General features: G+C 35.5%; 51 protein-coding genes, 1 pseudogene, 2 riboswitches and 1 other annotated feature (2 of these 55 running past the window's edge). Of the genes and pseudogenes, 11 read left to right on the top strand and 41 right to left on the bottom strand.

Features of this window, described 5'->3' with window-relative positions; translation table 11 throughout:
- Nucleotides 1-284, top strand: the 3' end of a protein-coding gene (gene trhO / locus MWJ95_RS19515; RefSeq protein WP_249107016.1) for an oxygen-dependent tRNA uridine(34) hydroxylase TrhO. It extends 673 nt beyond the left edge of the window; only the last 284 of its 957 coding nucleotides appear in the window; its start codon lies beyond the left edge, outside the window; the stop codon is at nucleotides 282-284.
- 561 nt (nucleotides 285-845) lie between these two features.
- Here the strand turns inward: trhO and MWJ95_RS19510 are convergent.
- The gene (locus tag MWJ95_RS19510) at nucleotides 846-1,862 is read right to left on the bottom strand and encodes an alpha/beta fold hydrolase (protein WP_249107015.1); all 1,017 of its coding nucleotides are present in this window, start codon (nucleotides 1,860-1,862) and stop codon (nucleotides 846-848) included.
- A gap of 842 nt (nucleotides 1,863-2,704) precedes the next feature.
- Nucleotides 2,705-2,983, bottom strand: a pseudogene (locus MWJ95_RS24745) (glutamine amidotransferase-related protein); the annotation flags it as partial.
- Nucleotides 2,984-3,395: 412 nt separating this feature from the next.
- On the opposite strand from MWJ95_RS24745, the gene MWJ95_RS19505 reads away from it, so the two are divergent.
- The gene (locus MWJ95_RS19505) at nucleotides 3,396-3,671 is read left to right on the top strand and encodes a YqhV family protein (RefSeq protein WP_249075975.1); all 276 of its coding nucleotides are present in this window, start codon (nucleotides 3,396-3,398) and stop codon (nucleotides 3,669-3,671) included.
- Between the two features lie 407 nt (nucleotides 3,672-4,078).
- On the opposite strand, the gene MWJ95_RS19500 is transcribed toward MWJ95_RS19505, so the two are convergent.
- Nucleotides 4,079-4,420, bottom strand: a complete 342-nt coding sequence (locus tag MWJ95_RS19500) for a hypothetical protein (protein ID WP_249075974.1) — start codon at nucleotides 4,418-4,420, stop codon at nucleotides 4,079-4,081.
- Nucleotides 4,421-5,319: 899 nt separating this feature from the next.
- On the opposite strand from MWJ95_RS19500, the gene MWJ95_RS19495 reads away from it, so the two are divergent.
- Together MWJ95_RS19495 and MWJ95_RS19490 are read left to right on the top strand one after the other, a co-directional pair.
- On the top strand, nucleotides 5,320-6,546 hold the full coding sequence (locus MWJ95_RS19495; RefSeq protein WP_249107014.1) for an MFS transporter: 1,227 nt from the start codon (nucleotides 5,320-5,322) through the stop codon (nucleotides 6,544-6,546).
- 362 nt (nucleotides 6,547-6,908) lie between these two features.
- Nucleotides 6,909-7,817, top strand: coding sequence for a DUF2268 domain-containing putative Zn-dependent protease (locus MWJ95_RS19490; protein ID WP_249107013.1), 909 nt, complete (start codon nucleotides 6,909-6,911; stop codon nucleotides 7,815-7,817).
- Between the two features lie 247 nt (nucleotides 7,818-8,064).
- Here MWJ95_RS19490 and add read toward each other — a convergent pair whose 3' ends face one another.
- The 6 genes from add to MWJ95_RS19460 all read right to left on the bottom strand — a co-directional run bounded on the left by add (nucleotide 8,065) and on the right by MWJ95_RS19460 (nucleotide 15,160).
- Entirely contained in the window at nucleotides 8,065-9,057 is a 993-nt protein-coding gene (add, locus tag MWJ95_RS19485) for an adenosine deaminase (RefSeq protein WP_249107012.1), read from the bottom strand.
- Between the two features lie 65 nt (nucleotides 9,058-9,122).
- Nucleotides 9,123-9,221, bottom strand: a riboswitch (purine riboswitch).
- Nucleotides 9,222-9,654: 433 nt separating this feature from the next.
- Complete coding sequence (locus MWJ95_RS19480; RefSeq protein ID WP_249107011.1) at nucleotides 9,655-10,494, bottom strand: MBL fold metallo-hydrolase; 840 nt, start codon at nucleotides 10,492-10,494, stop codon at nucleotides 9,655-9,657.
- Between the two features lie 145 nt (nucleotides 10,495-10,639).
- Nucleotides 10,640-11,566, bottom strand: a complete 927-nt coding sequence (locus MWJ95_RS19475) for an ABC transporter ATP-binding protein (RefSeq protein WP_249107010.1) — start codon at nucleotides 11,564-11,566, stop codon at nucleotides 10,640-10,642.
- Between the two features lie 11 nt (nucleotides 11,567-11,577).
- Nucleotides 11,578-12,792 (bottom strand): ABC transporter permease, encoded by a 1,215-nt coding sequence (locus MWJ95_RS19470; RefSeq protein ID WP_249107009.1) that lies wholly within the window; start codon nucleotides 12,790-12,792, stop codon nucleotides 11,578-11,580.
- Nucleotides 12,793-12,808: 16 nt separating this feature from the next.
- Complete coding sequence (locus MWJ95_RS19465) at nucleotides 12,809-13,933, bottom strand: ABC transporter (protein ID WP_249107008.1); 1,125 nt, start codon at nucleotides 13,931-13,933, stop codon at nucleotides 12,809-12,811.
- Between the two features lie 321 nt (nucleotides 13,934-14,254).
- A complete protein-coding gene (locus tag MWJ95_RS19460) occupies nucleotides 14,255-15,160 on the bottom strand; it encodes a cation diffusion facilitator family transporter (protein WP_249075967.1) in 906 nt (301 codons plus the stop codon).
- A gap of 556 nt (nucleotides 15,161-15,716) precedes the next feature.
- Between MWJ95_RS19460 and MWJ95_RS19455 the strand changes: the two genes are divergently transcribed.
- Complete coding sequence (locus tag MWJ95_RS19455) at nucleotides 15,717-16,481, top strand: hypothetical protein (RefSeq protein ID WP_249107007.1); 765 nt, start codon at nucleotides 15,717-15,719, stop codon at nucleotides 16,479-16,481.
- A gap of 100 nt (nucleotides 16,482-16,581) precedes the next feature.
- On the opposite strand, the gene MWJ95_RS19450 is transcribed toward MWJ95_RS19455, so the two are convergent.
- From MWJ95_RS19450 to MWJ95_RS19435, 4 genes are all read right to left on the bottom strand, one after another.
- Nucleotides 16,582-18,243: a hypothetical protein gene (locus MWJ95_RS19450; RefSeq protein WP_249107006.1), complete on the bottom strand. Its 1,662-nt coding sequence runs from the start codon at nucleotides 18,241-18,243 to the stop codon at nucleotides 16,582-16,584.
- Between the two features lie 567 nt (nucleotides 18,244-18,810).
- Nucleotides 18,811-19,092 (bottom strand): hypothetical protein, encoded by a 282-nt coding sequence (locus MWJ95_RS19445; RefSeq protein ID WP_249075965.1) that lies wholly within the window; start codon nucleotides 19,090-19,092, stop codon nucleotides 18,811-18,813.
- A 10-nt stretch (nucleotides 19,093-19,102) separates the two neighbouring features.
- On the bottom strand, nucleotides 19,103-19,492 hold the full coding sequence (locus MWJ95_RS19440) for an SHOCT-like domain-containing protein (RefSeq protein ID WP_249075964.1): 390 nt from the start codon (nucleotides 19,490-19,492) through the stop codon (nucleotides 19,103-19,105).
- Nucleotides 19,493-19,505: 13 nt separating this feature from the next.
- Nucleotides 19,506-19,871, bottom strand: a complete 366-nt coding sequence (locus MWJ95_RS19435) for a DUF2089 domain-containing protein (protein WP_249075963.1) — start codon at nucleotides 19,869-19,871, stop codon at nucleotides 19,506-19,508.
- Between the two features lie 387 nt (nucleotides 19,872-20,258).
- Between MWJ95_RS19435 and MWJ95_RS19430 the strand changes: the two genes are divergently transcribed.
- Nucleotides 20,259-21,170 carry a C40 family peptidase gene (locus tag MWJ95_RS19430; protein WP_249107005.1) on the top strand — a complete coding sequence of 304 codons (912 nt, stop codon included), beginning with the start codon at nucleotides 20,259-20,261 and terminating at the stop codon, nucleotides 21,168-21,170.
- A gap of 89 nt (nucleotides 21,171-21,259) precedes the next feature.
- On the opposite strand, the gene MWJ95_RS19425 is transcribed toward MWJ95_RS19430, so the two are convergent.
- The 9 genes from MWJ95_RS19425 to MWJ95_RS19385 form a co-directional block, all read right to left on the bottom strand.
- The gene (locus MWJ95_RS19425) at nucleotides 21,260-22,081 is read right to left on the bottom strand and encodes an ABC transporter ATP-binding protein (RefSeq protein ID WP_249107004.1); all 822 of its coding nucleotides are present in this window, start codon (nucleotides 22,079-22,081) and stop codon (nucleotides 21,260-21,262) included.
- Between the two features lie 12 nt (nucleotides 22,082-22,093).
- Nucleotides 22,094-22,867: an ABC transporter ATP-binding protein gene (locus tag MWJ95_RS19420; protein WP_249107003.1), complete on the bottom strand. Its 774-nt coding sequence runs from the start codon at nucleotides 22,865-22,867 to the stop codon at nucleotides 22,094-22,096.
- Between the two features lie 10 nt (nucleotides 22,868-22,877).
- Nucleotides 22,878-23,690 carry an ABC transporter permease subunit gene (locus tag MWJ95_RS19415; protein WP_249107002.1) on the bottom strand — a complete coding sequence of 271 codons (813 nt, stop codon included), beginning with the start codon at nucleotides 23,688-23,690 and terminating at the stop codon, nucleotides 22,878-22,880.
- Between the two features lies 1 nt (nucleotide 23,691).
- Nucleotides 23,692-24,645 (bottom strand): nickel ABC transporter permease, encoded by a 954-nt coding sequence (gene nikB, locus MWJ95_RS19410; protein ID WP_249075958.1) that lies wholly within the window; start codon nucleotides 24,643-24,645, stop codon nucleotides 23,692-23,694.
- A gap of 71 nt (nucleotides 24,646-24,716) precedes the next feature.
- Nucleotides 24,717-26,336, bottom strand: coding sequence for a nickel ABC transporter substrate-binding protein (gene nikA / locus MWJ95_RS19405; RefSeq protein ID WP_249107001.1), 1,620 nt, complete (start codon nucleotides 26,334-26,336; stop codon nucleotides 24,717-24,719).
- Between the two features lie 140 nt (nucleotides 26,337-26,476).
- Nucleotides 26,477-26,668: riboswitch (cobalamin riboswitch) on the bottom strand.
- Between the two features lie 108 nt (nucleotides 26,669-26,776).
- On the bottom strand, nucleotides 26,777-27,766 hold the full coding sequence (locus MWJ95_RS19400; RefSeq protein ID WP_249107000.1) for a hypothetical protein: 990 nt from the start codon (nucleotides 27,764-27,766) through the stop codon (nucleotides 26,777-26,779).
- 149 nt (nucleotides 27,767-27,915) lie between these two features.
- Nucleotides 27,916-28,128 carry a hypothetical protein gene (locus MWJ95_RS19395; RefSeq protein ID WP_249075955.1) on the bottom strand — a complete coding sequence of 71 codons (213 nt, stop codon included), beginning with the start codon at nucleotides 28,126-28,128 and terminating at the stop codon, nucleotides 27,916-27,918.
- A 229-nt stretch (nucleotides 28,129-28,357) separates the two neighbouring features.
- Nucleotides 28,358-28,939: a histidine phosphatase family protein gene (locus MWJ95_RS19390; protein ID WP_249106999.1), complete on the bottom strand. Its 582-nt coding sequence runs from the start codon at nucleotides 28,937-28,939 to the stop codon at nucleotides 28,358-28,360.
- Nucleotides 28,940-29,035: 96 nt separating this feature from the next.
- Nucleotides 29,036-29,191, bottom strand: coding sequence for a VOC family protein (locus tag MWJ95_RS19385; RefSeq protein WP_249106998.1), 156 nt, complete (start codon nucleotides 29,189-29,191; stop codon nucleotides 29,036-29,038).
- A 374-nt stretch (nucleotides 29,192-29,565) separates the two neighbouring features.
- Between MWJ95_RS19385 and MWJ95_RS19380 the strand changes: the two genes are divergently transcribed.
- A complete protein-coding gene (locus MWJ95_RS19380) occupies nucleotides 29,566-30,159 on the top strand; it encodes a hypothetical protein (protein ID WP_249075952.1) in 594 nt (197 codons plus the stop codon).
- A gap of 404 nt (nucleotides 30,160-30,563) precedes the next feature.
- Nucleotides 30,564-30,677: a YjcZ family sporulation protein gene (locus tag MWJ95_RS19375; RefSeq protein WP_249075951.1), complete on the top strand. Its 114-nt coding sequence runs from the start codon at nucleotides 30,564-30,566 to the stop codon at nucleotides 30,675-30,677.
- Nucleotides 30,678-30,995: 318 nt separating this feature from the next.
- Here the strand turns inward: MWJ95_RS19375 and MWJ95_RS19370 are convergent, their stop codons facing one another.
- From MWJ95_RS19370 to MWJ95_RS19355, 4 genes are all read right to left on the bottom strand, one after another.
- Nucleotides 30,996-31,685: a Dph6-related ATP pyrophosphatase gene (locus MWJ95_RS19370; protein ID WP_249075950.1), complete on the bottom strand. Its 690-nt coding sequence runs from the start codon at nucleotides 31,683-31,685 to the stop codon at nucleotides 30,996-30,998.
- A gap of 370 nt (nucleotides 31,686-32,055) precedes the next feature.
- Complete coding sequence (locus MWJ95_RS19365) at nucleotides 32,056-35,226, bottom strand: ATP-binding cassette domain-containing protein (protein ID WP_249106997.1); 3,171 nt, start codon at nucleotides 35,224-35,226, stop codon at nucleotides 32,056-32,058.
- A gap of 191 nt (nucleotides 35,227-35,417) precedes the next feature.
- Nucleotides 35,418-35,834 carry an SRPBCC family protein gene (locus MWJ95_RS19360; RefSeq protein WP_249075948.1) on the bottom strand — a complete coding sequence of 139 codons (417 nt, stop codon included), beginning with the start codon at nucleotides 35,832-35,834 and terminating at the stop codon, nucleotides 35,418-35,420.
- The gene (locus MWJ95_RS19355) at nucleotides 35,831-36,157 is read right to left on the bottom strand and encodes an ArsR/SmtB family transcription factor (RefSeq protein ID WP_249075947.1); all 327 of its coding nucleotides are present in this window, start codon (nucleotides 36,155-36,157) and stop codon (nucleotides 35,831-35,833) included. Before MWJ95_RS19355 ends, MWJ95_RS19360 begins: the two co-directional genes overlap by 4 nt.
- Before the next feature lie 335 nt (nucleotides 36,158-36,492).
- On the opposite strand from MWJ95_RS19355, the gene MWJ95_RS19350 reads away from it, so the two are divergent.
- Nucleotides 36,493-37,065 (top strand): hypothetical protein, encoded by a 573-nt coding sequence (locus MWJ95_RS19350; protein ID WP_249106996.1) that lies wholly within the window; start codon nucleotides 36,493-36,495, stop codon nucleotides 37,063-37,065.
- A gap of 742 nt (nucleotides 37,066-37,807) precedes the next feature.
- Here MWJ95_RS19350 and MWJ95_RS24740 read toward each other — a convergent pair.
- The 15 genes from MWJ95_RS24740 to MWJ95_RS19275 form a co-directional block, all read right to left on the bottom strand.
- Nucleotides 37,808-38,512, bottom strand: a complete 705-nt coding sequence (locus MWJ95_RS24740; RefSeq protein ID WP_283175782.1) for a WGR domain-containing protein — start codon at nucleotides 38,510-38,512, stop codon at nucleotides 37,808-37,810.
- Between the two features lie 774 nt (nucleotides 38,513-39,286).
- A complete protein-coding gene (locus MWJ95_RS19340) occupies nucleotides 39,287-39,697 on the bottom strand; it encodes a hypothetical protein (protein ID WP_249106995.1) in 411 nt (136 codons plus the stop codon).
- Nucleotides 39,698-39,846: 149 nt separating this feature from the next.
- Nucleotides 39,847-41,511 carry an Imm51 family immunity protein gene (locus MWJ95_RS19335; protein WP_249106994.1) on the bottom strand — a complete coding sequence of 555 codons (1,665 nt, stop codon included), beginning with the start codon at nucleotides 41,509-41,511 and terminating at the stop codon, nucleotides 39,847-39,849.
- A gap of 462 nt (nucleotides 41,512-41,973) precedes the next feature.
- Nucleotides 41,974-43,278 carry a WD40 repeat domain-containing protein gene (locus MWJ95_RS19330; protein WP_249106993.1) on the bottom strand — a complete coding sequence of 435 codons (1,305 nt, stop codon included), beginning with the start codon at nucleotides 43,276-43,278 and terminating at the stop codon, nucleotides 41,974-41,976.
- Between the two features lie 546 nt (nucleotides 43,279-43,824).
- Nucleotides 43,825-45,261, bottom strand: coding sequence for a proline--tRNA ligase (proS, locus tag MWJ95_RS19325; RefSeq protein ID WP_249106992.1), 1,437 nt, complete (start codon nucleotides 45,259-45,261; stop codon nucleotides 43,825-43,827).
- Between the two features lie 57 nt (nucleotides 45,262-45,318).
- Nucleotides 45,319-45,540: a binding site (T-box leader), on the bottom strand.
- Between the two features lie 159 nt (nucleotides 45,541-45,699).
- Nucleotides 45,700-46,545 (bottom strand): GIY-YIG nuclease family protein, encoded by an 846-nt coding sequence (locus tag MWJ95_RS19320; protein WP_249075941.1) that lies wholly within the window; start codon nucleotides 46,543-46,545, stop codon nucleotides 45,700-45,702.
- 244 nt (nucleotides 46,546-46,789) lie between these two features.
- A complete protein-coding gene (locus tag MWJ95_RS19315; RefSeq protein WP_249106991.1) occupies nucleotides 46,790-48,493 on the bottom strand; it encodes a putative bifunctional diguanylate cyclase/phosphodiesterase in 1,704 nt (567 codons plus the stop codon).
- 374 nt (nucleotides 48,494-48,867) lie between these two features.
- Complete coding sequence (locus MWJ95_RS19310) at nucleotides 48,868-49,038, bottom strand: transcriptional regulator (protein WP_249075939.1); 171 nt, start codon at nucleotides 49,036-49,038, stop codon at nucleotides 48,868-48,870.
- Between the two features lie 206 nt (nucleotides 49,039-49,244).
- Complete coding sequence (locus MWJ95_RS19305; RefSeq protein WP_249075938.1) at nucleotides 49,245-49,394, bottom strand: transcriptional regulator; 150 nt, start codon at nucleotides 49,392-49,394, stop codon at nucleotides 49,245-49,247.
- A gap of 211 nt (nucleotides 49,395-49,605) precedes the next feature.
- Nucleotides 49,606-51,033 carry a DUF4367 domain-containing protein gene (locus tag MWJ95_RS19300; RefSeq protein WP_249106990.1) on the bottom strand — a complete coding sequence of 476 codons (1,428 nt, stop codon included), beginning with the start codon at nucleotides 51,031-51,033 and terminating at the stop codon, nucleotides 49,606-49,608.
- The gene (locus MWJ95_RS19295) at nucleotides 50,999-51,556 is read right to left on the bottom strand and encodes an RNA polymerase sigma factor (protein ID WP_249106989.1); all 558 of its coding nucleotides are present in this window, start codon (nucleotides 51,554-51,556) and stop codon (nucleotides 50,999-51,001) included. Before MWJ95_RS19295 ends, MWJ95_RS19300 begins: the two co-directional genes overlap by 35 nt.
- Before the next feature lie 216 nt (nucleotides 51,557-51,772).
- Nucleotides 51,773-52,258: a hypothetical protein gene (locus MWJ95_RS19290; protein WP_249106988.1), complete on the bottom strand. Its 486-nt coding sequence runs from the start codon at nucleotides 52,256-52,258 to the stop codon at nucleotides 51,773-51,775.
- A 335-nt stretch (nucleotides 52,259-52,593) separates the two neighbouring features.
- On the bottom strand, nucleotides 52,594-53,106 hold the full coding sequence (locus MWJ95_RS19285) for a DinB family protein (protein ID WP_249106987.1): 513 nt from the start codon (nucleotides 53,104-53,106) through the stop codon (nucleotides 52,594-52,596).
- A 189-nt stretch (nucleotides 53,107-53,295) separates the two neighbouring features.
- Complete coding sequence (locus tag MWJ95_RS19280) at nucleotides 53,296-54,258, bottom strand: tyrosine recombinase XerC (protein ID WP_249106986.1); 963 nt, start codon at nucleotides 54,256-54,258, stop codon at nucleotides 53,296-53,298.
- A 502-nt stretch (nucleotides 54,259-54,760) separates the two neighbouring features.
- Nucleotides 54,761-55,174 (bottom strand): hypothetical protein, encoded by a 414-nt coding sequence (locus tag MWJ95_RS19275; protein WP_249075932.1) that lies wholly within the window; start codon nucleotides 55,172-55,174, stop codon nucleotides 54,761-54,763.
- A gap of 171 nt (nucleotides 55,175-55,345) precedes the next feature.
- Between MWJ95_RS19275 and MWJ95_RS19270 the strand changes: the two genes are divergently transcribed.
- A complete protein-coding gene (locus MWJ95_RS19270) occupies nucleotides 55,346-56,836 on the top strand; it encodes a circularly permuted type 2 ATP-grasp protein (protein ID WP_249075931.1) in 1,491 nt (496 codons plus the stop codon).
- Nucleotides 56,790-57,671 carry the 5' portion of an alpha-E domain-containing protein gene (locus MWJ95_RS19265; RefSeq protein ID WP_249106985.1) on the top strand. Its footprint extends 84 nt past the window's final position, so the window shows 882 of its 966 coding nt (coding positions 1-882); the start codon lies at nucleotides 56,790-56,792; its stop codon lies off the right edge, out of view. The genes MWJ95_RS19270 and MWJ95_RS19265 overlap by 47 nt, the downstream gene beginning before the upstream one ends.

Below are 57,671 nucleotides of genomic sequence, written 5' to 3'. Positions count from 1 at the left end.
TATTTGACGAACGCCTAGTTGTTCCAATAAATCAAGTAAGCCCAACTATTGTCGGTAAGGATCATTTTGATGGCACTCCATGTGAACGTTACATTAATTGTGCTAATCCTGAATGTAATAAACAGATATTATGTTCAGAAGAGAATGAGGCGAAACACTTAGGTGGCTGTACGATTGAATGTACAAAACATATACACAATCGTTATATAAAAATTCATGATATTTCTCACGAAGAGGTTACCAAACGTATTGCTATATTGGAGAATTCATTGAATTTAGCATAAGGGAATAAAACTGAACTATAAAAAAATCTGATAACAAGAAGTAACGCATAGCCCTGTCGAAAGAAATTGTTTTTGGTACGGAGCTATGCGTTTCTGATAATCCGTTATTTGTGTTTATTCATTACCATTCTGGGAGGGTAGATTTTTTAGTATAAATATTACAAGCCACAAAATTGATACCCAAAACCATATCCACTTGATTACATTCATTGCATCAAAATCTAAGTCAATATAGGAAATAACAATAATGATAAACACTAACCAGTCAATTGATAAAATTCTTTTCTTTTTCATAATAATTGGAGGGTGTTTATAGCGAGGGAGCTTAGCCCCTCTCTGCTAGTTACTCTTTCTTGTTTAAATCATCCACCCACTCAACGCCTTTCTATACTTTAATTTATAATCAAAGGATTTATAAAAGATTTTTTTATGAATATTGGTAAAAAATGCACAATACATGTTCTTATTAGATACATTTCGCAAGGTGGAAGAAAAAGATTGTAACAGTCAAAGGCAATCAAAACACTATTAGAGTACTTTTATTTTTCTTGAATAAGTCCCTCACTGTAACAAACAAATGAGAGTTCGCTCATTCTCTTCAGCGTCTTCAGGATGAAACATATGAGAAGATTTATCCTTCCAGATGAATTGCTTACCCTGTGGGGCATCCAACTTCATATAGAACTCTTCAACTATTTTTCCATATACATGAAGGTCCTTACGACCATGAATAAACATGACAGGAATGTCAAGTCGTGTAATTGTATTGGCAAAATCAATTTGTGCGAACTCCTCTATTAATGCTTGCGTGTAGCTAAGCTGAAATCCACGGAATGTGTTGATTATATCGATGATTGAATACTCAGGTGACCGTAATAAAATCGACATTATTAATTTCATCCCTGGATTTACTTGTTCATCTGTATAAATCATCGAATTATATCTCGCCATCCAAGTACGAAGTGTTGTCCACTGCTTTACGCTTGTTACAAATGGAGGTTCTCCACATGCCTCAAGCGCAGCTACGGCTTTTGAATTACGAAGTGATCTTGCCTTTTGAAGTGTCCATTGTAGACACAAGCGATCATTCTCAACCCAGTTAATGATTTGGGAGAATCCAATATAACCGTGTAAATCATTGGGTATTTCTTGTGCTAATCGAAGCCCCATTATAGACCCCCAAGAATGTCCTGCAAGATAAATGCGCTTCTGATTAAATCGGCTTTTTAAATAATGAATGACTTCCTTTGCATCTTGAATAAATTGAGAGAGGGTGTATGTCTCCGATGAGACCTTACGACTATACGTCTTACCGGCTCCTCGTTGATCCCAGAAGACCACCGTATAATGCTTAACTAACTCTTTAGTTGTTGTAACCATAGCAAAATCTCTAGAACGATTTGATACGCCAGGAATAGGAAAACCTGGTCCACCATGAAGCATCAACAGAATAGGATTATTAATATTTTCCGTCTGAATTAATAGATATTGATTAATCCCCCCAATTCTCGTCTTTACAACTTCACTAACACCTGAAGCGGAAAGCTTAAAATCTTTTTTGGCCCATAGTAGTCCCATTATTTAATCCTTTCTGGAATAGATTATAAACGTTAGTGAAATCAAGTGAACAACTATTTGTATTTCCTCATTTTTTGCTTTTTCTAGATAATATTAATAGTATATCCTTTGCTATTAATATTTCAAATTCAAGTTTTGTTTTAAATAGTTCGAAAATTGAAAAATCAAAAAAACTACTCACCGTAAGTTGTGGAAAATAAAATTAAAACAAGCTCAGCCGTATAGTGGCGTTTTAAATTGTTTGACGCAATTTTGTAAACGTTCCCTTTATAGATTTATATTTTTTCATCGTACAACACACTTTAACTCCATCTCTTTCATTGATACATTGCACTTTTTTATGTTTCACCCTTTGCACATGGTTCGCTAGCTCGTCACGAATACTACATGTCTGAGACGCTCTGCACTTGTTTCATTAACATGGGAACAAATTGATTTGGTAAATGAAACGATTCGAATTGATGGAAAAGGGTAAAAAAAACGAATATTGCCCCTTCATCCTCACTTAAAGCCGCTTCTAGCATTTCTTGAATAAAAATCATAAATTAAATCGCGCGGTTTGCATGTCATCTTTAAAGATGTGTTGAAAAAGGCAGGCCTTCCGCCTACCCTCTTCACGTTGCATCACTTGCGTTATATAAAGAAAACGTTAAATTATGAACACTTCAAGAACTCCTTGGCCATGAAAGTATCCATCGATTCAAATCTATACCCATGTTGAGTTTGAACAGAAAAAGAAAGCAATGATTCTTTTAAGAATATTTTGATTCCCTCCAGTTTAATTGAAAGATTAAAAATACCGTAACCATAAACTTTACACTAAGAATCTAAAAATATTTGAATCATTGAGTCTCCCCCTTTTTTGGGATGAAATTACAAGCCAAATACCGGATATTTCGTATTCTGAATGGCCTTAATCTCATGATCATCTTCAGCAATTGCTGCAATTGTTCAGCAGGAAGTGTGTTTTTATAGGTTACTAGTGAATGATATCGCATAACAGAAACTGACTTTGGACAATACTTAAATAGTCCAGCATTTGTATGATTAAGCGCTGAATATAAGCTGTGTTTAATTTGTTGAGCTTGAATGATTTTCTCTCCAAATGCTTCTTCTATCGATTGATGACCTAATCAAATACCTAGAACCAGCAATTCTGTATACAAGTTTTTATAACCTTAATTGAAATCCCTGGTTAAATTCTTTGGAATCATTTTTTGGTTCAAATGAGATATTTGTAAGCTTGTATCTTTTAAAAGTACTATCTTTTCTATAATCTATATGATTTTAATATATGCACCTATACTATTTTCTTTTAAAAAAAGAAAACGGATTTATAAAACGATTCTAGTTTAAATTCTTTGATTTTAACTAGAATATCATTTATTAACTTAACACTATAAAGCATAATAGTGTAAGAATATTTGATATGAATCATACATATATTGATTTAAATATTTCATTAAAATAGAATTCTATAATTATCCTAATGATGGAATTATAATATAAGAGAAAATTATCTATAAAGATTGGATGATGACAATTATTGAAAAATCGGTTCTTGCTATGGTTATTTTACGTGTATTGTCTGGAAGTATAGAAGTAAGTGCTGGATTGTTGATGCTAAAGTTGAATAATTTAGAAAAAGCATTCTATATTAATACAATGCTCGCATTGGTTGGCCCAACAGTTTTAATCGTAACGACAGCAATTGCATTATTTGGACTAGCTGATAAAGTTCCTGTGACGAGAATCATCTGCCTATTTACGGGAATTACACTTATTTTAATTAGCTCACATATTAAGTAATAATAATATATTCCCAAAAAATTAATAAAGTCTGAGTCATCTTTTCATTTGGAGATGGCTTTTTTCTTCGTTAGGTCGCCCGTTATTCCAGAGACTTAATTGCCAATCTTAACGTGGGTGTGCTTAACCTGTACGAAGCTGAAATCAATGCTGTCCAATATTCGGGGGGATTAGGTTATATTTTTGTCTACAATCGAAAGTCCAATTAATTGTTAAGCTGAATATTTTCTTGGTCTTAAGGAGAATCTAGATTAAACGGTAGTTAGAACGAATAATTCTTTGTAAATAGTCAAGAACTTGCAGACATGTCCTGACAACTAAAATTACTTATTGAGGAGAGGATAAAAGAAATCAATAAATATCAAAAAGCATAAGCTTTTTACGCCTACGCTTTTCAATAATGAATGTTAAGACATCGATATTCTTTTACAAGCTATTTTTGCTGCTGGAATGGCAACACCTGCACCAAGTGCTGCATCCACTGAGTCTCCCCAAGAACCACTGCTATCCTTTATTTCGTTCCCTGCTGTTAAAACTCCCTCTGCTACCATTTCAACACAATCATAATAGTCTGGATTAGGATTACTTTCAAGATACTGTGCAGCTAATGCGTCTGCTTTCTTTTGTATTGAAAGTCGACCTTGTTCTGCCAATGAACTAAAAACACTCTCAGCTTGCCCACCAAAATGCACTATTCCGTCGTTAATGTCTTGACCAGTACGATGTATTTCTCCCATTTCAGATGACATATTTAATCCTCCCAATCCTTGAAATCTGAACTTTTTAGTTCACAAATATTTTATCCAACTGTGTTTGATCTTATCCATCAACAACTATTTCTTATTGGTTTTAAAAAACCTCTACTTAACCTTTTTAACGGATCATGGCTATTCACCCTATTTAAACGTGATCACCGAGAACAAAAAAATTTTATCTTTTAAATTTGTTTTAATATGGCCTTCATCTTTGGTATTAATCCCGACTAGACCATCATAAGTTCAGCATATATATTATAATGTTCGTGTTTTGGGAGATTAATGATGGATTCAGCCGATGGAGAAATCGCACATTCATGTATTAAACACGAATATTGTATTGAAGTTCAATTCGAATAGTTCGTAAAATACCTTTGAGTTGAAAAGTTTTTATAACGAAAAGACCATCCTTCATTCTGAGCAAGTTCGTTCCTAGAGCAATTTTCCCTTTACCATTAATCGTGATAAAGCTTATTTTAAAAGTACCACCAGACGATAGGCAAAAACTACTTTTTATTTGCCCAACTGAGTTTAATAAAAAGCCCATGAGACGCATCGAGATTCATTAACACGTACCGTTGCTTATCTCGATTGCTCTCACAGCTCTAATCAAAAGGCACTTTCTTTTTTTATGTCCTTTACAAAGGGTACATTTTAAACTCGGATACATACTGTAATTCTAAAACCCATCTTTTTATGTAATCGAATATTTATTGTAAAAATAAATTCCTTTTTCAGTCTCTTTATTAGCATTTTCAACAACTTGGAGGCATTCATTTATGGTCGACAAAAAAGTACCCTATAAATACATTGTTTGTGATAAAATGCACTAAGTTTCAGTTACATATAAACCAGTCTAACAGCAGTGACTGGTTTTCTCTAGGGGGTCGTACATGAGTCACAAACATAAGCAATCTATTATTGCCATCGCACTAATCACAGCCATTTGCCTAGCGGGCGATTCCATGCTCTATATTGTGTTGCCGACACACTGGAGGTCAGTTGGATTAACATCTTTGGTGCAGGTAGGTATTATTTTATCTATTAATCGGTTTGTTAGGCTACCGTTAAATCCGCTAATTGGGTATATCTATAAGAAAATTAGTTTTCGGAATTTAATTTTATTTGCCGTTCTATTAAGTGGATTAACTACGTTAAGTTATGGTTTTATTAAAGAATATCCATTATGGATTCTAATGCGTGCTATATGGGGGCTATCGTGGTCGCTTTTTAAATTAGGTGGATATTTATTGGTGCTTCAATACTCGACAAATTCTAATCGTGGTAACTTGATGGGAACATATAATGGTCTGTATCGTCTCGGAAGTTTATTTGGGATGCTGTTAGGAGGATTTTTAGCCGACCTTTTTGGGATTAAGTTAATTGCTTTGATCTTGGGTAGCATGGTCTTTTTGAGCATTCCGTTGGTTTTTAAATACTTACCGAAAACACTCCAAATGGAACATGACAATAAACCACTAACACAAACTCGGTTTACATGGTTGAAACCATTACAAAACAAAATGTTTCTAAAAATCCTTGTTACCGCATTTCTTTTAAGCATGCTTTTGGACGGCATGTTAACAGCCACTTTGAGTCATATTATAGAGGAGAAATTTACGAACCACATTCATTTGTTTGGATTTATAGTAGGTGCAGCAACCCTTTCAGGTGGTATGCAGGCTTTACGGTGGGGAATAACACCTTTTTTAACACCGAAAATTGGGGACATATTCGACCGTGCTAAACAAAAAAACATGGTATTGGTCCTTTGCTTAGTAAGTGCAGCCATCTTTTTATTCTTGATACCATTGTCATTAAAGCTAGTCCTTTGGCTCCCTATCCTTCTGGTTCATCTTTTAGTGGCATCAGTCATTACCACCGTTCTGGATGGTGTTGCAACTGATTATGCCTCAAAAATGACAAACCGTTTATTATTAATGACGACTTATACCATCATCCTTGATTTAGGAGCAGCTCTTGGACCCATTGCAGGATATTGTCTGGAACAACAAATCGGACTTTACAATCTGTTCTGGCTCGCATCGACAACTTGTCTAATACTTATGATTTTATGGGCTATCCCACATAAAGTACCGTTAAAACAAAACATTATTTAAAATAAAAAAAGACCATGTTTGTAACGGGTTCTGTTTTCAAGTACAAAACTCTAAAAAACACTATAAACAGGATATGAAATCGCAATGATTTGATATCCTTTTTTGTATAGAGCGGCTTTTAACAATTTTTATACGAATTGGTATATCAAATCGCATTAATAAAGTTACATATAGAAAGTTCTATAACGATGTGAATACATAATTTTTTTCAGCTCGAATTAGTTAATGTGTTATTCAACGGGGCGAGTTAGTTTAAGAAGATGTTTGTTTTATCATTTAAAAATAGAGATCAATATAAAGCATTAAAAGCTTTACATTGACGTTGCGTAAAGGATTAAGCTATTAGATATGGAGGAGATAATGTGGAAAAATTAAAAATCAACTTAATCAATAGCTTAGATTTCTATGATAAGTGTTTATTAGGGAATGGTAATGAGAATTCATTCCGATATGAATTGATGCAACCAATGAAAACAATGTGGGATTATCTAAATGTACCGTTAAAAGCAACGCAATCTAATGGATACGATATTGTTATGGCATCAGAGATGTTAGGGATTTGGACTCCCAGAAAATCTATTCAACAAGTTAAGGATAATTTTCCAGAACTTATAGAGTCTGGGATTTTTGAAGAATATCAGGAAGTGATCTCAAAAGGAATTGATGAATTTGAAAAGAGAGGTTATTCTATTCCACTAGAAGAAATCTACGTAAATATTCTTTTAGGGGATGAAGATAGTCAAGAAATGAAAGTAAATAAAGGGTATTCAGGTTTTGGTGGTATACCAGGATATATTATGCTAATGATTGTTCCAAATGACTTTAATAAGAAACGATTAAAATCAGCTTTAGCTCACGAGTTTAATCATAATGTTCGTTTTACATTTGAACCATTTAATCACGGTGATGTGACTGTAGAAGAATATATAGTATTGGAAGGTTTAGCCGAATGTTTTGCTGAAGAGATGTATGGGAAAGAGTTGATAGGACCTTGGATTGCAGATTTTGATAAAGAAGAGATGGAGTACTCGATCGAAGTGATAAAAGAAGGACGGATGGCTAAAGGTTTTGGAGAAGTATCAGCATATATGTTTGGTGATGATGTTGCTAAGAAACGAGGGTACAGTCCAGTTGGTTTATCAGCGAATGCAGGTTATACTATTGGTTACCACTTGATTAAGCAATACTTAGTCAACAGTAACAAGAGTATTGCCGAAGCGACACTGACTCCTACTGAAGAAATAATTAGAGTCTCTAAATTTTTCGATTGATTATTTTCAAGTTTGAAGTTAACTTCATTTTCGATTCACGAAATATCAAACTAAGTTGTACAAAAAGGTACCGCCAATTGCAGTACCTTTTTGTATGCTAATTAATTTTTAACCTGCGATTTTGCTTTTTGTACTTCAAAACAGAACCCGTTACCATGTTTGGTCTTTTTTATTTTTCAAGATAAAATATGCATGAAGAGATTATGATGATATTAAAGACTTAAGTTGTTGCTTAGCCTAATTTTCTTTAATATTGTGCCAAGCACCATTCTTTCGTTTTTTGGTCTGCAAAGGATGCTTCTACACTATCTATATAAATTTGTCGATAGTCTTCTTCACTTAGATGAAATTCGTTGTTAACTAAATGGATTTCTTTTGCCATTGTAGTATCTGATACTGTTCTGTTATCCGTATTAAATGTCACTTTTATTCCATCTTTATGGAACTTATAAATCGGATGTTCTGAATAATGATGAACAGCCTTCGTCTGGACATTACTTGTTGGACACATTTCAAGCACTATCTGCCTTTCTTTCACAATCTTATAAGCCTCGGCACAATCTTTAATAAATACGCCATGTCCTATTCTTTCGGCACCTAACAGTTCAACGGCTTCTAGCACGTTTTTACCAATTCCAGTTTCACCGGCATGAATAGTAACTCTGTAGCCATATTCTTTGGCTAATGCGATTGGATCTACGAATTTTCCACAAAATCCTTCTTCTTCAGATGCACATAGGTCAATTGCCACCACACCTTTTCCGAGGAACTTTTTCCCCTTTTCAACCACCTCAAATGCGCTTTCTACAGACATCGTCCTCATGCAAGATAGGATGATATTTCCCTTTATTTCGTAACGGCTTTCAGCATCCCTCATCCCCTCTATAACAGATTGAATAACTTCTTCAACACCAAGGCCTTGTAATGTGTGAAGTAACGGGGCAAATCTAACTTCTAAATATTTCACATTTTCTCTTGCTGCATCCTCAAATAGCTCAAAAGTAATTCTTCTTAAGTTCTCCTTGGACTGCATGACCAAATTAGGAAGAGAAAATCTTTTTAAATACTCATCAAGGGATTCACATTCTAACGGAGCAATCAACTCCTTCTGTAGGTCATCCTTATCAAAAGAGGGTAGCTGAATGCCTTCCTTCTGTGCAATATCGATAATTGTTTCAGCCCTTAAGCTTCCATCCAAATGACAGTGAAGTTCAATTTTGGGCAATGTTAAAAAGTTCATTTTTAACCTCCTGAAATAAAATTTTAGTTTAAAATACAAAAAAATTCCTGACTACAAAGAAAATACAAGTTTTGTACTTTCTTCGTAATCAGGAATTTCGGTTCCTGGTAGAGACCCCCAAACCATATTATTGGGGTTATACGAAATGATATTGATTCCTAACGTTTTTAAAATAATAATAAAAAAATAGTAGATTGTCAACATGGTGCCCTAGCATATCAGAAATTTAATTGTTAAAACTAAATTTGAGTGCAAACTCCATATATTTGGCTGGCGTAGAAAGAACTATACCTCTATAGTTGATTTACTATTATTGGATGAAACTCTACATCTTACATCAATTGAGTTATCTCCCCTTAGAAAGCTTTAATAAACGCAAATGCCCAGGCTCATCATTAATTGAGACCTGGGTTTAAAATGATTCTGTGCTAATTTTATTTGCTCCTTTTTGGTTGCATTTATGAAGTAAGCATTTAAAGTCATTACAAACGTTTAAGAAATTCAACTTAGTAACCAATTATGTCATTGACCCATGTAACGGAGCAATTTTTTCTTTTATACCAACAATTCTAAAGTCAAGTTATACTTACTTCCCCATTACAGATAGGAAAGTTGTAATCCTACACCAACTTCTCCTAAATAAGCAACTGTCGAAAGAGCTATTTTAGAGTGTAAATCTGTACAATGGCAAGCATGAAGCTTAATAGGATTGAGATCTTTTACATAACGAACTGTATTGTCTAACTGCTCTTTCGTGGGATTTAGTAGGTGAAATCCTCCAATAATATCAACTACTCTTTCTTCCTGACATACCTCTTTGGCATATTCAATAATGTTACATATCCCAGAATGTGCACATCCTACGATAATAACTAAACCTTCTGAAGACTTATAAACGATTGCTGTGTCATCCAACACGAAGTCGTTAACACTCCCTTGATCTGTCACAACTTGCCCTATACAATCATTTCCTTCAAAATCAAATTTTCTTTTAATTTCCCCTAGAAATACTAGTCGATCTGTTAGCCATAATGGTTCTTTCGTTAATCGGACTGGAAAGTGTCTACTTAACTTTTCATGAGATAAGATACTCCCTATCTCTCCTACAGGATCAATTAGTTTTGTGTTAAAAACCAATGGATGCCCAATAATCTTAGGTGTATTATGTAGTATTTCCTCATTTTTTGCTTCCATATGTAGTCTAATTAAATGCGTAAGTCCCCATGTATGATCCACATGCCCATGTGACAAGACAACATAATCAAGATTTCTTAAATCAATTCTCATTTTATCTGCATTCTTTATAAAGGTATCAGAATATCCGGTATCAAAAAGGATACGTTTACCATCATCTTCAATAAAAAAAGAAAGCCCTGGTTCCCCTAAAAAATAACGATCAATTAAAGTATTATTATCTACTAAAACGGTTAATTTCATACAATCCCTCCCTTTTCTATTTATTATAACAAAATAGTTTGAAGTCCAATCACATATTTTACAAAATATTTGCATTAATAAACGCTTGGATACTATTCCAAGCGTTTAATAAAAGGCTATTTTTCAAGGCTTTTTTAATGATCAATCAAATGGCTGCCACATTTTGATCTTCGTGATAATACATTGAATACAAATCATTTAATGTAACTTTTCCAAATGCAAAATCCACCACATTTCTCTCAACTAAAAAAGATGTAAGCGAACTCAATAAACTTGCTTCAGAACTCGGTAAATGAATTAGTGACATGCCATTTGTCAGTGTTTGAAGTTTTATAGTTGGAAATAGCTCTTGAAATTGTTTTTTAGTATCACTTGCCATATTTTTTACCCGAATCGTTTTAATTTGCGCTTGACTAAAACCTTCAATGATTTGATTGCTATCAACTAGTTTCCCTTTGTTAAATAAGAAAATGCGGTCTGCATATTTCTCTAAATTATCTAGTAAATGCGAAGCAATAATAATAATCTTACCTTCCGCCTTTTTCTGTAATAATAAGTTAGAAATAATTTCTACATTATTTGGATCAAGGCCGTTCATTACTTCGTCCATCATCATAATTTCCGTATTTGCGACTATTTGCATAGCAAAGCATAGACGCTGGCGCATACCAAGGGAATACGTGCCTGTTTTTTTATTCACATAGTGTTTCATATTTAATGCTTCGATTGTTTCATCAATCAGTTTTACATCGGATTGCCACATTGTTGCAAACATTTTTAAATGCTCGCGTCCGCTTAAGTGATTATACAAGTCACTTTGATCGGGCATCATCGATACGAATTTATGAATTTTCACTTCATTTGATTTATTCGAGTAACTTAGGCTGTCTTTAAATACTACCTTTCCATTGAGAGGTTTCACATAATTCATCAACACATTCATAAATGTGGATTTTCCCGTTCCATTTGGTGCAACAAGCCCGATCATTTCGCCTTGCTCAAATGTCATTGAAATATCATTTAACACTTTATTTCGCCCAAATTGCACGGTAATATTTTGAATTTCAATCATCTTTACCCCTCCTACTTCATTAACTTATATCGCTTATTTAATGCAATAACTATCATTAACAAAATGACAACTCCTGCTAGTCCAAATAACAACTGTAAACCTAAAGTAAAATCTAAATTATTGTTCATATAATAAAAACTTCGCCTTTTTGAAATAATTTGTCCTACTTGAATATATGATGTCGGATAGTTTTGAACGTCCCAGAAATAGCCAACGTAACGGCTGGCATAAAAATTTTCGCCGAAAATAAGGAGCAAGCCAACAGCGAAATTTACCATCTCGCTGCGGAATAGAATACTGCATAAAAGTACAACGCTGATGATGACGATAAACCATGTAAATAGCAACGTTAAGGATTGTACTATAAACGTACCTAATGTCATCATTTCAAATTGACCTTCTATATGCCAATCGAGTTGAGCTGCATACATAGGAGATGGTAAATTGAAATTCCCAAAACCGGAATGCAAGCCTATGATAAAGAAGCCAATTAGAAGCGGTGCAAATAATGCCACACTACCTAGTAGTGCAACGAACATTTTCACAAGTAGCTTTTTCCAATCGCTAATTGGAAACCCCTTTAAAATAGATGGATGACGTTGATCCTTTTTAACAATATCAATTGATAAAAGAAGGACACAGACAATTAATATAATTGGAAGTAATCCCTTTAATAAGCGTTCGAACGTTTGAAGCGCTGTGCGTTGTTCAAAAATATCCAATGATAACTCGTAATCTGCTTTCGAATAAGCATCATAACGGACAGCCTGCTCTAAATAGGCGTAAAAGGCATCATCTTCTGCATACTTGTTATTTTCGATAAAATACTTTGAGTTATATGAAAAAAATGCCTCATTTCTATAAGTAAACGAATTCGTAAAGTAGTACCAATCGCGAGTTAAATCTGCATATTGTTTTAAATCCCCCTCATCTAATGCATCTAATCTTTTTTTATCTATAGGGTTAATTTCCTTAAATATTCCAATCGCATAAATAACGGAAGGATGAACACCATTTAAATCACTACCTTCCATATGATCTAAAAATTCCTGACGTGTTAAATAGCGCGCCTCAATTTCGTCATAGTCAACACTTTCAATTGGATTGTAAGTTGGCGCTATTTTAAATGCATAAAAAAGGGTTGCAAAAGCAAGCAAAAAATAGATTGCTAGGTTTTTTTTATTTGTAAAAAACTGTTTAATTTCAAATTTGAAATAACTCCACATGCTTATAATACCTCCCCTATGCCCTTTTGATTTTTCCTGTTGAGAAAAATGTTTTAATGACAAATAGCATTAAAATAATACAAATACAGATGATGATTAAGCCTAAATTCATAGAAATATCAACAGGCTTCGCTAAATCTACTGGTACGCCTCGTAAAATATCATTGAAGTTCATGAAATTAAAAGGATTATAAGGGATTAAACTAATAAGAGATGGAAAAATCATCGGTAAAAAGAATAAAATAAAGTGTACGAATAATGTTAAATACATATTTTTTAGTAACACATTTAAAATAATCGACAGCAGCATGACAAAAATTGAAATTAAGATCATATAACCAACGCTCATTGCGATATATTGAATCGTAGATATTAATGTGGCATTTCCTACATATATCCCTACAGGCTCTAATGGGTTACCAAGTCCATTTAAGACCCATAATGGAATTGAGCAAATAAAAATGAGCAAAATGCTTGTTATTATGGATAAAAAGGCAATTATGCATTTAGATAAAATATAGTGATCAAATTGCACAGGAAAGCCTTGAATTATACTAGTATGCTCAAAATCATCTAGTAAAATAGAGCTTGTATGGAAGCTAATAAATATGTACCAGCCTGCTCCAACGTGAATAAAGAAAAATAATAAAAACGGAATGTACTGAAATAAATTGGATTGTGTATCCTTTTCTTCATCAATCATCCTCTTAAAATAAAGATAGTTCATAGAATTTTGCAATTTAGAAGGTAATAGTTCTGCAATATTTTCGTAGCCTTCTAATTCGAATGCCTCTTTTCTTAATTCTGCGAGTTGCAGCGAAGTCTCAAAATATAAAGATTGTTTGTCCATCGTCAATGATGCTATTTGTAAAGCAATCTTGCTTTTTTGTTTAACTAAATTTTTATATAAGTCGCTTCCATCACCTGTTTCTGAAGCGTCTTTAACTTGAAACTTTGATAGTGTAGCTTGCGCTGAATAAAAATCACCCTTTTTCTCGACAATTTGATTGCCAAGGGCTTGTGCTTGTATATAAAACATAAAGCCGAAAACGATAATGACAACTGCAACTAGTGCGACCAAATTTTTACGATTACCTCGCTCAATAACTAGACCTATTTTTAATGCTCTTAACACCGGCATCCCCCTCGCATTTTCGATCAAAGCATTTACAGTAATCATAAGATATTATGAATATTTTTACAATTCTTACATTTGAGGTGTATCGAAATAAATTTTGTATATCACTTCAATCCCCTTCTTTCCAAAGGACTTTTAAAAGGGACTATACCTGAGCACCATCTTTTGTATAAAATGAAAAAGAGCATGGCCTTTTACCTCTTGTAGTAAAAAGCATGCTCTTTAAATAAAATTCATGTTACGTTTATTATTATAGTTAATTACAAGCTGTATGCTCCTCAGCATTAGCTTTACCCCGCGCTATGAGCTGCACGTTTTTGTAGTTTAGTTTTGATTCGTTTCTATAAAGTAAGGATTAATATGAATAAGGACTTCCCCAACATCTGGGTATTTATTTAATAGTTCATTTTTAATATCACGAGCTATATCATGGCCTTGTTTAATAGTTAAATCATGATTGAGTGATAGACGAACGTCTAGAATCTTATAGTGACCGTGTTCTCTTGCGCGGATTTTGTCTATTCGTTTTACTTGATGAAATTCATGAATCGTAGCTTCATAACCGTCTAAAAGATCCTGATCCACGCTTTTTTCCATTAAAACATCAACAGAAGGTTTAACTAATTCCATTGCGATTCTAAAAATAAAATAAGCTACTAAAGCACTTGCGATAGCGTCCGCGTATAACAAAAATGTCCATCCAATTGCATTTCCTATAATTGCTAAGAGAACTCCTATAAATGCTGCAAGGGAAGCGACAATATCACCCTTATGATCATAGGCAATCGCTATAATAGCCTTACTATTCCACTTTTTCCCCTGTTTAATAGAATATCTATATAATATTTCTTTCGCTATGTAAGAAATTATTGCAGCTATTAATGCACTGTATTGTGGTACACCTGGCTTGTCAAAAAATGCTAAAATTGCTTCTATTAATATATATATTGAAACTATTATTAAAATAATCCCAACGATTGCTTCACTAATCACCTCTGCCTTACCATGTCCAAAAGGGTGATCCTTATCAGGTGGTTTATTTGAGATCCCTACAACTGCTAGCACAGCAATCGAAGCTACTACATCTGCCCCGGAGTGAATTCCGTCTGCAAATACAGCCTCACTACCACCAAAAAGACCAAAAAAGATTTTACCTATCATTAGAATTAGGTTGGATACAAGTGCAATCCATGCAACTTTTTTGCTTATTTGTTCTCTCTCACTAACCATTTATTTCTCCTCCGATTAAGAGTTTTATCACTAAAAATGAGGGAAAGAATTCTCCTCAAATACCCTTAATCTTTTACCTTTAATTAATACTCAACTATGATATCAGACGAATATCGAGTGGGTCTACAACAACCTTTTTCACCATTACTAAATAAATTTAGGGCATAAAAATAAGTTTCCTTAGACCAAATTAGTATGGGATCTTTAAGAAAGGTAATTGCAAACTTTTACGTGAAGATTTACAATTGGTATATATTGTATTTTTTATGAATTTGGAGTGTGAAAAGAAATATCAACTATTAACAAAAAAGATGTTATTCCAATCTCTGTTTTTAGTGGTCAGCCACGCTGGACTATATGGGTGACCTATGGTTGGTGTGTTTTGGGACTAATGTTCGCGGGCGTCTACTTCTTTTGGGCGAGTGGTGGAATGGTTGGTCTTCCTCCTGATAACTATGGTCACGAAATCGGTGAACTGTTCCATAGTTCTATGTTCCGAGGATATACGTTGATTGCGGGCAGCATTTGTATCCTTTCCATCCCGGGGGCGCTTGCCATGGTACAAACTTGGGGAAAAAACCTCCCACGCTGGCTTCTCCTCATGGTTGCCTGGTTAACGTGTACCGTATTATTACTTGGAGTATCGACGGGTCTGATTGTCATTGATGCTCTTCGTCTCCTTGGTTTCATTCCTTTAACGGTGGATAAAGCCGGTTTTATCCTTAGAGGACTCTTCTTAACAGGAGGAATTTTATGGGGTGTAAGAACACTTATTTATCATCGCTGGTTACGTCAGGCTTGCCTCTTCTGTGGTCGAGTCACTACTCCTTTATCTGCTCGATGGAGAACATTTGCCAGAAATGCCGGTTATTTTTCGTGCATTCCCGCCCTGTTCTATGGAGGATTAAAAGTATACTGGAGTGCTGGGGGATCGCTAGGTTACATTAATAGGGAAGTCGCACTAGCTACAGGACATGTGGGCCAGTTAGACTACACCGCAATTTTAGCAGCGCTTGCTGTGGTTCTTGCTCTAGCCTTGGTGCAGCCCTGGGGTGAGAAATTGCCACGCTGGCTTGTACTTTTCGTCGCCTTTGGAGCGTGTGCATTGTTGACAATTGGAGGAATTGTTGGTCTTGCGACAGTACTCTTTCAAATAATGAGTTCTACCCATCTGCCTTTTGCTGTGGGAGGACTGCTCTTCCCCATTTTCATCGTCACTTATGTTTGCTTCTTATTTTGGGGCATTATGCTAGGCATAGCAGCTTGTTACTTTACCCATAGGACTCGCCGATGGTGTAAACACTGTCAAATGGGAAGCTAGAATTTTGACGACGTTAGATTAATTTTTGAACTTATAGTTAAATCCAAAGAAGCTATTTTGAAAAAGACAATCAAAATAGCTTCTTACATAATGGGCTTTATTAAAACTTAGGAATATTCTTGTATCCTTCGATGATATCCCCGAATCCTTGGTTGGTGAGAAGGTCCGCTACTGGTCGAAGAATTTCCTGATTACTATTCACGAGATATCGTGTTTTTGAGCGAATGAGCCGATCAAACAGTTCACTTCGTTTTTCTCCAACAGCTTCCCAAGATTGTTGAGACTTCAGTAAGTCTTCTAACGTTAAGAGAGGATAATCAATTCCTTCAAAAGTGAAATCACTATTCATCTGATACCACACATCTCCATTCTCTCGTAACCATTTTTCACCAATGTTTTCAACACCCCGTCTCATATTTTGGGCTACATCCAAATAGGTTTTTTCTTTTGTTTGTTGATAGGATTCTAGTAAGAAGTTCATTTCTCCTAACGCATGATTTAACGATGTATGTGTCTTCTTTGTCTGCTGGGGAGAATAATAATCGGTCACCAGGTAACCACCATTTGGAACTTCGATTATGTTGCCGTTTTTCGTCTGATCGACCAAAAAGTCTGCATAAGTGATGGTCGAATTTTTGAGCTCTTTGATGCCAAGTATGTCTCCTGTTTTTTTTAGGAATAGCGCGACATTCTCGTTATGTCTAGTATCGGTATAGGGAGCTTGGATTCCGTAATCTTTTTTCAACCACGTACTCGTATACTCAGTTTCCCATAAGCCTTTTTTATCTCCTTGAAAAATAAATAAGTTCGCAACAGAATTTAATAGCAAATCGTAGAAGTATCGCTCCCGCGTAGTTTCAAAGTAATTTAAGGCTTTTTTATCTTGGATCCTCACTAAATTTCGCCCATATCCTAATTTTGTTTCAGGTTCGATCGACCATGGGAGTTTTGAATAGGGCCCTTCTGCTGTATACCATTTGTTCGTTTCTTTGTATTGTTTTGTACTTTGGCTAATCCATTCATCGAGCACTTCTTCTTTTTTAAACAGAGGCTTTTGTGACACTAACAGCCAGTTTTCAGATAAATCATTTCCTTCTGATTGAAGTGGAAGAGTTATAGTAAGGCCATTATCATCATTCGTTAATTTCATGTCCTTATTTTCACTCGTCAATTCCCGGACTACACTCTTGCCCCCGTTCTCATAGTTGGTAAACAGTTCTTTCGATATGTAGTTTCGGCTGATCATCATATTGGTCACTAAATTTTCATGTTCCTTTACTTTTAACAGACCAATAGGATAAGTGGTTGGATCTACCCCGTATACATGATCATGCTCATGTTGTATTTCCTGACGTTCGAAATCTGTTAAATCATACTTTATATTTCCGCTGATTGGGTACGATATTGAAGCACTATAACCTTTGCTGCTTTTGTTTTGTAATTGAGTGAAAATGAAGAAATCCCCATTATCGATTTCTCGTACAGTGACCTTAATGGAACCCCTGTTTTCCCCATCTTCAAATAAATTATAGAAAGTTGTTTGATCCGTTGAATGAATATATGTGTCATTTGCACTTTTGGTTTTTTGTAGTAGTAAACCATTGGCTTCCAAATGTAATTGTGCGGAGTTTGGTAATTCTAGGGAAACGCTGTCTTTAGGTTCAACTTCTTTATAGTCATCCTCTTTTAATGGCCATGAAGTTAAAATCATGACGGCTAACGCGAAACATAAAATGCCACTCCAGATTTTTCTTTTAAACAAACTGTCCCTCCAAAATGTAACGATTCTTCTACATAAAAGTTACCAAAATTATACCAGTGGTAAATAAGAAAAACAATTTTTCGGACATTATATATTTAAGTTTTGAGAATTTAACTAAAGATTCACTCATTATTTAAGCTAGTACAATGCTCTATCTTCAGTTTGAGAAATCTTTGTAACATTAAAATAAGATTTATCAGCGATTGTCATAGTTTATCAGCGGTTTTGTTCACTTTATCAGCGATTGTCGGAAGTTTATCAGACGCTCAGCCATCAGCGTTCACTGTTCGATTGTCTAGAAAAAAATACTAATCACGGATGCAGGTAAAATATTGCATGAACAAAGTAATTTCAAGCATGATAGAACCAAGTAGCAATTCTAAAATTTCTATAAGATTTATTCTATGATTTTTCCTTCCTCTAACGGGATGAGAACTATAATAAAGAAATGAAAATAAAAAAATTCCTTTGATCCACATTTTCGGAGTACCGAATGCGATCAAAGGAATCCTATATGAAGATTTATTTTGAATTCCAATTCAGATTATAAGCCTAATTGAAAATAAATTAGAGCCTTACCTTAACCTCAGTACCGTCCTTAGCTTTGACATCCACAAGTACGATCCCTTTATAATTCTTCAGTTCCTTGACGATAGGCTTTAGCGTTTTTTTGTCTATTCGCGGGATGGTAAAGTCTATATTTTTTCTTTCGAAGTGCTCTTTTGTCCATTTGTTTGCAGATTGCTGAACAAATTTTGATGACAAAATGGCAATAGCGATGTTTAGGAAAGCGTATGGAACTGGTATGCTCAAGCGAACATCTTTTGTTTTCACTTTTACATGCATCATAAACACATCACTATTCAATAATGACCGAAACGGTATCTCCGTTTGCCGATTTAATATCAACAATTTGGCCATCTAGTTCATTTTCGATTGCCTCAATAATAAGGTTTATGTCTATATCTTTCACGTATTTTTCCGATTGAGGAATACTCGCTGCGATACTATGTCCAGCCATTAATACAACCTTGACAAGCTTTAACGGTAAATTGACTGTCACGTTATCATTTTCAGCGGATACAACACGAACTTTTAAAGTTTTATCTAAATATTTAGTTGGTTTTTCTAATAGGTTATCATCTGTTTCTTCTTTCTGTTTTAACACTTGAATCAGTTCTGAGGCCTTATCTGCATCAATTTTACCTTCTTGAACCATTGTTAATACTCTTGCGATCTCCTCTTTCATGATCAATTCCTCCTTATTCTTCTTTTAAAAGTTTAATGGCTTCTTCTGCTGTGATTTCGCCATTTTCCAACATAGTCACTACTTTTTTCTCGTCTACTTCGCTTTTCTTCTTCTGCACATACCCAAGGGATGAAATGATGTCTGTTAGCTTGCCTCGAACCGTTGGATACGAAATCCCTAGTTCTTTTTCAACTTCTTTAATATTTCCTCTACATGTTAAAAATACTTCTACAAAATGAAGTTGATCCTTCGATAAGGATGCCAGCTTTGATAATTCAAACTCATTTTCAATCGTCGTATGACAATGGGTGCACTGCAACTTTGTAATTTTCAATGTTTTACTGCAGACAGGACAATTTGTGATTACTTTATAAGCCATAATGACATTCCTTTCTTTTAGTTGATTTGATTATACAACAAGAAATTAAAAATGTTAACAATAAAATTGATTTTTATAATAAAATTAATCAATAATTTTAATTTATTGTTAATGATTATTAATTATCTAGTTTCTTTTTTTAATAAACGGATTTTTATTTAGATAAAACATCCAAAATAGCATTTTTGCCCCTTTATATCCAATCCTTCTGATTATAATTGGTAAAATTGTCCGCGATTATTGCAGGAGTTTTACACAATTAAAATTAAGGTTTCAATTTTGCTCTTTAAAGGTAATCGGTAATATTATTGAAAAATAACTCATGCCTGTTTCATGCTATTCTTACTAAAGTAAAAGTCGAAAGCTTTTTGAAAGGAGTAGATTTAATTGAAGAAAAAAATATTACTACCCATTTTCGCATCGTTTATGTTCTTCACAGGCATGGGTGTTCATGAGGCGAAAGCCGCAACATTCACAGATTTAACAAATACAGCAAAAGCATATATAGGTGTTCCTTATCAATATGGAGGAACTAATATTAATACAGGTGTAGATTGCTCAGCCTATACACAAATCGTTTTTTCTAAGTTAGGGATTTCACTACAACGTACATCTTCATCTCAATATCAGCAAGGTACTGCGATTGCAAAAGCTCAGTTGAAGACTGGAGATCTTGTATTTTTTAATACGTCAGGAAGTGGTGTTTCCCATGTTGGCATATACATAGGGGACAATAATTTTATTTCAGCTACAACAAGCTCTGGCGTTAAAATCGATAAAATCAATGATCCTTATTATTGGGGATCTCGTTACGTAGGGGCAAAACGCGTAGCAAACTTCACTGAAAATACGGGTGAAGTAAAAGGTACTGAAGTCGACTTTAGCATCTATGCATCGCGTGGAGAAGTAGCTCTTAAACTGGCTAATCAATTACATTTAGATACTAGTAACACGAATACAAGCTTTCCTGATGTAAAACCAACGTCTAAATATGCTGGTGCTGCAGAAGCACTTAAAAAAATCGGCGTATTTTCAGGTGATGCCAATGGAAAATTTAATCCTAATTCACCTATGACTCGTGCTCAATTATCAAAAGTTTTAGTAGAAGCATTCCATTTAAAACAACAAGGAACAGCACTCCAATTTGTTGATGTTCCAAGTACGCATTGGGCTTACAATTATGTAAACATTCTCTCTTCCAATAAAATTACAGTTGGTAAAGGTAATAATACTTTCGGGGTGAACGACAATGTTACACTCGTACAATTAGATACTTTTATTAAGCGATTAGCGCAATAACTTTAAGAAACGGTGTTTCATCTATGGATGAAATGCCTTTTTTGTTCTTTTGCTTCACCTATAAAAAAGCCAGTACTAATTGTACTGACTTAAACATTACAAAATCTTTTATGTTTCATCGTTCTTTCTCGAGGATGCGAGGGCAAAATAGCATTGTATAGTTCTAGAGATGCGGGATGCTTGTATGCTCCATCTTTAGCAATCTCCTCAACTAGCTGACCGTTTTGCATCACGAGGATGCGATCTGACATAAAACGTGTAGCTTGTAAATCATGAGAAATGAAAATGTAAGCAAGGTGCCTATCTTTTTGAAGGCTTTGGAGTAATTGTATAATATGCTTTTGCAAGATCATATCAAGACTACTAATGGCTTCATCCAATACAATCAATTTTGGGTTTAAAGCAAGAGCTCTAGCGATGTTGACACGTTGCTGTTGCCCTCCGCTCAGTTGCGAAGGATATTTTTGGTCAATGGTCCTCCCTAATTCCACACAGTCTAGCAATTCCCTTACTTTATGTTGTCTCTCTGTTTTACTGAAATGTTCAAAATTAAGGAAAGGCTCTTCTATTATTTCAAAAATCGTCTGCTTCGGATTAAATGAATGATAGCTATTTTGAAAGACAGTCTGTAAATCTCTACGGATTATTTTTTTGTGCTTGCTTGTCGTTTCGTAAAGATTTACCCCTTGAAATAGAACCTCTCCTTTCGTCGGTCGCTCAATTCCTAAAATAATCCGACCTAACGTACTTTTGCCCGAACCACTTTGACCGACGATTCCTAAACATTCGCCCTCCTGAAGTGAAAATGTTACCTTCTGTAATACAGGTGCTTCCTGTCCTCGTTTGAACATGAACGGTCTTGGTCTTTGATCATAATGCATTTCAATACTTCTCACTTCTAGCAGCGTCATATTTTTTCACCTCTAAAACACAATTCTTGATTGTAAAAGTTTCTTTGTATACGGATGCTGAGGTGCATCGAAAAAATCATAGACATTCGCGTGCTCAATGATTTCGCCTTGATACATCACAGCCACGTCGTCAGCTAGTTCAGCAATCACACCTATATCATGCGTTACAAGAATAATAGCAGCCTCCGTTTCCGAGCGAATACGATCAAATAGTGTTAATACTTGTTTTTGATTGACTGTATCTAAAGCTGTCGTTGGTTCATCTGCAATATATAGAGATGCTTGAATCGCCAATGACAAAGCAATCATCACTCGCTGGAGCATTCCCCCGCTTAATTGAAAAGGATAATAGCGCAAAAGCTGTTCTGGATTAGGTAAATTGACTTTATACATGGCATCAAGAGCAATCTGTCTCATTTCTTTTTTAGACATCACAAAGTGAGCCTTTAATGTTTCGCGAAAATGGCTTTCAATCGTTTGAATACGATCAAAAGCTGTAGATGGATTTTGCATAATCATAGATAGATGCCTGCCGCGATACGCTCTTAATTTAGCGGCTGATACGTTCAATAAATTTTCTTGCTGATAGAAGATTTGACCCTCTGTAATCTGCACCACAGCCGGTAGTGATTGCATGATGGCGTGGCAAAGCATTGTTTTTCCACTACCACTTTCCCCTATAATCCCTAAGACACGCCCTTTATAGGCAGTCATATTAATAGCGGTTAATATATTTTTCTCCCCGATTTTTACCGTTAAGTCTTTCACTTCTAAAACTTTCTCCATAATTTCCCCTTTACTGGCCAAGCTTCTTGAAACTACTTGCCAAATGATTCAGTAATAGCACAACGAGGACGATGGCAAGTCCCGGATAAAGCATTAGTTCAGGATGTTGGCGGATATATTGCTTTCCTTCATTCACCATCATGCCCCATTCAGGGATCGGGGCCTGCACGCCAAGTCCAATAAACGAGAAGCCTGCAATTTCTAAAATAACCTTTCCTATATCTAATACAACAATTGTTACGATAGGTGGCAGTAGATTAGGGATATAATGGCGCATAATTAACTTGATTCCTGAAGTTCCGCTAATTCTTGCTGCTTGGATGAAACCTTTTTCATTCATCCCGATAAATAATCCTCTAATCCATCTCGAATAATAAACCAGTTGCGTAAAAATAAGGGCAATGAATACATTTTTTAAGCTAGGACCTAATAAACCTAAAAGTCCAAATGCAAGAACAAGTGTCGGAAAAGCTAATAAAATATCACATATTCGAATAAATAAAAAATCTATTAACCCTCTCTTCAGTGCAACAAAAGCACCTAGTAGAACAGCTAAAAGAATGGCTACTATTTGAATGATGAGCGCCGATCCTAAAGAATAGCGAATACCTAAAAGCATTCGTGACCAAACACATCTTCCTAAATGATCTGTCCCTAATGGATAGTCCAAAGATGGACCTAAAAATTTCTTTGAGATATCGATAGCTAAAGGATCATGGGGCATTATAATTGGCGCAAACAGTCCAAGCAAGCCAATGATCAAAAGTAACGTTAAACTAAATAATCTTTTAACATATACATTTTCTTTTCGTACAAGGCTCACTTTAAGCTCTCCTACCCTTCATCATGAGATGAGGATCCAATAGGCGATGTAATACATCTGTACATAAGTTTACAAGCACATAGATGACAGCAATAATTATTACATAGCATTGTACAACTGGATAATCCCTGTTCATAATGGATTCTATTAAATACCTACCTAGTCCAGGCCAACTAAAAACCTGCTCCACAATGACTGCACCACCTAGTAAATTACCAAGCGTCATACCTAACAAAGTAGTTAATGGTATAATGGCATTTCTTAAAACATGGCGGACGAGGATAACAGAATTTTTTAATCCCCTTAGCTGAGCATATTGAACATATTGCTGTTGTAATTCTTCAATGATCGTTGAACGAATAAACTGGACGAACAGTCCAATTGTCGGTAAAGCTAATGTGAATGCAGGTAAAACTAGATGGGCTAGTGTGCCCTTTCCATTTGTCGGGAATAGGCCTAATTTCAAGCTAAATAGATAAAGTAATAAAAAACCTAACCAAAATGTTGGAATGGATATGCTCATAATAGTCAATAGTCTTATGATTTTATCGATGATGGAATGCTTATACAACGCGCTTATGATCCCTAATGGCAGACTTAATCCTAAAATAAGCACAAATGACGCAACCGCTAATTCAATGGTTGCGGGTAATTTAGCGAAAAGCTCATGTGCTACTGGTAATTTACTAACAAAGGATGTACCAAAATCTAAATGCAAAATTCCTTTTACCCAAAGCAAATATTGAAGAAGAAAAGGTTTGTCTGTCCCCAGTTCTTCACGTAATGCTTGAATGGCTTCTGCTGTTGGCGCAACTCTTGCCATTCTAAGCATAACCTCAGCAGGCTCTACTGGAACGAAACGAATAAATACAAAGGTCAGGATGGATACGCCCAATAATACAAATGGCAATGTCAAAATTCTTTTTAAACAAAACATCCATGTCGATTCATACATGCTGTCACTTCCTCATCAATCCTATGATAAAGAGAGAGCTGTCTTTGATCGACATACTCTCTCTTCTATACTTATTTTTCTTTATCCATTTGTGCATATGGAATATCATATTCAGAGGCACGTGGAGCAAAATCCTTCATATATGGCTGATAAATCACGGTATTTGTTTCGTAAGATATAGGATAGAATAGTGCTTGGTCATGGAACATTGTTAAAATATCCGTATACAGTTGCACTCGCTCCTTTTCATCTGTACCTACTAATAATTGATGGATTTTATTATCGATTTCTTTGGCATTTTGTAAGCCTAATTTCGCTTCATAGACACCATTAGCGTTTGGTGTAGCTGATTCATTAGCAAAGCTATGTGGATCTGTTGGTGGTCCATTTGTACGCCAGAAATTAATATCAACTTGATCATCCATTAATTTTTGCAGACCTACCATCACATCTGCGCCTTCTAAATTCAACTGTACGCCTATTTTTGCTAGTTCACCTTGCATGTATTCCGCCATTGGCTTTTGAATCGCATCTGTTGCAATGTAAATTAAATCTAATGTGAGCGGTTGTCCGTTTTTAGTACGAATTTTTTCGCCCTTCTGTAGCTTCCATCCCGCTTCGTCTAGCAATTGTTGCGCCTTTTTAGGATTATTTATTATTGGCGCTAAATCAATATTGGCATAAGGAATAGCATCCCAAAATAGTGTATTCGCAACCTTTTCTGTACTATTTGTAATCGTCTCAACCATTTGCTCTTTATTGATTGCATATTGAATCGCTTGACGTACTTTTAATTCTGCTAACGGACCTGACTGTGTATTAAATAGCAGCGCTCGCGTTGACAAAGGTTCAGATGTTGTGGTTTTATACTTTCCGCTATCTTTTAAAAACGTATAGTTATCTAAACTAATAATGCCTCGACCATAAATTAAATCTAATTCTTCGTTTTCAAAGGCCAACGAAATCGATTCAGAATCAGGAATGATTTTTACTTTTATGTTATCAACAAGTGGTTTTTCTCCCCAGTAGTTGTCGTTTCGACTAAATAAGGCATATTCGTCTTTTTTGTAATCGGTTAATACCCATGGGCCTGTACCAACAGGCGCTTTGATTGAATTTTGCGTCGCATCCCCTTTAGGGAATCCATTATCCCCTAAAAAACGGAAAGGTCTTACAAAAGCAAGTTCATTTAAGACAGGGTAATAGGGTTCATCCAATTTCAAACGTATAGTAGAATCATCCACTTTTACAACCTCCACAATATGGTTGACCATGCCCATCCAAGCATGCATATCACGATTGGCTAGTACTGCATCAAAATTACGAATTACATTGTCTGCATTAAAAGCCGTTCCGTCTGAATACTTCACATCTTTTCTTAAATGGAAAGTATAAGCCGTTTTATCCTTAGAGATGTCCCAACTTTCCGCTAATTTCGGCGTAATTGTCCCATCATCGTTATACTCAACCAATGATTCATAGACCATTGCTTGTGCTGTCATTTGATTTGGTAAATATGTATGGGGATTTAATGGTCCTACATCTAGTGGCCAGCCAATCGTTATCATTTTTTCGTCTGTCTGCTGTTTCGATGCTGTCTCTCCCTTTTCATTATCTGTGCTCGTACAGCCAGTGAGTAAACTGAAGGTCAAAACAAGCATGAAAGGAAGTAAATACTTTGTCAATTTCATTTTCTGTCTCCTATCTCTGTTCGTGGTGCACTAAGAATCTACAGAAAGAAGGCATAAAAAAACCTTATTCCAAAAGAATAAGGACAGAAAATCTTACTTAAAGTAAGCCTCCATCCATCTCCCTATCTTTCGTAGATCGTCAATGAATCTTCTTACAAGCAGGCATTCTGGCTCATGAATCATTATTTTGCTTCACCTTCCCAAGTCATAACTCAGTGGTATTTGAAACAAAACTCCTCATTTACAGCTGCGGGACAGCATGGGATTTACACCCATTTTCCATTTAATTGAATGAAAGATCTTTCACTCAAACTTGTAATGATTGCTATGAAATTAGTATTAAACATATCATGCTCAAATGTTCACGTCAATTTTATTTTCTGAATATAATAATATTCTCGAAATAATGACTAACATTAAAAACTTCTTTTTATTGTAAGTCACGCTTTCTTCAAAGAAAACAGAATATAGATATTTTCAATTTCATGGTATTCTTCTAAAACCCAAGAGGTTTGGGTTAAAATTCGCTGCAATCCCTCCAGCCCAAGATATCGGATTTGCACGCCGATAAACTCTGTAAAACCGAGGTATCCCGGATTTACATTTGCTCGGTCGAAAATTAATGAACCTGTAATCCGAGCGTCCGCTGGGGAGTTTGTAAAGAAATGATTTAAATTTTCGATGATATCTGAATCTGAACCATACTCAAAAAGACCACCTTCCGATGAACAGAGTTGAATCCAGTCGGAACGTTCTAAATTCATCTTTAGTAATGCATCCGGTTGGCTCCAGTCATAATGAATAGTTTTGAGGGTGATGTCAAGATCATGAAAGCGTTCCCCTGGTTGCTTCAAAACATCGATGCACCGTTTTGCAAAATTGGGACCGTAAGTATCGATATCTAAAATGTTGATTTCAATCTTCCGTCCCTTCAGTAATTCCGGCTCCGATTCTTGAATTAGAATCAGGGTATTGATACTGTCGGTAGCGGCTCCCCCAGCGATATTGAAGAAACAAAGGTTTCGATCAGGGAATTGCTTGAGCTGAGGCAGCAAAATTTCAGACTGGCGCTGACAAAGGTCCCTCAGCCTAATCCGAAGTCCCATGAAAGATGTTTGCTTCACCGCCCACTTGTCCCGGAAACTTAATTTAATCCCCGGGCTTAAGTTGGGACCAAGTTTGTACAGCAAAGTACGCATTCCGCTAAGATAGGAATTGTCGACATTAGACATTTTTACAAAGATGTTGAGGATAAAGCTAGGCATCTTCTTTAATGATTCAATGCTCCGAGCTGACTTAAGACAGCTCAAATGATACGCCTGATGATCAATACTTGCGTTAAAAAGGGGATGGGTTATATCTAGGATTGGCATTTCTATTTCATTCTCGAAAATCGCATAGAGAATTCGCTGATTTTCATTAGCGTTCATAGTTTGCAACTCCACCTCACTTGAGAAAAGAATTTTAGTCTCACTAATTGATCTTTCTGAAGAACTCCGAGGAAACTGAAAAACCCTTCTCCGTTAGTACTGTCATTGACTTCTAAAGCTTGATTCTTGCAGGAGTTACTTCAGGTGTGTTACTTCATAATTTTCTGATTAGTTATTATACGCTGCAAAACCTTTTTGTTTTCTATATCCTTTTGTCGAGGCTTCCTACCAATTTGTTCATAGACTTCTTTTTCCGCCAAAAGTTGTTTTGGGTTAAAGACTTTTACTGATACTCCGTGCAACATAAAACTTTCGGGTAAAAGGGAGTCTGCTCGCCATATCCATTCAGTTAATTCGTTCATAATAAGGCTTCCATTCACAGAATGGGTTATATAGCATAATGTAACTTCTACATTATCCTTATGGAAATCAGACTGCTATTTCGAAACTGCTGTCTGAAGGGTATGTGTTCATAACCTGCTTTTGCAAGCTATATTTCTATTCGTATTTTTCTTATATGCGCCCTATCTCAAAAAAAGCTCCTGTATTGCTGAAAGGCATTCATTTAGAACAGACATCTCAAAGTGATCGTTATAAGTCAACATTAATTTGAAACCATCCTGTTTCATCAGGAAAGTCCTTTCTGGATAAACTTCGCCCAGAAATAAATTGGCGATATGCGGTGATCGTACCATCGTGTGAAACGATATAAATCTTATCCTTATTTAACGATTTCAAATTTGCGATAAATTCTTGAACTATGATATTGAAATCGATTTCAGGCATAGTATTAATACCACCAGACCACAAATCAGGAGACACATTCATATCTATTTCCAGATTCGGATATTCTTTTTTGATTGTTTGTAAATTAATGACGATATCGCAAGGCAATGTTTTTCCATTTGGATGGAAAGGAAATATTCGTGGGGATACTAACGGGCTTACGATTTTCCGACAATCAACATCCAAACTCCAAATTAGTGCAGTTTCCAGCGTTCTTCTAAGAGGACTAATAAATATAATATCTTCCTCTGTTAAGGTGAATTTTCCCCTTAATAACTTCGCTTGACGTATTCTTTTTGCTGTTAATGAAGGATTTTTCACATGCAAACTATTTGGTATAGCTAGAGTGTGTTCACCTTGGCCATGACGAATGAATATCAATTCCACTTTATCACCACTCTTCTTAACAAATAAAATTACGTTTTTCTGGATGGCTCACTAAAAGATTTAAGTATTCTACCTGGGAAGCGTATTTTTAGTTTCCTAATCCCATTTAGACCAAGCTGCCTCTATATGGTTACCTGAAGGGTCTGTAAAGACAAAGTATTTTGCATGTTCTCCACGTATAACAATTTCGGTAACTTCTACACCATCTTCCTTTAATGTTTGATGTGTATATTCAAGGTCTGGACAATTCAACGTAAGGTTTGATACGGGCGACCATCGCGTAAAAAATCTGCAGATGTGTCATCTTTTGTTTCTACAAGGAGTAATACTACATTCCCCTCTGGCAGTGTTATCACTGCTACATAACAGAAACTTTGGGAAAGCCAAGCTTATTTTGGTACCATGTCGCTGATAAAACAATGAATATCGCTGATAAAAAGCCGGAATCGCTGTAAATTTCAAATTTATCACTCCTGTTTAAAATTTTTATAGGTTATTCATAGTATTCTGTTACATCCCTTTTTATCAGTTGAAGAATTCTTCACAAATAATTGCTCATTGATTTAACGCCTCAGAATAATTGAACAAGGCTGGGAAACAATATACCTAAAAAAGGACGTGAAAAAATGAAAAAATTAGCTTTTGTTGTGATATTGTTGTTCGTTACAGTTAGTTCTATTGAGATAGTATCAGCCAGTTCCGTCCAAGCCGATGAACAGCAAGAATTATCAATAGTGGAAGCGATTGAATTAGCAAATCCCGCAGCATTGAAATGGGATAAAAGTGCTCAATTATTAATGGCCATCAATATAGATTTAGATAAGCCTTGGACGTCAATTGGAAGTAACGGCAAAAGAAAGAATTGGAATATTCTATTTGGAGTGCCAGATACCAATAAGTCATATGTAGTAACAATTCATGAGGGGAAAATAGATCATTCTGATGATTATACGGTAGATGGCACTTCCCCCTATCCTAAAAAAGAGTTTATACAAATAAATGATATTAAGTATGATTCACCAGAAATGCTTAAAAAAGCACGGAGTATGGGCTATATTTATCCCGGAAAAGATTGGGGTAAAGGATATAACTTTATGCTTAGTAAAGATACTGAGAGAGATATTCCCCTCTTAATAGTCATTGGTTGGAATAATGACCAGACAAAAATGGAAGCAGCGGGTTTTAATGCATCTACAGGGGAATACATTCAACCAAAGTAAATTTCATGGCAAAGGGGATTAAAATAATCTTCTTTGCCAATTTGTAAAATGACAACACCCTAAACAAAACAAATACCCCTCCTCATTTGAAGGGGTATTTTTAAATATATGTTCGAAGTTATTTATGTCTTGGAATAATTTATTTCTGAAGTGGATTATTGTACAGTCTTATTGAAGATTCTTCTTTTGTGTAAACACTTATATACAGACAATTATATGAACGTCTAGACGAATCAAAATGGTGATACATATGTATACAGTTTATTTAGTCTTACATCACTATAGTTTAGGATCATGATTTAATCACGTGAACTTTTTTAAATTTAAAATTTTAAAGTAGTTAAATATCGCAAATCCTTTTCACAACTATTCATATTATAGATTGTAGAAAGGAGGTATATACTATGTCTGAATATTGCGGTAACACAGGTTATGGTTCAGGTTCAGCATTCGCGCTGATCGTTGTTCTATTTATTCTATTGATTATTGTCGGCACTAGCTTCATCGGATTCTATTAATACCCAATACCGCCTCCAATGCCCATGATTTTTAGAATAAATAAACGTATCTTTTCCCTTCTAATCTTTACGAATGGGTCACTATCCTCCGGTGACCCTTCAATATTTTCTTCAATCAATGTCTATTGTTGAGTCACATCGCCTATGAACTGAGTGTGACGTTTTGTAGATATAAGAAAATTATTAGCGTATTCAGCAATGGAGAAAGCACATTTTAACTCTTACATACATAGTCAATGGCGTAATCATTCTTTGCAAGCAGTAAAAAAACAGAGGACACGCTTCAATGTAGAAGATGTCCCCTGTTATTTTTCGTGTTTATTGATCTAGTTCCAAAGGCAAAAAAGCATAATCACCATTTTTAATAATCTCACATTTACGAACAGGGATGGTCTGTTTGAAAATTGGCCCATCTAAAACAGTTGTATGGAATTCTCCACCTTCTCCGCAAGGATCAATTCCCCGAGCTTCGAGCTCCTTCACGTATTCATGTGTTAATGTACGGCCTAAATCGTCCTCTCGCATACCTAGTGATAAGTTAACAGTGACAATGATCGTTACAAACCCTAGATTGATGAACTCCTCAACAGCATCGCGATGATCCATTTCCCATAAAGGCATACCTAGTTTTAATCCAGCATTCCTCGAAACCTTGTCATGCCAGCACCCATGTTCAGGCATATCCAAGTCACCTGTTACTAAAACTTCTGCCCCTTGACTTTTAGCTTTTTCTAAAAGACTCATAAATACTTTTTCATAATCTGTCCAGCTTGCTGCTGCAGTATAAATTGGTAAACCTATAGAATTAGCTTGAGCATGTATGAGTGCTGGAGGCATTCCATGGGATCTTGAACGTTCCCCTTCTTCCTCCATCATTATAATGAGTCCAACCGCTTCTCCAACCTTCATTGCTTTATATAGAGCTAAGACACTATCTTTCCCTCCACTAAAAGAAGCAATAAATTTATGTCCTTGAGCATTATTTTTCCAATCCACTATTTCCGCCATTCATCTTTTTCTCCTTTATTCTAAGCTTCTCCTAGAATAACATAAAAACAAAATAACAAAGGGAATCTAGATGAATATAGCAGCGCTTTAGAAGCGGGCAAATCTAGCCGCTTAGAGGTTCTATCCACGATTTTGGTTGCTCTATCCATAACTTTAGGGATTCAATCCACGTTTCTGGCAGCTCTATCCACGAATTTAGAGGTTTTATCCATATTAGCAAAAGCAAAGCACCCAGTTGGAACAGAAATCAACGACCAGTTTTGCCGAAGATGCATACTTTAATTGATAGGACCTTATCTTTTCAACAATCAAAAACTCATGTGCAATTTTTATTTTTGCACATGAGTTTATTTTTAAAATATGGCTTGATTTAACTATTTTGCTCAAGACATTGATAAATGGACATCATATCTCGTTTGTTCAACTCACGAATACGATTGAATATTGGGATGTCTGCAACATCCGCCGTTCGTAAGCTTTCAGCCACAACATCGCTGACTTTACCAGTGAGCCAAGTTTGTACGTCTACACCATCGACAATTTCTTTACGACCTTCATCATTGATGCCACTTGCAAAGCAACTAACACATGGTACTGATAATTTATAGACGCCATCATGGAGGTTGTCTTCCGAAATCACTTTTTTTCCACCACAGAATGGACATTTATGACTTGCTTTGACTTTATTTATTTGTGTAACAATTTTTTTATAGCCAAATGCTTCATAGACGTATGTTAGTTTTTTGTATTTTCCATTCGTGAAATACTTATCAATAATAGTTTCTCTCGTTTCGGCTATATTGGTAAAATCACAAATCGTCACTAGGTTTGACCTGCTGATTACATCGATATTATTTTTAATGTTGTTCCAGAACGGTACAGCATTTTGTAGTACGATTTCATATCCAGAAAAGCTTGCTAGTTCTAATTCCAGCATTTTCAACGATACTTGTGTGTCTCTAGGAAGTAAGGAGACATCTTCCGTAAGAGTCATATCGCCACCTACTATTGATTTTAGTTTTTCAAGCTCTGGTAAATTTCCTACTGTTTTTATAACTTGATCGAGTGGTTGATGAATCAGCTCACGAATATCTGTGTCCCCAAAAGTTAACTTTTTCTTATGGTTTAGTACGGCTCCTTGACAGATTGGACAAGCAATCATTTCCTTTGAAGCTTTCATTTGCTCTTTAATCATTGATTTCGAAATAACCATATAGCGTGCAAGGATAAAATTAAAGCCTTCCCATTTTCTCGAAGACTTACTTGCTTTATCATAAAATGATTTTTCCCAATAACCATATAGGAACGTATGTCTTTCTTCTTCTGTCATCTCATTGTAACTTTTACTAATATCTTGACCAAGTTCATTTTTAATCTCATCAAAAAGGAATTGTAATTTCGGATATTGATAATATTTTAATACTTCCATGACGTCTGGATGCAATAAGCCATCCCAGAATGGCACTGTTTTGTCTTGAATGACTAAATCAATATCAAATGTTTCAATTTGCAGGCGACCAGAACAGCTTGGGCAATGATTTTCTTGACTAAAGAAATCAAAGCTTCTCGTATCTTTATTCGTCGGATGTGCAGCGACAATATGGTTGATCAAACCAGCCATTTCATAAAGAAAACTATATTGACTATACAAATGTCTTTCGAGATCAATGGCAACGACGGGTGCGATGGTTGCGGATTCGTATTCTCCATAAATTAAACGGGCCATCGATGATAAGCTTTTTAAAATACCACCTTTATAAATATTTTCGGCATTTTTAAAATAGCTAATATGATTGTCTTCTAAGTAATGAATGCCGTTTTTCGCATCTAGTGTAGAAGATATAGGCAACGCAGCATCATTATAATTTTTGTTAGGTTGACTGAAATAATCGTCATGGCTGACAACATCAAGATGGCGAACGGGTTCTTGCTGACGTTTTCCAAAATCTACGATAAAATCAGAGCTTTTTAGCATGTAGGCATTATGTTCAATCATCATAATAGAGACAGATTCATCTTGCAGAATATCCCTCACACTATCAATGAATTGGTTTAAAATATTTTGTGATAAACCTTTTGAAGGCTCATCAAAAATAAATAGCGTATGCGGGTTTCTTGCGTTTGAAAACAGCTCAGATACTAGATGAACACATTGAAATTCACCAGTCGACAGGGATTGTGTTTTTCTTTCCAACGTCAAATAACCAAGACCTAGCTTGATCAGTAAACTTAAGCGTTTATGAGCGATGTCTTCATTCGGAAGCTCCTCAATAATGTCCTCAATGGAACGTTGAAAAATATCGTCGATTTCGTCACTGTATTTCGTTATTTTCTTTTTAATGTTAAGGAATGTTGCAACAGTGGATCGGCTAGTAATCGATTGGTTTCTGTCTTGTCCTACCATAACCAATTTATCTTTAGGATATCGTTTTTGGAAATCCTTCGAGATACACTCATTGACAAGGGTCGATTTCCCACAGCCAGACTCACCTGTAACGCTTATAAGTCTATTTTTAGGAATCTGAATTTCAGCTAGTTCAATATTACGACAGTAAAGATCTTTAAATTGATAATATTCTGCAGGTATTGCTTGATTTCGTTCCGAGTATACTGGCTCTGGACGGGGTGATTCATCGACAATTTTCCCACCGTATTTTCCGCTTCCAGGGCCAAAAAACAGCTGCTCGTCGGCTGTATCTAGCACCGTATCGGAATGATCAATAAGCCAAATTTGATTTTTACAACCTAATTGTTTAATCTGTTCTAAAATTTTTAACAGCGTTTGGTGATCAAGGCCAACAGAAATTTCATCAATAATAATGACGGTATTTTCACTAGCTGCCATAAATTCTGCCAAGTACAGTCGTGTTAACTCCCCACCAGACAAGGTACCCATAATTCGATTTAACGTTAAGTAACCAATATTCATATTGATAATATTTTGAAGAATATGTTGTCTCTCTTCGCTTATATTTAATTCCTCTGAAAGGGAATAAATCTCTTCCATACTTAAATTGTTAATATCGGAAATACTGTGTGGTTGGTTCCATAATTCTAGCTTATATTGTTCAACCTCTGGACTATAACGCTTGCCACCACACTTTTTACATTCCACATTTTTGGTTGTCCCACGTCCTTTACATGTCGGACACCATCCTAATGCATTATTAAAGGAGAAAACCTCTGGCGATAGATCATACTTTTCTGCAAGCCGATCACGAACTTCTTTGAAAACGCCTGTATGGGTACCAACCGTTGAACGTGGATTTGCGGAAATTGATGATTTCCCTAGAAAAAGTACTAGAGGCATTTCCTTCATCTTGATGGCACTAAAATTCGTTTCCATAATATTAGAAAACAAATATTGATATTCAGCCTTTGGCAATAAAGAAACGAGACGCTTCTTGGACTCTTCTCCAATTGTTTGACAAAATGTAGTTTTACCAGATCCGGACAATCCAGCAATTCCTAAAGATTGATCTTCCGGCAAGTCGACATCTAAACGATTTATATTATTAGCAATTAATTGATTTATTTTCATCGGAAATCTCTCCATTCAAATCTAGTATTGTCATGTTAGCACAACTTCAACTATTTTTGTTATGTTTATGAAATGACAAATAAAATGACGCTTTCCATATTCCGAAAAGCGTCATAGTGTTAATTCTTTGTTACTTGCTAAAAAGGCTATTATTGAAAAGCTTACATAGCAAATGAAAAAATCATTTATTTTTATTGCTCGGCTAATACTTTTTCGAGCTGATTACCATTGTTAATCCAAGCGTATTTAGCTCCTTCGATTGCTCCTTGACGAGCTTTTGTTGCTTCACTGAATCCGCTTTGATCAAGATGTAAATGTGTAGTTCCATCTGAACCTTCTGTCAACGTCCATGTAATAGTAGTAGTTTCTCCGGCACTTGCCCAAGTGTAAGATAATGTATGAGGTTCTTCCACTTTGAGCACCTCGCAATTGACAATTCCATCCCACCATTCATTTGGCTCAGCTCGGAATTGGAATTTATGTCCTACGATTGGTTTAAAATCATTTTTCCAAATCCATTTTGCAAGCGTGTCTGAATCCGTTAATGCGTTCCAAACTTTCTCAATTGAACTTGTAAATTGATAATCTAAAGATACATCTGCTTTCATTTTTCTTCCTCCAATAAAATATTTAATATAGCCATTCTTTCTTTCCAGAATCCTTCGTAATACGATACCCAATCTTGAATTTCCTTCAATGGACCGGCATTCAACCGATACCTCGTTTCTCTACCAACCCTTCGAGCAATTACGAGACCAGCATCTTTAAGGATAGCCAAATGCTTAGAAACTGCTGTACGCCCCATTTGAAATTGAGACGTTAATTCGTGAAGAGGTAATTCTTCCGCATCTGCCAACAAGCGTATTAATTGACGTCTTGTTGGATCAGCAATAGCAGCATAAACATCACGCTCTTGAGTCTTGTCGCTCAAAATCCCCCTCCCCCTTATAAATTGGACACTAAATGGTGTCTCAATTATACGACACCATTTAGTGTCCAGTCAATTTTTATTTTGTGATAATGCTAAAAGTTTTATTCTCTTATCATGAATAAATGTAGATATAAAATAAGATTGATCAATTGTAATAAAGTCTGATGATTTGTAAAAAGGTTTGATACAATTGCATAGACAAGATGGATTATTACATTCTAACAATAAGACCATATTATGGAATATCATTAACAAGCTAAAATAGATTTTTATGTTAATATTAGTAATGTATTACAAAATAGCGCTAAATCTATGTGATAGTGGGTGAAATTAAGATGTTTAATTTGAAGAAAGCAATGACAATTCTGGCTTTCATTTTTACGATAGGCTCTTTTCCTTCGATTACAAGTGCTTGTTCGTGTGCATATTTACCAAGTGTAGAAGAAGAATTTGAACTTTCAAAAGCTATATTTAGTGGGAAAGTTGTTGATATAAAAGAAAAACAAAGTTTAAAAGGAGATACAACTAAATCAGTTCTTTTTGAGGTAACGAACACCTGGAAGGGTGTTGAACAATCACAAGTTATCATTACTACTGGTCAAGGTGGAGGAGATTGTGGATATAATTTTATAAAGGGAGAAGAATATTTGGTTTATGCTAACGAATCTATTATGTACGGGACAAAATCGCTTATATCTACCATATGTAATCGTACCTATGTGTTGAGTTCTTCACAGGAAGATTTGGAAATACTTGGAGAAGGTCAGCCCCCAATTGAAGAAGTTAATTTAATAGATAAACATATTAGAAATCAAATATATATTTGGGCTACAGTGGCAGTAGCCATTGGCATTGTTGTGTTTTTCATTTTAAATAAAAGAAAAAGGATGGATAAATCGTATCGTTAATCCTATGAAGGCTTATTCCTTTATCGTGCACGATTGTTTTAGAATTACTAGGTAGAAAATGATCAAACTTTATTTCAAACCAACAATAAAATACTTTTTCATTGGAATTTGTGCTGTGTTTTGATTCTCTAAGTACTTGAAGTATCAATAACAGTCTAAGCCTCATTGACACTTATCCCCATTTGATAGCTCGATTTTTTTGATTTTGACAAGCAGGAATTAGATTATTATTAGTAGTTGGATTGAATTGCATGTAGCTAAGTTCAATATTAATAACCCGAAAGCTTTCGCAAAGATAACTTCTCATCTATATGAAAGCGACGAAAATGCTGTAGCTCAAGTCTCAAAGTTTGGAGCAAATTTCAATAAAGTATTATCTAGTTTGCTTGCTAAATTTTCCGTATAAAATTACCGTATTACTGGTAATGCGAAAGAATACATCTTGCTCTAGTGATACTTTCTAAAAAGATTAGGGAAGGTTAAACTATTCCCTTTCCCTAATCATGCATGTGAGAGCAAATAATAATTTTTATAGAGAAAAGTCAAAAACACAGTCGGGTTGATGTTGTTAATTCGTACTAATCTGAATACAAATCGGTTGCAACACATCAACAATTCTTCGTTTGTTATTTCCTCAACAGCTGCCATACTAAGAGTCTCTAACATATATTATTGATAATCTTCATCATTATTATTTCCGTCCCATATTAAGCAAGATCGTCTATTTCTTGTTAACTTTCATTTAAAACGTAAGTAAATCATTATACATTGTTTGCTGTGTTTCCGTTAATTGACCATCAGAATACATGATAGCAAGACGCTTCAATGCTAAAAGTGCATTCTTCTTTAAAGTTGTATCTAGTTTACCAGTAATTTTAATTTGACCAAAGGCTGTTGCATAGGTAATCATGTCACTTTGAATCATATCCATTTCATGCTCTTTTGCCATATCACGTATAGCTTTTTCATCCAATGTGTCAATTGATATATAATGCATTCCCCATATATTCTCTATTAAATGCTTCGGGAAAGTAGCAAAGTCAATGATGCGCTTCTTTCTTATGACTTCTTCCAATTCATAAAGTGTATCAGACCCTTCATCACTACCAAAAGGTGCTTCTTCATCACCACAATCATAATAAAATTCTTCTGTGAAATGAGCGACAAAACGAGGATGTGACGTTTTGGGATGTGGACCAAATTCTCCATCAAAGTAAAGACAATTATCAAAATCAAATGTAGGATTTTCTTGATAACCTTTTTTTATTTTACTGGCAATTAACTTTTGGGCTTCTTTTTCACAAATTTCTTGTGACTCAAATTCTTTCATATCATACTTCCCAATCGTTCCATTTTTTCCGTAATGAACACATATTGTCATGCAAAAATAATCAATTGTCCAAAATTTATTTGATTTTTCGTCTTGATATGTAAAAGCTTTTTTCATCTAATTGTTCATCCATTCCTGTGTTGTCTTTATTTCAAACTTTCGTAATACTTTTTACACACTCTTTTGTTGTAGAAAGGCTGTTTTTAAATCTATTCACCAAATTGCGCATAATCATTAAAATCACACTTTATCAATTGATACTTTAAGAAATATTCCTCATATTGGTAAATTAATGCAATTTATAGATGCCATAGTCAAAGGCATTAAGTGATAAAGAAAGAGTCATCTCGTATTTCTTGTTGTCAATTAACTTATTATTCCCAAGTTTAAATGTTATTTTATGAATAGAAGAAGCATTGACCAAAAGTTGTATCTGCGGCGGGAACATATCGCTTTTCAACGTTATCATCCAAAGTAGTTTGAGTAGGTACGCACATCTTTTCCTAATAACGCCATCTCACATATTGCCTCAATATAGCTATTGTAAATATCTACTCCGATATGTTCGTCAAGTTATTTTTTAAGCTGTCGGAAAGCCACTATCACCGCGACTCGCTTCAATAATACCGCAGATAATAAACAAATGATGTTGCACTTCGGGATAGTTCGTTGAACAAGCTATCTGCATCAAATAAGGAACAGCCGCATAGGTAACTGTATAAATGGTTTTTGATGAAACAAATAGTCTTCAAAAAGCGCATCAACTGTTTCTTGGTCGTATGCTTGCTTCAATCGCTGAACGCTGGTACATTCTCTCCGGAGCCTTTTGATCCTGTCAGATTTCCCCATACTGCACTCGTCAATTCAAGCAAAAGGAACACTTCCCTCTACTTACCACTCACGCCAATCATCTGTTAACTCATAACGTCCAAGATTCTGACTTTTAGTAAGGTCATCAATATCAAGTCCATACTGAATCAGCACTTGGTCAAAATAGTCGCAAAGTTCCTCTCGTTCTCCAGTTTCAATTAATCCGCCTCCACCTACTTCATTAATCTCATTTAGGGCAAGTACCGCCGTTTCAATAGATTTCATAATTGCAGGATAGCTATCTGGGTGATTTGGCAGTTTCGCAATAGATGCTGCATACTGCTCTAGCACCATTTCCGTCTGATGAATAAAACTATCTGGAAACAATTCCGCGTAAATACAGTCATCTTTCTCAATCAATCCAGCAGTAAATTCTTCCTCTTCTTTTCTTTTAGCGTAGCGCCAGCGTGACGTTGGTCGAATATCTTGCATAATTCATTCCCCTTTATCTTGAGTTTCTAATTTGTAAAAATCCCCTCTTTAAAAGCCTTTATAATATAGAATATTGGGTAGCATCGTAACAGATGTTTTAAACATAACTCACTACCATTCACGTTCTCTTAATGCGTCTTCAATATCCATTAATCCAATATCGCCCTAGAAAATAAATCATGTATCTTTTCATCATTTTCACACGCTTGTTTAAATCCAACAGCGAATCGCAACAATGCGTCCTTTTCATTGGCATTTGCACAAAACATATCTGCTTCTGGGTCGAAACGCACAATGCCTTCTAGCTCTGGAAACCTCTCTTGCAAATACACATCCGCAAGCGAGCACCAATCGTAGCCGTTTCCTTGGAAACCTTCGTCTGCCCGTGTTTCAAACAACTCCTGTTTATAAATACCTACTTCTAACAGTAACGAAATATTTCCATTATCATGTTCTAGCCAACTAAAAGGTTTTAGTTCTTCTTTCACCATTTTAGCTTGTAAACTATATATCTTATCCGCTGTAAAGCTTAATATCCCTCCTTGACTTACAATTTCCCCCTGCTCTATGCGTTCATTTAACCAACTTGAAACAAAGTCTGGGGCATATCCTCCTGTACTGAAACCTTGTGCAAGTGCAATGATATTCTTGTAATCTGCTAAATATTGAGCTCGCGTCACCTTCGAATTAGCACCAGTGTACAACCAAAATTGTATATCATACATCAGCATGGATATCTCGTCTGCATGTAAAGCAAAATAGCCTTTGTCCTCTACAATTTGCGTACAAATACCTCGAATAACTGCTTCTATCCGATTTCCCTCTCCAACTTTCTCACATAACGACTGTAACAAAGGAGAGAATGGTACATGTTTCACCATATCCAAATCGTCAAGTTTATCTTGTTCAGATGTATCGAATACTTCTTCATTCACCAAACCAACAATAAAAGTCGCAAAGTTCGGCGCAAGGAAAGTAATATAGTAACCTGCCTCTTGGTCTACATGTACAACAGCAGGTTCACCATCTGCACCACATGCACGATAATCAAGCATAATGACATCATGACCTGCTGACGGGCAATCGGCTATGACAACGCCAATATTTGGGTAGCCCCATTCTTCCAACATAAAACTGCTTCCCAAACTGCCACACAAGCTGTAAGTCTTTTCGCGACCAACGCCCATAATCCCCGTAATCGCCACATGATCTTCTGCCCATGAAGTCGGCATAGCCGTTGGAAAACAAGTGTTTACTGGTATTCCGCCGTTCTGTTGTTGCATAAACCAAATATAATCTGCTGGCAATTTATAACCAAGTTCCTCTTCTATAGAAGCAATCATTTCAGTAGTGGGGAATACTTCTACATAATTTTTATCCGCATAATCACTTTTTTCCCAAAATTGACTGAAATCACGTTCATGAAAAGAGACAAGTTTGATATCATCTAGTGCTTCTATTGACTTTTTCATAATATTCCGACAGGATACTATATACTCTTCAGTTTTAGTATCAAACTGTAATACGTTCGCTTTTTCAAATGCAGCCAGTGCTTCTTGCCATTCTTGGATATGGAAATAAGCATAGCCAACACGCCAATGCCAATCCGCTTCTTGTTCCCCCTGTTTTTTAACTGTACATAACTGGGATAACGCTTCATGATAACGCCCCAAATTATTAAGAGCACGACCATAATGACCTACTATTTCGTAATCTCGCTCTGACTTAGACAATTGTTCAATCGCGTCTACAATTTTGTCATGTTGACTTTCCTCATACCATTTTTCTAACATATTCAATAATTTTTTTTGCATAATCCCACTCCCTCTCAATCACCTTGTAAATCAGCTAAACAAGTATCTTGTTATCTCTTTTGATGTTTTGCTAACAAATAGTGCCTTCTTCATGAATCACAAAATCAATTAACTCTTTTCCTTCCTTTAAAGAACATCCTGATAAGTCAATCAATTCTTTCATAAAAGGCAGATAAAAACGTTTTACAAATTTTTTCTATATTTTCATAAGCTATTGTTGTGTTGCCGATCGGATAAAATATACTTTCACTTCCGTAGATATTAAAAAAATTACAATATACTCCAAACCAAACAATAAACATACGTTCTTATTCGATCTAAAGCTCCAAAGTGTATCGTTAGCTGTAAGTGAGTTTCAATGTCATAACTAGTTGATATTGAGTATTCGTAGTATCTGTCATTTCAAATACATATGATTTTGATAATAAGAACCTTATAGTTTCATCGATTTTGCCCATTAAACTACCAGTACAGTGGTTGCTGGGCATCCCAGAAGATCCAGCGATACGATTCACATATTGAACTTGTGCTAATCTCATACGGACTTGGCTCTGTACTAGTCAAATCAAGTACATGTAGTGTTCCATTGTATGTACCTACAAGTAATATTGTCTCGTCATCGTTTAATGCCATACCACTGATTGTCCCAGATACGAAGTAACGCCAAAGTTCATTCCCCTCCAAATCAATCATTCGTAAATAACCATATGCATCACCCATGATGTTGCCCCCTTGCACTGCAACACCGGCATATACACGCATATTATCATCTATTGAAAGGGGTTCTTCATTATTGTCCGGTTCAAGATCATGGAGTGAAATACCTAGCGTACTTCCATTGTAAAAATGACATGCATTGAACCAAACATGCTCTTCATTGGCACTGAACAAGCTGTAATGAGGATAACTCGACATCGGTTCAAACGAATGCTTAACATAATTTTCTAAATCTATCAACAAGTGCTCGCTGTCTTGACTTCCATAAGCCAGCCATCTGCCGCTTCGCGAAACAGCTCCATGTGGCATCGCTAAACTTGCTGTCAATTCATCATCTTGCCTTGCCCACTCTCGTATATTTTGAACTGTCGGGTACAATAAGATGGCATCTGTATTCTCAATCAAATAGATACCGTCATGCGACACCACCAACAACTTCGTGCCATCAGCGAATGGAATGACATCTGCGTTTCGATAGTTTTCTGGCTGAAAGGTCTCAACATCGGGGTATTTTTCGCGCAATTGGTCGATGATTGTCGCCCATTTGTATGTAGCCAGTAGCGTGCCATTCAACTCTCGATCAGGTTCTCGTACGATACGAACTCCTTGCTCATCCATCAAGGCAATGTCGCGCCCATCTGCAGAACAACTTGCCGCTTGTACATGCTTAATACGCTTTGCTTCCTGTTTATCCATCACATAGACAGTGCGTGATAAATCTTCATTTTGCGCTGCAACAAGTAATGCACCATCACGTAGAAACCCAATTGGATAAACAGCTCGCATCAGTTGGCTGTGCGTTTCCTGAAATGGCCATGAAGCAGCTGGAAACTGTTCACGGAGAGTTTCCAGTTCCTTTGTTCTATTCGCCTGTTTAATAATCTTATACACTTGTGAAGCAAATTGTCCACGTGAATCTTCAGACGGCTCCTCTCCTGGTGCCTCCCAGTTGCTTTCTATTCCTTTGCGCACGTAGGCATTAATTTCACTTGCATAACGTAACCCCTCATCTCGCCATTTCTGGGATAATTGTAAAGTATCATTTGTCATTGTTGTAGTCTCCTTGCTAATTATTTGACCTTATCATGTTTTACGGTTTCCTCATTATTCTGAAAGCATCTTAACCAAAGCTATCAATCCAGCAAATAACCATCACTTTAAAACCAGAGTTAGTTGCCCCAATGCTAAGGAGCAAAAGCTTTGAATGTGGAATATTTTCATATAGAAGATGCCCTTTGCCTGTCCGTTCCAGTATTTATTCACCACTGGGATACTTCCCGTAACGAAATTAAAACGAAAATCGATTTTTCTCGAATTATATTGGAAGCTGCAATGTCATAAAACAATCTCCTAGATTCAAGTTACATCCATTATAGAACAAACATTCCCTTTTAAGCTAGTCTAAAAATATAAAAGGAGATGTCTGAAAAACTCTTTTGAGACATCTCCTTCGCGACGAGGATAGTGACAATTTGCTGTTGATGCTTTGCTTTCGTGTAAATAGCACAACAGCTGTCACAGATAATCTGTATAGGGATTGGCGATATGGAAATTACAAAAGCTTAATACTAGCGAATGAAAGCGAAATTTGACAACTTAATATGCTTGGGCAAACCAAACTGTATGCTTTGCCTCATTTCCGCAGCAAATACAAGTAGATTTCGTAGTTGGTGGATTAAACGGAATGTTACGGGAAGTATATTTTGTCTCTTCTTTCACTTTTTCCTCGCATGCATCATCTCCGCACCAGCCAGCAAGAATCCAGCCCGGAATCGATCCATTTTCCTTGGATGTGTTAATATGCTGCTGTAAATCCTTCAATGTATCGATAGTTGTATGGGCGTTTTCTTCACGGAATTTACGTGCTTTTTCAAATAAACGACTTTGCATTGTTGTTAGTTCTACCTCAATTGCTGAAACAATGTCATTTAGGTCAATGGATTGCTTATCCTCTTCATCTCGAGCTTTTAACAATGCTTGGTTTTTCTCTAAGTCACGTGGTCCTAATTCAATCCGAACTGGTACCCCTTTTAATTCCCACTCATTAAATTTGAAGCCTGGTGATTGATCGGAATCATCAAGACGTACTCGAACTCCCTTCTTCTTAAGAGCTGCGAAGATGTCATCTAGTTTCTCCATAATTAGAGGGTTCTTTTTCCATGGACCAACTGGTATTAAGACAACCTGGGTTGGTGCAATTCGCGGTGGTAAAATAAGCCCCTGTTCATCACCATGAACCATAATAACAGAACCAATTAAACGAGTAGAAGTCCCCCAGGATGTTGTGTGTACATATTCATGCTGGTTGGCTTTATTTAAATATTTAATATCAAAGGCTTCAGCAAACTTTGTCCCTAGATAGTGAGAGGTACCAGCTTGCACGGCTTTTCCGTTTTTCATCATTGCTTCAATTGAAAATGTATCAACTGCACCTGCAAAACGTTCTGAGGGTGTTTTTTGTCCATCGTAGACAGGAATGGCAAGTAAGCCCTCTACTACTTCTTTATAAATATTTAACATTTGCATAGTTTCTTTACGTGCATCTTCTTCATCAATATGTGCAGTATGGCCCTCCTGCCACAAAAATTCAGATGTTCGAATGAACGGAAGTGTTTTCTTTTCCCAGCGGAAAACATTTGCCCATTGATTGATTAAGACGGGTAAATCACGATAACTATTGATCCAATTCGAATATAAATGACCAATCATTGTTTCAGAGGTTGGACGAAGGGCTAAACGTTCTTCTAATTTTTCGCCTGCTGCCTCCGTTACCCAAGGAAGCTCAGGTGAGAAACCTTCGATATGGTCTTTTTCTTTTTGGAAGAACGATTCAGGAATTAGCATAGGAAAATAAGCGTTGCGGTGACCTGTTTCTTTAAAACGACGATCCATCTCTTCCTGAATATGTTCCCAAATTTCATAGCCATCTGGTTTAAATGCGATACAGCCACGAACGGGTGTATAATCCATTAAATCTGCCTTTTGTATTGTTTCAATGTACCATTTTGAAAAATCGTTTTGTTGTGTTGTCATGTTTTCTCCTCCGTTTCTGCAAGTTGAATAAAATAAAAAGCACAAAGCTGTCCTCCAAATAAGGACGTCTTTGTGCCGGATAAACGTGGTACCACCTTGAATTTAGTTTTAAGAACATCTTAAAACCCTCTAAACGTTTTGTAACGAAACACGACTCGGTTATGTTTGCATAACATCTCCGTGGTAGGTTTCAGATAAGAAGCGGTGATATAGCTCTCAGCAATTGCTATATTCTCTGTTTCACATTTCTTACTTACTTGGCCACATCATCAATTTATATTTTATATAACTTTAGCAAAGCCGTTACCTAATTTCAATTATTTTTTGGGAAATATCAGAAAATTATCTTTATCCTGTATGAAACGAATTACTTCAAATTAAGGGTTCACTTCAATTTATATAAGATTTTTCACCAATTGCTTCTAGAACTACTCTCGTTTAATTGCAGTTATAGCCAAAAGGGATGGTTTGTAGTTTTCGTTTATAGTTGTTTTCAATTTCAATCGCTTCTAATGCTGTTATATCTTTTGGTAGCACTTTTAAAATTGTATATTGGAACTGTAAATTTGCTGTTGTGTTTTGCGCCAGTAACTGCTTAAACGCTTCATTGCCTCCATGGATGGTTGTAGCATAATCTGACCAACGCCCAAGTAAACCGCTTTTATTGTACGAGGATCCGATATATATTTTACCGTTAGAACGGTCTGTAATTGCGTAAATGGCATTGATTGCGCTTAAAGCAATGTGCCAATCTGCATATGCTTGAGAATTATCGATGATTTCTTTTAATTTCTGAAATGTTAAGAGGACGTTTTCGTAACCAGGAAAGACAAATTGACTCGTATTAACTAGTTGTGTAATGATTTTATCGTTTGTGGATTTTTGATACCATCTTACAGCTGCTTTGCCCCATTCAATATATAATTTATTTTCATATGTACGTAAAGGATCATTTGGAATATCGAATAGGGGATGCATGATTTGCCCTTTATAAGGCTCTAGTAAATAAGGCGAACAATTTGAGGAAATATTTGGTTTCTCACCATGTCTAACCTCATACGATGTTAAATATTTCGATGTCGTCCCTTCATCAGCGGAAAAAACAATGACGTGATCATAGTTATCGAAAAAATGAGGCGATTGGTTTTGCGTATATTCACGTAAAAATCCATCGCGGTACGCATAGATAAAACGCTCATTTTTTAGCGAATGTCGAATAAGTAATGTTTTATCCAAATTATAATGGCAACGCTTTAACAAATCAGATAAATAGAAATGGACCATTTTATAATCTCCTTAAATAAATTTACTGACTTCCTTTGCTAACTCGCGCTAAAGGATTATCACCGTTTAAACAAAATAAATCTGAATAATCTACTAATTAACAGGATACCAATGTTCAGGTGTTTTATCGAGCTTTTCGGTTCTCTTCTTTCTGGATTGAGTAGTTCAAACTCACTGACATAGCCATAACCATAAATGCTTAGAGGATCTTGTCCAACACTAAAGACAAGATCCTCTATATGAATTACATGGTACGATTTACGATCAGTTTAGTAAAGTCTTCTACCGATAATGGCTTACTGAAATAAAAGCCCTGAACGTACTCGCAGCCATGTTCACGTAACACGTTTAATTCTGCTTCTTCCTCGACGCCTTCAGCTACTACTTGGAGATTTAAGGCATGCGCGAGAGAAATCATAGCAGAAATCATGGCAATACCTGACTTTTCAGGCACAATATCACGGACGAATGCACGATCTATTTTTAAAACATCCACCGGGAATGTTTTCAAGTAATTTAGGGACGAATAACCCGTGCCAAAATCATCTAATGAAATCGTAATACCAAGCGCCCTTAATTGCTTAATTGTATTAATTAAGTCTTCTGTATAATCCAACATACTCATCTCGGTAATTTCAAATTCTAAGAAGTGCGGATCTATGTTTGTTTCTTTAATCACTTCATGGACCATTTCGACAAAGCCAGTTGTACTAATATGAATCGGAGAAATATTCACGGCAACACGTAAGTTTAAATTATGTAAATCGTTCCAAGTGCGTGCCTGTGCAGATGCTTTTCTTATCACCCATACCCCTATATCATTAATAAGACCACATTGCTCAGCAAACGGAATAAAGTGATCCGGTGGCATATAACCGAGTTCAGGATCATGCCAGCGAAGTAAAGCCTCCATGCCAATGATTGAATTCGTTTTTAAATCAATCTTTGGTTGATAATGTAATTCTAAAATATCATTTTTTAACGCTTGATGTAATTTTGTTTCAAGCAAAAGCCACTTATCATTGATTTCCTCCATATTTGAACGATATAAGCGATATTGGTTGCCACGGGAGGATTTCGCAGCATACATGGCGATATCTGCATTTTTCAATAACTCCTCAACAGAGTTTGCATGATCTGGGAAAATACTAATCCCAATACTAATACTTGCGTAAAATTCATACGTTTCAACGATAAAACTCTTATTAAAGACGCTAATTATTTCACCAGCCTTGTCCTCAATTCGGTCCACATCGTTCAGTATAAGAACAAATTCATCACTGTTGTGGCGGTAAATCGAATTGGATGTATAATCAACGTTACGTAAACGATTCGCCATTTCCACTAAGAACATATCCCCGATGATATGACCAAGTCCGTCGTTAATGTTTTTAAAACGATTTACATCAATGAAAAATAACGCAAACTTCTCACCTGTACGTCGAGATTGATGAAATTCATTTTCTAAACGTTGTTCTAACTTACGACGGTTTGGTAGCCCCGTTAATTCATCGTGATAAGCAATATGAGTAATCTTTTTTATATCCTTTTGTGCGGTAATATCGACCCTTATCGCAATATATTGATACGGTTTACTACTGTCATCAAGAAAAGGGAAAATTGTAGTCTTCACCCAGTAAAGACCGCCATCCTTCGCGCGATTACATATTTCGCCACTCCACATTTCACCTTTACCTATCGTTTTCCACATCTCTCTAAAGAAAGTTCTTGGATGAAAACCTGAATTAAGCAAACGGTGATCTTGCCCTAATAATTCTTCACGAGTATATTTAGATATTTTACAAAAATGATCATTAACAAATGTAATTTTCCCAGTTCGGTCTGTAATGGCTACAATGATTGAACTGTTCATTGCAGAAAAAATATCCTGTAATTCTTTTAGACTATAGTTAACTTGATTGATACTACTAGGCGTGATATTCATCATTTTCATTCTCCGTTCATTAGAAGGATGCGGTACTTTTGCTTTATATTAAAGCGGGGGTATAAAGTTATGGGATATCGCCCTTTATTATGTAATTATATTATAGTATTAGAAAAGCAGTTAATTCAACCCAAATATCAAAACGTTCAAAGCTATATTTGATGATTATTTATAGCACAGACTCATAAAACAAGGTCTTTTACCTTACTTAAAACGATTTTTGGTGTTTACTTTAATTACTTTAGTCTTTTTATATATTATGTTTATTCTATACATCTTCCTAGTGTATGAAATTTCTTTGAGTTTAAGATGCTTGCATTTATATAGATACCAAAAATACCTTACTGTCCTAACTAGGCAGTAAGGTATTTTATAAGCTAAGAGACTTCATATTCTATAGGACCTCCCAATGTTTTGGCGCGTTCATTGTAGGCATTTAGTTGCTCCTGAGATAAGTTTAAAATATAGTAGTGAAAATTTATAGGCTCTAATCCATGTTTCTCACATACTTGTCGATAAAAATCATAGCCTTCTCGATAATCTGTCATCTTCATAACTTCCTTTCGTTTTTTGTTATATAACAGACTTGTTATTTTTTAATAATATATAACAGTTTAATTGTTATGTCAATAAATTATCTGATTTTTCTTTCAAATAAACGAAAACCCAGTCCATATTCCTTAGTATGGCTGGGCTTTTCATAAAATATTCACGTCGGCGTCCGTAATAACCACATCCTTTAATGACAAACCTTTTAAATTCCTAATTGTTTGGCTTGCATATTATAAGCTGAAAGTTGTTGCTGTGATAACTGTAACAGATAATAGCGGAAAGAAATCGGCTCTAAACCATAGCGTTCACACATCTCACAATAAAACTCATAACCGTCACGATACTTTGTCATTAGAATTCCTCCTAGAACTAACTGTTTTATAACAGTTGTTTTTATTTTTAATTAATATATAACAGATAGTTTGTTTCGTCAAGCCTTATTAAAAAATAATTAGAGTACAGACAGTGGACGCAATTATGCCAGGGCATAATTGATAAGTTCTTCCAATAAAAAAAGCTGCTAGAAATAAGCAACTTTTTTATCTATATACCTATCTTCTTTTCTATCTACGAATATCAATCCATAAACGATCCTTCGCATTCATGTCGTCAGTAGTACCAGATCCACCGTAATGGAAAGCATCTAGGAAGATTGAATCCAGTTTATCCTCGTCTACAAAATAACCTAAGTTAATTTTCTTCGTTTGTCCGGGTAGGATGTTGTCAATATAATAAAAGGCTTTTCCCTTTCCGTGAGGAGCTAGATAATCAACCTCACCCGTCATAAGACTTTTTTCGTCAATTCCATTTTCTCTAGCATAGATCCATGCATTATTTTTAAATTCAAGCACTTGTATGGTTGAATTCATACAGATTTCTTCTATTGACTGTTTCCCTATATTTTTTACTGTTGTTGTCAAGTAGACAAATTTAGGATTAACGAATTGTGACTCAACTAATTCGTAAACTGAATCTTTACCGTTTCCAACTTTATATACATCTCGTTTATACGGTAACAATTTCTTTTTCTGATCTAAAGCCTTATACTCGTTTAGACTTCCTAGGCTAAATTCATTAAAGTTCTCTTGTTTAAAATCATCGATTGAATCAAACACTTCAACTTTTTCTATAACAAATTCAAGGTTGTCTAATCTGCTTATTTGATCTATGGTTACTGGAACCTTTTCACCTACACTAAATAGTTGTTTACTGTCTTTTTTCAAAGGAATAACGCTAAATTCTGTTTGTTCAGTCTCTTCGCTATAGAGCGAATCATCTGCTATAAATGATGCCATTTCTTTTGTCGTGGGCTCAAGCGAAATGTTCTCCATGACCTTTATCATTAATTCTTCACTTACATCGTTTCCAATAGTACCTTCGACCATAATTCCCTCTTCTTCAAATAAAAGATAGACCTGTCTGTCAAATGTTAAACTTTTGTTTCCAGTGTCTTTATTGACAATCACTGCTTTCTTACCATTTATCTCTATTTCTTCATAGCTTTTTGAGTACAGCGTTTGAAATTTGGAATCTTTGCCTACTCTCCAAAGATAGAATGAAAACCCACCCTTTGCGAAATTATCTTTAAATGAATATTTCATAGAATCGTCTTCGATTTCGACCATGTTTTCTGGTAAATAGTTTACTTTTAATTTATACCATTTGTTATTATTTTTTGAGGTATTATTATTTGACACCGAGACATTTACTTCAAAATTTTGTTTTTGGACAATCATATCATAGACCTTCACTGCGCCAAAAGCTGTTGTTGGTATGCCAATCATTAAGCATGCAGCGGCAATTAAAATTCGATTCTTTTTACGTTTTTGCTGTGGCTGTTTACTTTTCATCTTAATTTCCTCCATAAACAATTTCTTTTTGTGCGTGTAGGTATCTGAAAATTTGTGTTGTTCATCTAGTTTATCAAAATCGTCTAAAGCGATTTTTTCAGCAAAGTCATACATATTTTTGGAGTTCTTTGAATTCGTCATTTTCTATACCTCCTATAATATTTTGTACTCGTTTTCGAGCGCGTTCAAATTGCTTACGGACATTGACTTCCGTGAGCCCCATTACCTCTGAAATTTCCTGAAAAGATAAGTTATAGAAGACTTTGTACTTAAAAACCTGCCTGTAAGAGTCATTTAACTCTGTTAGCAATGTATCAATTTGAAGCTCAGACATTAAACGTTGTTCCCACTCTTCAATATTTTCATCTACTACTTCCGGCGACTCTCTTTGATATTCTTCCAAAAATAATTTATGTCGTTTATTTTTCCGGTAACTATCAATCGTTTTGTTTTTCGCAATTCTCAATATGTAGCGTTTAAGCTCTTGGGTGTTCAAACTGCAGATCTTTTCCAGATTCTGATAAAGAGAAATAAACGTCTCTTGAACTATATCTTCAGCCTGTTGAATATTATGTAAAATAGAATAGGCCATATAATAAACTTTTTGTTCATACAAATCGTATAGTTCTTCCATCTTTTCATAATCCTGGTTTGTAACTTTCATGTAATTCCTCCTCTCACTCTATATAACGAATGGACACTATACTTTGTGACACTTTCCCAACAATTAGAAAACCCATCGTCAAAAGGATAGTAGAAGATGAAATTTATCCGCAAAATGACACTGTTTTTAGTTAAGTCTTAATTTTACGACACAACAAAAGCCATTGTTTTGAAAAAAAACAATGGCTCTCGTTAATGTCGAATAGTAAATAGTACTTCAGGGAAGTAACTCTACCTTTACCTTTAGTTTTATATCCACAGGAGACTCTTCATCTTCTACAACGTAAGATATGACATAAGCTCCTTTGGGAAATTCTTTAAAAACCTTTTCAAAACTTTCATTGCTTTTTAAAACACCATTTACAACTTTTGTTTCTTTATCTAAATTTCGAATTTTGTATAAAAAGCTTTTTGTACCAGTATTTGAAACGGATATTTTAAATGGAACATCTCCCCCATAAGTAAAATACGATTTACTTTCACCTATTGGAGCCGTTATCTCTTCATCAATTTCAATTGGGTGATTAGTTGCTATTGATTCATTGTCTTTCTCCATTTGAGTGCTATCCAAAACAACAGGTTCACTTTTTACAGCATCTGACGTTACATTTTTGGAGGCTACTTTTGTATTAGATGAAAATGTAGTACACCCTGTTAAGAGTATAATAGAGGTACATATAGTAGCTAACTTATAAATTTTCATAACTTCTCCTAACAAAAATAGTAAATAAATATAATTATAACATAAAATGCAAAAAAGAAGGAAAGGCTCTTTGTCCTTTCCTTCTTACTTTGAAGCTATATCTCGACATTTTTATGCTGATTGCAAGAAATTAGACTCTTCACCATAAATTTTTCAATACCCGGATGATCATTTTAGGGATAAATATTAAAATGTTCCAGATTATTTCTGATACGATTGAATTTTTAATCTCTATGAAAATTTTTTTAACATAATGTCGTGCTTTGAAAAATTTTTTCACATAATATCGTGCTTTGCTTTTTTTCATTCTTTGTATTCAGTCTCCAGTAAGTGCATTAGTTCTCAACTTTGATGAGTGTTTTGATTTCTTTTATTTGTTCAATATGTCGTTGTTCATGGATATAAACTAGTTCGACCCACTGATCAAGAGGTAAATCGCCAAAAACAGGATGTTTAACGGATTTTACAGCTAGAATGGATGGGTCATCGATTGTATCAAGGATAGTCGTTAATTTTTTTCTCGAATCGTCAAGCAACTCAATTATTTGCTGAACGGTAAAAAAGTCTTCTGCTGGTTCAACAATTTCGGGTGCTGGTACTTTCTTTGTTCGATCTGCGATAAGATGAATATTTTTACGTTCGGTTGGCTGACTATCTTCTTGTTTTAATCCCCATGTAATCGCTCTTACAAAAGTCGTCTCCGTTAAAGTTAAGTGATGGCAAACTTGGGCTATACTCCAGCTGTTTGCATCGGGCTTAGCATTGAATTGCGTGTCATTTAATAATTTAATCTCCTCTAGTAAGTTATTTCTTGTTTCGTAAAGATGATTGTTTATTAATGAATTCATATGGTTGTCTCCTCACCAAAAGATTTTGCTTCCTATTCTGTATATGTTCTATACACTATAAAGTATTCTAGTAGATGAATTAAATTCCCTTTATTATTTTGGAAAGCTTCCATCCATTAAGGCTCGGCAAACTTGTCGCCTTGGTACAGATAAACAATATGTCTGGAAATGACTGAAAGAAGCTAAAAATTATCTTGCCCGAACAATATTAAACGGATTATTTTCGAGTACATGTTGCAGCTCTTCATTTTCAATATGGGTATAGATTTGCGTTGTGGCAACACTTGAATGGCCAAGTATATGCTGAAGACTTCGAATATCTGCCCCTGATTTATACATCATTGTTGCGGATGTATGACGTAACTTATGTGGTGTCAACCGTTCTTTTTGAAGTCCGGATTGCTGATTAATTCGTTTAACGATTTTAGCAACGGTTTGTCTGGTAAAGCGGGTTCCCTTTTGAGAGACGAAAAGAGGCTCCTCTCCCTCCCCTTTATATAGTGATTTCCCACTATTTTCATAATCTTCAAGTGCCTGTATACAGCTATCGTTTAAATAGACGGTCCGTTCTTTATTTCCTTTACCAACAACCGTTAAGTAGCGTCCTTGTATAGACGACTTATTTAGCTGACAAAGCTCCGTCACACGAATGCCTAAATTTAAGAAAAACATCATCATACAATAATTTCTCGGTGAAGCATGATTTGGATGGATGCCATCGATAAATTGCGTCGCTTCTTCGATATTCATATAGATCGGTTTTTTTCGGCCTATTTTAGGTGTCTCTAATTCATCTGCCGGATTTTCCTCTAGTAGACGTCGTTTCCCTTTTAGATATTTAAAAAATGATTTTAGCGTTGCTACTTTACGTGCTCTCGCAGATGCTGAATTCCCTCGCTGCACCTCACAATATTCCATAAATAAATACAGATCCTCTAATGTCATTTCACGAATTTCTTCTATTGTAATAGTAGAAATATCTATTTTCGTTAAATCTGAACTATCATGATCATTTTGAATGGCTATGTAAAATCGGAAAAATAATGTCAAATCATATTCGTATTCTTTTCTAGTGCGTTGAGACTTCCCTTTGATCGTCGTTAAATAGACAAGGAAATCTCGCATTATTTTTGGTAGCTTCGGCTTTTCCATAAAATCACCTCTATTTGCTCTATTTTACCACGAAAAAACGTTCCCAAATATAAATTTGGGAACGTTTTAATAAAAATATTAATATTTTTCATAGATTAGAACTAATGTTCTGTATGAAGACGAAAAAAAGATGATTCTCTTTTAGACAGAAAATCACCTTTTTTAAATGTTATTTCGAAAGTTTTACTTTTTAAGCATAAATCGGAATAAAAATGAATATATCAATTATGCTGCGGTATAATTGCGTCTGGAATAGGCTTTGAGCATACAAAAGTACTCCTTTTGATTCCATGACATTCGCCGGAGGCTTCAACTTCTTTCTGCGGGTGGAACTGGATGAAGTTGAAGCTAATAAATCGAATGCTCTGAGACGATTTGAAAAATGGAAAGATGGGTAACTATACGTGTCGATTCTTCTCACAACACGCATGGGATTTTATGGTTTTTGTCAATTCCTATGCATTTTTTCTGTAGTGATTGCTAAAATTGCGGCGAAATTTGTTTACTTAACAAAAATACTGTATGTCCCATCTACTTGTTTTGCTAAAGACCAATTTGTTGATAGCATATGTTGAAGCTTCTCGATAGTTTCCTCATGACAAGTTAAATGTTGGATGCCTGTTTCTAATAATTGATAATCTTTACCCTCTTCTAATTGGAAACGAATATACAGTAAACGCTGAATGCCTGGCAAAGTTACATATTTGATACGGTAGTTACCATGTAAAGCGTCTAAGAAAGATTGTTCCCCTTCTTGATAAAGTGCCATTGTTTCGGAAAATTCATAGTTTGGCACTTTTTCCTGCCAAGCTGAAACATTCCCTGTTCGCAATATGCGCACGATCTCCTCATCAGTAAAGTCTAATTTCGAAAGCTTGTCTAGCTCATAAGCTTGCATTAAATTAATGATTGTCATTTTATTAACTCCTTTTATGTATTTTTCTTTATTCTCTTAAAGTGATGAAATGAATGCGGATGTATTCCCTTTTCAATTGGTACTCAATCACTACAATTACGTCAAGGCGTAATTGATTCATCTTTAGTGTAACACGTTTTCTCTACTACTTAAATTCGGAGGGCGATCCATATGATGAAGTTCTATGAATCTGGTTTGTATTTTGATGAAATGTTTGATGGCATTCAACCGAAGCCTCATTATCAATCTTTTCATCATAAACTCAATGCTTTTACAAAGGAGCAATTAGAGGAAAAATATCAGTATGCACAATCTAGATTCCTTAAACAAGGCATTACATTTACCGTTTATGGAGCACAAGGTGGAACAGAGCGGACAATGCCCTTTGACTTTATACCAATTATTATTCCGCATGAACATTGGGAAGAAATTGAAGCTGGTATGAAGCAACGTGTCAAAGCCTTGAATTGTTTTTTACATGATATTTATCATGAACAGACTATTATTGAAGATGGGCTAATTCCAAAACAACTCATTGAAAACAACCCGTATTATTATAAAGAAATGCTTGGTGTCAAAGTACCTATCGATAACCATATATTTTTAGCTGGTATCGATTTAATTCGAGATGAAAATGGCGTTTACTATGTGCTAGAAGATAATTTGCGCAATCCTTCAGGTATATCCTATGTTTTTCAAAATCGATCAGTGATGAAGGAAGTGTATCCTGAATTTTTCTCTAAACATACAATCCAATCACTCGACAAGCAAATGGCCTTTATGAAGAAGGCACTTCTTGCTCATCGGCCACCTTGTATGGAGGCAAATAGAGAACCTAAAGCGGTACTTTTAACAGCGGGTATGTATAATTCGGCCTATTACGATCATGTTTTTTTAGCACAGCAGCTCAATATTCAGCTTGTCGAAGGGCATGATTTAGTTGTTCGAGACAATAAGGTATACATGAAGACTATTTACGGTCTTGCACAAATTGATATTATTTATCGCAGAATAGATGATGATTTTTTAGATCCTGCTGTTTTTCGTGAGGATTCTTTACTTGGAGTTCCCCATATTATGGATGCATATAAAGCTGGAAATATTGCGATTTTGAATGCTGTTGGAAACGGTGTTGCTGATGATAAAGCGATGTATGCCTATGTACCGGAAATGATTCGTTACTATTTGAAAGAGGAGCCTATTTTACAAAATGTAAAGACCTACCATTTAGCGAATGATAAACAGAGAGCTTGGGTCCTTGAGCATTTAAGCGAGCTTGTCATAAAAAATGTTAGTGCCTCTGGTGGCTACGATATGCTCATTGGTCCGCATGCGAGTAATGAAGAAATTTCTATTTTCAAAGAAAAAATTATGGAAAATCCGTATCAATACATTGCACAACCAACCATTAATCTGTCTAGAGCACCGGCTTTCCAGGATGGTCGATTCTATCCTTGTCATGTCGATTTACGTGTTTATGTCATGAAGGGTGAGGATATATATGTACTTCCTGGTGGATTATCGCGGGTAGCGTTAAAAGAAGGATCTTTAGTAGTGAATTCTTCGCAAGGAGGAGGAGCAAAAGATACATGGATATTAAAGGAGGAATTGCAGTATGCTAAGTCGAGTAGCCGATGCACTATACTGGATGGCACGATATAGTGAACGATCACAAATGAATGCACATATATTACAAGTACAGCTGTTGAATATGTTGGAGCAATCTGGCAAAGAAAATGAATACATCGATCATTGGGAAGCGGTGTTGAATATTTGTGCTTCTAAGGAAGAATATTTGACATGTTATGAGTCGATTCGTGTAAATCCACTTATCGAATATTTACTCTTCTCTAAAAATAATTGTAACGCCCTCCATGCTACTTTATGTGCGGTCAGAGAAAATGCACGTGTCACTCGAGATAGCCTCCCGATTGAACTTTGGGAATTGCAAAACGCCTTTTATTTATCATTACAACAAGAACTATTGGAACGCGAAAGACCCATTCCACTTATCGCTCTAAGCTCTTTTTTACAAAATGTTCGAAAGACTTCTTTGACGATTACGGGGCTTATTGAAGGATCGATGGATCGAGCTTTACCCTTTTATTTCATGCAAGTTGGCAAATGGTTAGAACGTACAGAAAAAACAATCCGCATGGCTTTAATTATTCTGGAGCAACATAAGGAAATAGCAGTATCCTTATTAGAAGCGGACGGCTCTTTTTTACTCGATTTATCGGAGGCGACGGAGTCTTATTTGCGCAAACATCGCCAAACCAATTTACTGTATGTACTTCAATATTTATTGCAGGATAAACATTTTCCGCGTTCAGTGATGTTTTGCTTGCAAAAATTGGAGGAAGCCTTTATTTGTTTAGAAAACGATCCTCTTTCAGCAAGATTTTTAGAACTTCATGCCCCATTAAAGAGTTTATTATTTGCCATGATGAATGTAGATTTATGGAATACTACTTTAGAAGAAACTATTTTGATATTG

Origin of the sequence: Lysinibacillus sp. Bpr_S20 (assembly GCF_023337835.1) — a bacterium.
Taxonomy (GTDB): domain Bacteria; phylum Bacillota; class Bacilli; order Bacillales_A; family Planococcaceae; genus Lysinibacillus.
Note: the sequence above shows the minus strand (reverse complement) of the source record. Positions and strands in the feature narration are given on the sequence as shown.

Excerpts from the sequence above, each read along its gene's own strand:
- MWJ95_RS19420 (WP_249107003.1), bottom strand. The coding sequence starts at position 22,867 with ATGGAGAAAGTTTTAGAAGTGAAAGACTTAACGGTAAAAATCGGGGAG.
- MWJ95_RS19470 (WP_249107009.1), bottom strand. The coding sequence starts at position 12,792 with ATGTGGAGTTATTTCAAATTTGAAATTAAACAGTTTTTTACAAATAAA.
- MWJ95_RS19270 (WP_249075931.1), top strand. The coding sequence starts at position 55,346 with ATGATGAAGTTCTATGAATCTGGTTTGTATTTTGATGAAATGTTTGAT.
- MWJ95_RS19365 (WP_249106997.1), bottom strand. The coding sequence starts at position 35,226 with ATGAAAATAAATCAATTAATTGCTAATAATATAAATCGTTTAGATGTC.
- MWJ95_RS19350 (WP_249106996.1), top strand. The coding sequence starts at position 36,493 with ATGTTTAATTTGAAGAAAGCAATGACAATTCTGGCTTTCATTTTTACG.
- MWJ95_RS19360 (WP_249075948.1), bottom strand. The coding sequence starts at position 35,834 with ATGAAAGCAGATGTATCTTTAGATTATCAATTTACAAGTTCAATTGAG.
- MWJ95_RS19435 (WP_249075963.1), bottom strand. The coding sequence starts at position 19,871 with ATGGCTTATAAAGTAATCACAAATTGTCCTGTCTGCAGTAAAACATTG.
- MWJ95_RS19445 (WP_249075965.1), bottom strand. The coding sequence starts at position 19,092 with ATGATGCATGTAAAAGTGAAAACAAAAGATGTTCGCTTGAGCATACCA.
- proS (WP_249106992.1), bottom strand. The coding sequence starts at position 45,261 with ATGACAACACAACAAAACGATTTTTCAAAATGGTACATTGAAACAATA.
- MWJ95_RS19395 (WP_249075955.1), bottom strand. The coding sequence starts at position 28,128 with ATGAACGAATTAACTGAATGGATATGGCGAGCAGACTCCCTTTTACCC.
- MWJ95_RS19500 (WP_249075974.1), bottom strand. The coding sequence starts at position 4,420 with ATGTCATCTGAAATGGGAGAAATACATCGTACTGGTCAAGACATTAAC.
- MWJ95_RS19510 (WP_249107015.1), bottom strand. The coding sequence starts at position 1,862 with ATGGGACTACTATGGGCCAAAAAAGATTTTAAGCTTTCCGCTTCAGGT.
- MWJ95_RS19290 (WP_249106988.1), bottom strand. The coding sequence starts at position 52,258 with ATGAAAATTTATAAGTTAGCTACTATATGTACCTCTATTATACTCTTA.
- MWJ95_RS19335 (WP_249106994.1), bottom strand. The coding sequence starts at position 41,511 with ATGCAAAAAAAATTATTGAATATGTTAGAAAAATGGTATGAGGAAAGT.
- MWJ95_RS19315 (WP_249106991.1), bottom strand. The coding sequence starts at position 48,493 with ATGATGAATATCACGCCTAGTAGTATCAATCAAGTTAACTATAGTCTA.
- MWJ95_RS24740 (WP_283175782.1), bottom strand. The coding sequence starts at position 38,512 with ATGAAAAAAGCTTTTACATATCAAGACGAAAAATCAAATAAATTTTGG.
- MWJ95_RS19295 (WP_249106989.1), bottom strand. The coding sequence starts at position 51,556 with ATGAAAGTTACAAACCAGGATTATGAAAAGATGGAAGAACTATACGAT.
- MWJ95_RS19375 (WP_249075951.1), top strand. The coding sequence starts at position 30,564 with ATGTCTGAATATTGCGGTAACACAGGTTATGGTTCAGGTTCAGCATTC.
- MWJ95_RS19310 (WP_249075939.1), bottom strand. The coding sequence starts at position 49,038 with ATGACAGATTATCGAGAAGGCTATGATTTTTATCGACAAGTATGTGAG.
- MWJ95_RS19285 (WP_249106987.1), bottom strand. The coding sequence starts at position 53,106 with ATGAATTCATTAATAAACAATCATCTTTACGAAACAAGAAATAACTTA.
- MWJ95_RS19455 (WP_249107007.1), top strand. The coding sequence starts at position 15,717 with ATGGTACAAACTTGGGGAAAAAACCTCCCACGCTGGCTTCTCCTCATG.
- MWJ95_RS19305 (WP_249075938.1), bottom strand. The coding sequence starts at position 49,394 with ATGACAAAGTATCGTGACGGTTATGAGTTTTATTGTGAGATGTGTGAA.
- nikB (WP_249075958.1), bottom strand. The coding sequence starts at position 24,645 with ATGTATGAATCGACATGGATGTTTTGTTTAAAAAGAATTTTGACATTG.
- MWJ95_RS19330 (WP_249106993.1), bottom strand. The coding sequence starts at position 43,278 with ATGACAAATGATACTTTACAATTATCCCAGAAATGGCGAGATGAGGGG.
- MWJ95_RS19400 (WP_249107000.1), bottom strand. The coding sequence starts at position 27,766 with ATGAACGCTAATGAAAATCAGCGAATTCTCTATGCGATTTTCGAGAAT.
- MWJ95_RS19505 (WP_249075975.1), top strand. The coding sequence starts at position 3,396 with ATGATGACAATTATTGAAAAATCGGTTCTTGCTATGGTTATTTTACGT.
- MWJ95_RS19300 (WP_249106990.1), bottom strand. The coding sequence starts at position 51,033 with ATGACGAATTCAAAGAACTCCAAAAATATGTATGACTTTGCTGAAAAA.
- MWJ95_RS19320 (WP_249075941.1), bottom strand. The coding sequence starts at position 46,545 with ATGGTCCATTTCTATTTATCTGATTTGTTAAAGCGTTGCCATTATAAT.
- MWJ95_RS19370 (WP_249075950.1), bottom strand. The coding sequence starts at position 31,685 with ATGGCGGAAATAGTGGATTGGAAAAATAATGCTCAAGGACATAAATTT.
- MWJ95_RS19340 (WP_249106995.1), bottom strand. The coding sequence starts at position 39,697 with ATGCAAGATATTCGACCAACGTCACGCTGGCGCTACGCTAAAAGAAAA.
- MWJ95_RS19475 (WP_249107010.1), bottom strand. The coding sequence starts at position 11,566 with ATGATTGAAATTCAAAATATTACCGTGCAATTTGGGCGAAATAAAGTG.
- MWJ95_RS19465 (WP_249107008.1), bottom strand. The coding sequence starts at position 13,933 with ATGCCGGTGTTAAGAGCATTAAAAATAGGTCTAGTTATTGAGCGAGGT.
- MWJ95_RS19275 (WP_249075932.1), bottom strand. The coding sequence starts at position 55,174 with ATGACAATCATTAATTTAATGCAAGCTTATGAGCTAGACAAGCTTTCG.
- MWJ95_RS19480 (WP_249107011.1), bottom strand. The coding sequence starts at position 10,494 with ATGAAATTAACCGTTTTAGTAGATAATAATACTTTAATTGATCGTTAT.
- MWJ95_RS19380 (WP_249075952.1), top strand. The coding sequence starts at position 29,566 with ATGAAAAAATTAGCTTTTGTTGTGATATTGTTGTTCGTTACAGTTAGT.
- add (WP_249107012.1), bottom strand. The coding sequence starts at position 9,057 with ATGAACTTTTTAACATTGCCCAAAATTGAACTTCACTGTCATTTGGAT.
- MWJ95_RS19460 (WP_249075967.1), bottom strand. The coding sequence starts at position 15,160 with ATGGTTAGTGAGAGAGAACAAATAAGCAAAAAAGTTGCATGGATTGCA.
- MWJ95_RS19280 (WP_249106986.1), bottom strand. The coding sequence starts at position 54,258 with ATGGAAAAGCCGAAGCTACCAAAAATAATGCGAGATTTCCTTGTCTAT.
- MWJ95_RS19440 (WP_249075964.1), bottom strand. The coding sequence starts at position 19,492 with ATGAAAGAGGAGATCGCAAGAGTATTAACAATGGTTCAAGAAGGTAAA.
- MWJ95_RS19425 (WP_249107004.1), bottom strand. The coding sequence starts at position 22,081 with ATGACGCTGCTAGAAGTGAGAAGTATTGAAATGCATTATGATCAAAGA.
- MWJ95_RS19495 (WP_249107014.1), top strand. The coding sequence starts at position 5,320 with ATGAGTCACAAACATAAGCAATCTATTATTGCCATCGCACTAATCACA.
- nikA (WP_249107001.1), bottom strand. The coding sequence starts at position 26,336 with ATGAAATTGACAAAGTATTTACTTCCTTTCATGCTTGTTTTGACCTTC.